Source organism: Nostoc sp. (assembly GCF_036916655.1).
GTDB lineage: Bacteria > Cyanobacteriota > Cyanobacteriia > Cyanobacteriales > Nostocaceae > Nostoc.
This window is the reverse complement of the sequence record NZ_JBALFY010000068.1, coordinates 288,356-346,026: the sequence shown is the minus strand read 5'-3', so window position 1 is coordinate 346,026 and position 57,671 is coordinate 288,356. Positions and strand designations below refer to the sequence as shown.

The following is a 57,671-nucleotide window of genomic DNA, read 5'->3' as shown; positions in this document are numbered from 1 at the left end:
CCATAACCACCCGCTCTTCATCAATCCAACCATTGAGCGCCGCAGCTTTCACCATCGCATACTCACCAGAAACATTGTAGGCTGCAACTGGCAAGTTACTCGCTTCCTTCACCCGCCAAATAATATCCATGTATGCCAAGGCTGGCTTAACCATCAGCATATCAGCACCTTCAGCGATATCCAATTCAATCTCTTTAATTGCTTCGCGCGAGTTACCTGGGTCCATTTGGTAAGTTCTTCTGTCCCCAAATTGCGGCGTCGAGTCTGCTGCATCCCGAAATGGGCCATAATAACCCGAAGCATACTTCGCAGCATAAGACAAAATCGGCGTGTCTTGAAATCCGGCTTCATCTAGACCCTGACGAATTGCTTGCACAAACCCATCCATCATTCCCGAAGGCGCGATGATATCAGCACCGGCTTTGGCTTGAGAAACTGCTGTTTTCTTCAATAATTCCAGAGTTGGATCGTTTAAAACTCGTCCTGTTAAATCACCAGTTTGTAAATAACCACAATGGCCGTGGCTAGTATATTCACATAAACAAGTATCAGCAATTACAACCAAATCTGGCACTGCTGCTTTTACTGCCGTCGCTGCTTTTTGGACGATACCGCAATCATGCCAAGCACCAGTAGCATCAACATCTTTATCAGCCGGAATCCCAAATAAAATAATCGAAGGAATTCCTAAGTCATACACTTCTTTTGCTTCTTCGACAATTTTATCTACCGAAAGTTGGTAGACACCGGGCATGGATTTCACCTCATTAGCGATTCCTTCACCTGGTACGGCAAATAATGGATAGATTAAATCGTTTGTTGTTAAAACAGTTTCACGAACCATCCGGCGCAGTTGGGGATGAGTACGCAGACGACGGGGACGATGTGTAGGAAACATAAAATTTTATGAAGAAAAACAACGCAAATGGACACAAAATAAAGCGTCACAAAAGCAGGCTAAAATTTTCCTGCCGTCAGACAGACTACAAACAGTGCTTAACTGTCCTTTGCCCTACTCTTAATCAAGTTGTGGGGCAATTTTGTATTCTACAGCTTGGTTGCACCTATCCGACGGACTGGAAAAAAAACATCATCATGAAGTAATTCAGAATTCAAAATTTAAAACGCAAAGTAGCACAGAGGTAAACGCAGAGGCACGCAGAGAATTTGCTACTAATTTAATGAAATGTTGTACTTGGTAGCAAATAGCTGACAATTATCAATACCCCATTCCCAATGATAATTTGTGTTAAAAAACCCGGAAAATATAAGGATAACGGAAGGGTATATCAGGATTGCTGAAAACTCCGATGAGCGCCCAAATTGTTAATCCCCAGTGCAATATATATCCCAGACCGGCTAGCGGCCCCAGCAATAATAGTGGTAACACTAACCAACCGAATAGAAAAAATAGCGCTCCCAGAATTCCTCCATAAAGCCAGACATTAAAGTGAAAATTGATGGATTCTCTGGCGTTTTCTTTAACAACAGGATCGTCAGATACAAGCAGTATGGCAATAGGTATACCTACAGATATCACCGTTGTACTAAAAAAAATGGCTCCATGAGACAAGGCAGATAGAAGCTTTCGCTTGTCTGTGTCGTACATTGCTTTCTCCTATTTAATCAGATTGTTGATTCCACTACGACCCTATCACGAGCATCGTTGTCTTAAGATTAAAAGACTTACCAGAGTCAAAAAAATTAAGCTAGCTGACAAACAAATACATTTATGTCTACTGAACTTCAGTCTGAACTTATTCAAGCAGTTGAACTTCGCCGCAACTTTGCGATTATATCTCACCCCGATGCGGGTAAAACTACACTAACAGAAAAACTACTCCTGTACGGAGGGGCAATTCACGAAGCTGGGGCAGTCAAAGCGCGACGGGCACAGCGCAAAGCTACATCTGACTGGATGGCGATGGAACAACAACGGGGTATTTCCATCACCTCCACGGTGTTGCAATTTGAATACCGGAATTGTCAGATCAATTTATTAGACACTCCCGGACACCAAGACTTCAGTGAAGATACTTATCGCACCCTCGCTGCCGCCGATAATGCCGTGATGTTGATTGATGCGGCAAAAGGTTTGGAACCCCAAACCCGTAAGTTGTTTGAAGTGTGTAAGTTGCGGGGTATCCCGATTTTTACATTTATCAACAAGCTCGATCGCCCAGGAAGGGAACCTCTGGAATTGTTGGATGAAATTGAGCAAGAATTGGGATTGCAAACCTATGCGGTAAACTGGCCGATTGGGATGGGCGATCGCTTTAAAGGTGTTTTTGATCGGCACAAGCAACAAATTCACCTGTTTGAACGCAGCGCCCACGGCAGCCGAGAAGCCCGTGATACGGTAGTCGAATTAGGCGATCCAAGAATAGAAGAACAGCTAGAACAAAGTCTGTACCACCAACTGAAAAATGATCTGGAACTGTTAGAAGGAGTTGGACCAGAGCTAGATTTACAGTTGATACACGAAGGCAAAATGACGCCTGTGTTTTTTGGTAGCGCTATGACTAACTTTGGGGTAGAGTTATTCCTTAAGTATTTCCTCGACTACGCCCTCAAACCCGGCTCTCATATCAGCAGTGTTGGCGAAGTTCCCCCCACATACCCGGAGTTTTCGGGGTTTGTCTTTAAGCTGCAAGCAAATATGGACCCGAAACACCGCGATCGTGTCGCATTTATCCGGGTTTGCACTGGTAAGTTTGAAAAAGATATGATGGTGAATCACGCCCGCATTGGTAAACTTATCCGTCTGTCTCGCCCGCAAAAACTCTTTGCTCAAGAGCGAGAATCGATTGATGTGGCTTATCCTGGCGATGTGATCGGTTTGAACAATCCCGGTGTTTTTGCGATCGGGGATACAATTTACACGGGACAAAAGCTCGAATATGAAGGGATTCCGTATTTTTCGCCGGAACTGTTCGCGTCTCTGAGGAATCCCAACCCCTCGAAGTCTAAACAATTCCAAAAAGGCGTTGCGGAATTGCGCGAAGAAGGTGCTGTGCAAATTATGTATTCAATTGATGAAGCCAAGCGCGATCCAATTTTGGCGGCGGTGGGTCAGTTGCAATTCGAGGTGGTGCAGTTTCGCTTACAAAATGAGTATGGTGTAGAAACCATATTAGAGGTATTACCCTATAGTGTCGCCCGTTGGGTTGAGGGTGGTTGGGAAGCATTAGAAAAAGTGGGACGGATTTTCAATACCACTACTGTTAAAGATAGTATGGGACGCCCAGTGTTGCTATTCCGCAATGAATGGAATTGTCAACAGTTATTAGGCGACCATCCAGAGTTAAAATTAAGCGCGATCGCTCCAGTATTTTCTAGTCAACAACCAGTGGAAGAATGAAGAAGAATCCAGAATTCAGAACTCAGAATTCAGAATTATTTTCACAGAATATTCAACTGAATTCTGGTGACTGGCTCCTGAATTCAATATTGATCGTTCACTTGACAAGCAAAACTTGAGCGCGGTTGATTTCCACGGCATCCGAGGTTCGCGCTTTTGCACAAACGTGGATCATTTAGAAGAGATTGGAGTGCCAGAATTTGTATGCCTTCACATGCCAAACCGTCTTTGGAGGCTGGTTTAGTTGCCCTCAAGCAGGGAAATTACCAAACAGCGATCGCTCAACTAGAACCTATTGCTAGCAGCCAGAGTAATGGTACTGCTAGTCTACAAGCCCAGGTTGGTTTAGTGATGGCTTTTGCTCGCACTGGCGAAGTTCACAAAGCGATCGCTATTTCCCAAAATCTCATTGAGAGTAACAATCCGCAAGTTCAAGAGTGGGCAACACGCGCTCTCGAACACCTGACAAAACGTAAAAAACCTGAGCAAGAATCAAAAAATGTCGAAACTGGATTTGTTGCCTTTGAGAATTCAAATCCAGATTCAACCCCAGATTCAACCCCTGTTACTCCCCCAGAAACTCCTACATTAGAGGAAAAGCCAGACGATCGAATCATCGAAACCAAGAGCAACGAAACCCCGCCGATGGTGCCACTACCTAAACTCAAAGCTACAGTAGCGACACCACCACCCCCACCTCCACTGGCTACATCACTAAACGGCTTCATGGGTTCTGTAACCCGCACTCAAGCTAAACTATTTGGCGTTATTTATTGGCGACAAGCACAACGCGCCAGAGCATGGCAACCACTACGTAAACCGAAATTAATTCCCTTACGGTTACTGTCAGCAGGAACGTTCATTGCCCTGTTTTGGGTAATACGGGAAATGCTCAAATTAGCAATGGGATTCATCAACCAGACTTTAGTCAAACTTCCTTATCTGGAGCCGTTGCAGCTTTTATATCGCGACCCTACTAAGTTGTTGCTAATAGTATTGGTGATTTTACTTGCAGTATCACCGTGGTTGCTGGATCTGCTATTGGCGAAATTGTATGGTCAGCGAGAATTCTCTAAAGATGTATTGAATGCTCATAGCCGTGAAGCTGTTCGGGTGCTACAACGTTGTTGCCAACAGCGCCACTGGCCGTTACCCAAACTGCGGATTTTACCAACGGCTGCACCAATTATTCTGACTTATGGTAGTTTACCACGTAATGCCAGGATTGTTGTGAGTCAAGGGCTATTAGAACAACTGGCAGATGATGAAATCGCCATTATTTACGCCACGCAGCTAGGGCATATTGCTCACTGGGATTTTGCTGTAATGTCTTTGTTACTGCTGGTGACACTACCAATTCATCGGCTATATCAGCAAGTGTCGGAGTTAGGCGACAGAATATCAGCAAAAATTTGGCGCTGGCCGGTGACAATTCTGGCAACTTTAATTTATGGAGTTTGGTGTTTGCTGACTGGAACTGCATTGTGGTTGTCGCGGTTGCGGCTTTATTATAGCGATCGCGTTGCCGCTGAAATTACTGGTAATCCCAATGCCCTAATTCGCGCTTTACTTAAAATTGCCATTGGCGTTGCCGCTGACATCCAAAAAGAAGAAGAGACAAGTTGGCAACTAGAAAGCTTAAATCTTCTGACACCAGTTAGCCACCAGCAGAGTTTATCTTTGGGCACTATTGCCAGCAATTTATCTTTTGAATCATTTTTGAAGTGGGATACTGCCAATCCCTATCGCCAATGGTTTACGATTAATAATAGCCACCCTTTAATGGGCGATCGCATCGAACGCCTCTGCCAAATAGCCCGTCACTGGCATCTAGACACCGAACTACATTTTGCTAGTGAACCATCAAAGGTGAAGCGACAGTCTTTCTTATTACAAATCGCTCCTTGGTTGGGAATTCCTCTAGGGGTTTTGTTTGCAGCTTTAGTCTGGCTAACTTGGCAACTAGCATTTGCACTCAAGTTTTTAAATCTAAAGTGGATTTATGAAGATTGGTCTTTCATTACAGGCTGCCTTTTGATTGGCTTTAGCATCGGTACAGTAGTGCGGATTAATTCTTTCTTCCCGGATATTAAACCTGCCACTGTGCAAACTGATGACAGCTTACCCAACCTATTATCTGACCCTTCTGCCTTACCCATTGACAGCATCAGCGTGCGTCTGGTGGGCAAATTATTAGGTCGTCAAGGCACTAGCAACTCCCTAGCGCAAGATTTAATCTTCCAATCCAGTGCAGGTTTGGTGAAATTACACCACATTTCTTGGCTAGGACAGTCAGTCAATCACCAAGATTTAATTGGTAGGCAAATTATCGTCACAGGTTGGTTCCGGCGAGGAGCAACACCTTGGATTGATATTCAAACCCTACAAACTCAAAGTGGTAAAACCATTCATAGCCCTCATCCCATTTGGTCTACTTTTTTAGCAGTTGCAGCACAGGCTTGGGGCGCATACGTTTTTCTTACTGGTTAGTCATTAGTCATTGGTCATTAGCAAAGGACAAATGACAAAGGACAAATTGGAATGTAAACAAAAGTTGCAGGTTTTCTTTACAAGTGTTACATTTATTCACACAAACAATAGCAGCCGATATAACTCAGCACTACTGCTTAGTTATTAATTCGGATGCTTTTTCCCCTGCTTCATACCTTTTATCCTCCCAACACAGCAGAAAACTAACCAGCCAATGGCTGGTTTTTGTCTCAAAATATGCTCTCTTGAATAAAAAAATGTGTTTCATGTTACGATGCAGTAATACTAATGTCAGAAATATATGCGCTAAACTAGCTACGTAGAAAATACCGTGGTAATGTAGGGAATGGTATTTGATTCTGCGAAAAAGAGCATGGAAGAAAGCGTGTACTTTAGCAGGCACTAGGCTATTAAATTTACAATTCTTAGAATTAAGGTGTTATTAGCTCACCATAGTGTGAGCCTTTTGATTAAACAAGCTTGATCCCGACGAAAAACTGTATTGTTGTATAGGTTGATAGTTTCGAGCAAAAAAATTGGTTGATGGCAGTCTTGGTCAATAGCATCTATTTAAAAGTTAAAAGCCTAAGCCAAGTGATTGTTTTCTCGCCTTGCCATGTTCATTTAACTCTGGAGGTATAGTTCATGTCCGTTCGCCTATATATAGGTAATCTGCCTAAAGATGAAATAGATCGTCAAGATCTGCAAGCAGTTTTTGCAGCAGAAGGTGATGCTGTAACTACTAAATTAATTAAAGACCGTAAAACTGGCAAATGCCGTGGTTTCGGTTTTCTGACAGTCAACAACGACGAACAAGCTGACGAAATCATTGAAAAATATAATGGTCAGCTGTTCAAAGACACTCCCATTAAGCTAGAGAAGGCATTACCTCGGACTAAGGGTGAAGAGGGCGAGGAGCAAGCTCCTAAACCAGTTACTCTTGCTAGTAGTAGTACCCCGACTCCTAGCCCCAGCAGAGAAGGTAGCCGCCGTGAGAAAAGTTCTAAGAAGCCTCGTCGTGGCGGCGGTGGCGGCGGTTCTCGCGAAAGCAGTACCACAACTACCGATTCAGACGCTATTCGTCCAGATCCTCGTTGGGCTTCGGAATTAGAAAAGCTGAAGCAGATGCTAGCTGCACAAACTACGAATTAATCTGTCAGGGAGAGAAGTTAAAAATTAAAAATCAGAATTTTTTTTGATTTTTAATTTTTAATTATCGATTATTATCTAGCTGCTTAGTTAATCTACTTGCAGCTAATTTTGTAAGAATAATTCAGAACTCAGGAGTCAGAATTCAGTATTGAATTCTGTAGGAGTGGGTAATAGCGAAGCGGTTATGGGTAGAGTATTCTGAATTCTGTATTCTGACTCCTGATTTATAATCGCGTAAATGCACCCAACCTAGACATCGCCTTAACACTAGTACAACACGGCGTAAATCAACGAAACTCTTACGCTGTATTCATTTTTAATTTTTAATTTTTAATTTTTAATTCCGCCTTGCGGTACTAGTCACCTGATGCGTACCTTTAGGAGATAGGAGCGTTCAAAATCTCAATTAAATCAAACGACACATAAATTACACCCATCGCTCATACTTACGTAATATAAAAAGTATATATTAATGCAATTAGAGCTTTTATCAGCTTACTTTTAAAACTTGCTTATAAAAAAATTAAGTTTTTGTCATTAGATGCCTTAAAAAATCTGAACGATGTGAATGCGATGCCTAGGTTGGGCTGCGCCTACGCAGTAATTGTCTGAATTTGACAAGTTATAATCAATGATGGTTGTTATAACTAGCTGATATGGCAACTCGATCGCTCTAAAGATAATTTACACTCAAAGTGATACCGATCGTTTGCTGCTTCTGTTATGTCCTCAACTCTAGATTCTTTGCCACCTGCGCTAGCTAAAATTGTCCAGCGCTTTCAACGCGCTTCCGAACCGAAGCGGCGCTACGAACAGCTAATCTGGTATGCTCAGAAGCTCAATGAGTTCCCAGAAACCGATAAATTACCCGAAAATAAAGTTCCTGGTTGCGTGTCTCAAGTTTATATCACCGCAGCCTTAGATGACGGTAAGGTTATATTTCAGGGTGATTCCGATTCCCAGTTAACTAAAGGATTAGTAGGGCTGCTGGTTGAAGGATTGCAGGGATTAACGCCAACTGAGATTGTCCAACTTACCCCAGATTTTATTCAAGAAACAGGTTTAAATGTTAGCCTGACACCTTCCCGTGCTAATGGGTTTTACAACATTTTTAAAACCATGCAAAAAAAAGCATTGGAATGTAAGTTAGATTTGCCTAACTAAACTTGGTCATTTGTCATTAGTCATTTGTCATTAATCATTTGCAAAGGACAAAGGACAACTGACAAAGGACAAATAACGTACAAATACCAAAATTTAGTGTCATGTCAACAAATTTATTATCTACCTCTACTGGTATTAGCTTTGGTGGAGTAGTTCAAGAATATCTCTGGAATTGGGAAAACCAACAATTGCGCGTTGTTTATGAAACTCTTGGTAAAGGTTCACCGCTATTGCTATTACCATCTTTCAGCAGTGTTTCGACACGTTTGGAAGTCGGCGAACTTGCCAAGTTACTAGCTTCCAATTTTCAAGTGGTAGCCATAGATTGGCCTGGATTTGGTGAATCTCCACGCCCTAGCTTGAATTATCGACCGGAAATATATCAGCACTTTCTGGAAGATTTTGTCAAAGCTGTTTTTAATACTCCTGTTACTGTAGTAGCGGCTGGTCATGCTGCTAGTTACGTTTTACAATTAGCTGTGAAATCGGCTGCTTTCTCAAAGATTGTATTGTTAGCTCCTACTTGGCGTGGGCCTTTGCCGACAATGGGGGCAAGTCAGCAAATAGCTGGCTTTGTGAGAGGATTGGTGCGATCGCCTATACTTGGTCAAGCTCTCTACAAACTCAACACTACCCAATCTTTCTTAAGTTTTATGTACCGTCGCCATGTCTTTACTGACGCGGCTAAAATTACACCCAGTTTCATTGAGAAGAAGTGGCAGACGACTCAACAACCAGGAGCGCGATTTGCTTCTGCTGCCTTTGTAACTGGTAATCTTGATGCTGTACGCGAACAATCTGATTTTTTAGAACTTGTAAAGTCTTTAACCGTACCGCTCATGGTAGTAATTGGGGAATCTAGCCCGCCTAAATCACGAGAAGAAATGAATGCTTTGGTAGCCTTACCAGGAGTGAGAAGTGTTGTTATCCCTGGTTCTTTGGGACTGCATGAAGAATACCCAGCAGTTGTTTTAGAAGTAGTTCAAGATTTTTTGTTTTCTTCTGAAAATTAAATCCTCACTTATCCATCAAAGTATAATTTTCTTGTTTGCGATAATTATTATTGCATAGCACTTATCGTTTGTATGCAATAGACTCTGACCTTTCTCCTTTTAGGAGAGAGGTTTTAAATTTTACCCGGTACCAGTAATATTTAATTCTTCTCTATATCCTTGAGATTGTGGTTAGGACGCTACTAAAGCTAAGGGCGATGTAGTAAATGGTGTGAAATTAGCGATCTATTCACTGCTATATCTGCCCCTATTTCCGTTTGAGTACGGATCTCAGTTTAATCTCTATTAGGTTAAAAAGTGAGGGCCAATCAAAATTTGAAAAATGAGTAACAATCAAAAATTAAAATATTTATCTCTAGTGTATTGTGCATATTTTGCACTGACAATATATTGGGACTTTCACTATACTGGCCCAGTTAAATTTTTGGGAGAAATGCAGATGAGTCTGTTTGGTAAGCAGTGGCAAGCTGTAAGTTTAATGATCCTTAATCTTCCAATTATATTTTTAGGGACTTATTTACGCAATCGAGTTCAAAGTCAAAATCCAGATAAAGAATTTTCTGCTAGGTGGAATGTAATTGATGATTTGACAAGTAACCAACTTCTAAAAAATGCCCTCATGCCGATAATTATTTTAATTATCGGGTTGATTGCACTAAATATTACATTAGCGCAATCATTCAGTAAAGATATCGGTACGATTACCATCGCTCAACTAAGTTCCGGCAAAATTGCTGAACGCAGTTTTTATGCCAATATTTCGGGCTATCCAGATCCCAATGCCTTAGTAACACAAAAGGGCAATAGAATACCCAAAGTCTATATTGCATTGAGAGAGAATTCTCAGTCTAACACCCCGGTTAATTTGATTATTTCATTAGAGAAGGGTGATATTGAAGAGTATATTCACGAAGATCCAAAAAGTGAAACAGTAACAGTGAGTGGATTTGTGACTGAGGGTGGAGAAGGAGAAGTGAGAACGTGGTTAGAGAAGCAAGGAGTTGCCATTGCCGATAGTTACTGGACTATTTTCCCTGGACTTAATTTGAGTAACCGCAGTAGAGGGAAATATTCTTCAATATTTATAGCTATTGCCTTTGTTAGTTTTGCCGCTTTTATCTTTTATAGAAATTGCAAAGAACAAACAGCATAGCTCTACCTGCAAATTTCGATAAGTCTGTAGAAGTTTCTGTGGCTACTCTAAGAGTTCTCCAAAGGAGTAGTTTTGTTTGTATGTAATATTCCTATCAGGCTAACAAATTTGTGAATATTTATGACTTATTACAGATGCAGAAAAATAAAATATTTCTAGATTAAATTATGTGATGATTTTCCTGAAAGCCAAAATAACAGCAAGTTCGCACAAAAATATAAAAAGATTTATGATATGTGATAATTGATTATCCATAAGGTGAGATAAGGGGAATTTAGAGTATGGTGGCTGACGTAATCAACAATTCAGTTCCCGTTACTGTTCTGACTGGCTATTTGGGAGCAGGTAAAACGACTCTACTCAATCACATCCTCACCTACGAACACGGCAAAAAAGTTGCTGTGATTGTTAATGAATTTGGGGAAGTGGGTATTGATAATCAATTGATTATCGATGCAGATGAAGAAATTTTTGAAATGAATAATGGCTGTATCTGTTGTACAGTGCGCGGAGATTTAATTCGCATCATTGGCAATTTGATGAAGCGGCGTGATAAATTTGACCATTTAGTAATTGAAACAACTGGATTAGCCGATCCAGCACCAGTGATTCAGACATTTTTTGTTGATGAAGATTTGCAAAGCCAACTGTCTTTAGATGCGGTGGTGACAGTTGTAGATGCCAAGCATATTTGGCAGCACTGGGATGCCGATGAAGCACAGGAACAGATTGCCTTTGCCGATGTAATTTTACTTAATAAAACAGATTTGGTAGCGCCGGGAGAATTGGATGAATTAGAAAAACGGATTCGGGCGATGAATGCGATCGCAAAAATCTACCGCACCCAAAATTCTGAACTCGGAATGGATGCTTTATTAGGTGTAAAAGCCTTTGATTTAGAACGGGCATTAGAAATTGATCCAGATTTCTTGGGCGAAGATGCCCACGTACACGATGAAACTGTCTATTCTGTGGCTTTAGTAGAAGCGGGTGCAGTTGATGGAGAAAAGTTAAACGCTTGGATTTCCGAGTTACTGCGTACCCAAGGCCCAGATATCTTTCGGATGAAAGGTATTTTAAATATTGCGGGAGAAGATAATCGATTTGTATTCCAAGGAGTACACATGATCTTTGATGGCAAACCCGATCGCCCCTGGAAACCAAGCGAAACCCCCAAAAACGAACTAGTCTTCATCGGTCGTAATCTTGATGCAGCCCAACTCAAGCAAGATTTTCTCGCTTGTCTTGCTTAAATAGGGAGTGGGGAGTAGGGAGTAGGGAATTTACCATTCTCCATCTATTCCCCATTCTCCATTCCCCACTCCCCTTTACAAATATGAACTCCACAACCAAATCTAAGGAATTTGAACAACATTATTCAGGAACACTTTCAGATTATGTAACTGCGATCGCTTGGTCGCCACAAGGTCAAACTTTAGCAGCAACTTCTGCCGCCGGGGAAGTAGTTTTGTGGAATGATGGCGAACTCACAACCTTACAAACTGTTAACGGTAAATCAGTAGACTGTCTCGCCTTTTCGCCTGATGGAAAATTTTTAGCCGTTGGTGGACAAGATGGACAAGTAAAAATTTGGCGCGACACTGAATTAATCGCCACGTTAGAAAATGCCCCCGCATGGGTTGACAAGCTAGCTTGGAATTATACCAGTAACCAACTGGCTTTTAGTTTGGGGCGTTACGTCCAAGTTTGGGATGCAGATACTCGCGAAGTTATCGTGACGCTGAATTTCGATAACTCTTCAGTATTAGGTATAGATTGGCGCATTGATGGACAATACTTAGCCATTAGTGGTTACAAGGGAGTCAAGATTTGGCATAGTAAAAACTGGGATGAAGAACCATACAGCTTAGATATGACTACTGTCAGTGTAGCGATGGCTTGGTCGCCCGATGGTAAATTCCTCGCTTCAGGCAATATGGATCGTAGTGTCACCGTTTTGGAATGGAACAACCCCGACCCTTGGGTGATGCGCGGCTTCCCTGGTAAAATTCGCCAATTGGCATGGTCAGAAGCTATGACCAAAGTAGGTGCGCCAATACTAGCATCTTCTAGCGTTGAAGGTATTGTGGTGTGGGAAAAGCTAGAGGATGATACTTTAGGCTGGGAAGCGCGAGTATTAACAAATCATGTAGGTGTGATCAATGCGATCGCCTTTGCACCTAAAAGCTTCCTTCTCGCTTCTGCGGCGGCTGACGGCTGGTTGTGTTTGTGGAACAAAGCCAAGGAAGTATCCCAAATTATCACAGGTGTCTCAGCAGGATTTTCTAGCCTAGCTTGGCATCCCCAAGGTAAGTTATTGGCCGCAGGTGGTGAACAGGGTGAATTAGTTATTTGGTCAAAGGTTTTGCGGGGTCAAGGATTTGGGCGTAGTTAAGTAATAGTTGGTAATTAAAATTGAAGCTGGGCAATTTATTAGCTATGCTGTATCAGCAAAGCTATCTTTGTGTAAATTATGAACATAGTCAAACTGATTTTACTTGCCTTTCCCGCCTTTTTGGTATCCATGCTGCTGATAGTCAATCCAGCAAACGCATCCAGCCTGAAATCCTTATCCGCTACCCAAATTATGGCGGTAGTATCTACACAACAAATTCCCGATCTGGCAACACCAAATTTGATTCAAACATCTAATCCGATTATTGATGGAGTTGGTTGCAATTGTGCCAACTGTGTTCAGTCTAAATTTCAGTCGTTACAAGGCAAGCTGCCATCTGTCGGTTTTTGATAAAGTTAGGAGTTATGAATATTGTAGGGGCACAGCAATGCTTATTAGTGTTAACTTAAGCTGGAAATAGCTTATCTGTTGGCTTCCATGCCCGCCCGGAAATAAATTTCTTTGGCTTTTAGCTTAAGTCTACTGAAGTAGACTGGAAATTTTTGGTGATATTTAGTCATCTTCAGATGACTTTAGCTATGAGACGGGAATTTCAATTCCCGGCGGACGAGCGGTTTCACGTTAAGTTGACACCAATAAACATTGCTATGCCCTTATTAATTATTAATGAGCTTTTTGTACATAGCGATCGCACCTGCGGCATTATTATTTATGTAATCAAGATTAAGTAGGGGCAATACCCTGCGGGAAGCCGCAAATCTTGGAGACATCGCCATTTGCACCCAAGCTGTTAAGCTCTTGTTAAAAGAGCTAGTCCGGGGATTAGAAAACTTGCTAGAGTGAACAGAGTTAGCCTTAATGTCTAATCGCCAAAACCTATACATCTCATGGATTTTGCTAATATTGCATCCCAGCTAAACGCTGGAACGATTTTGCCAGAGGGGATTGTTATTCTCACCCTCTTGGGGGTTTTGATAGTTGATTTGATTTTGGGGCGTACATCCGCGCGCTGGATTGGATATCTAGCGATCGCAGGTTTATTTGCTTCGATTGTCGCCCTATACTTTCAATGGGACTCTCCTAATCCCATCGGTTTTACCGGCAGCTTTAACAGTGATGACCTGAGTATTGTCTTTCGCGGTATTATTGCCTTGTCTGCGATCGCCACTATACTGATGTCAATTCGCTACGTTGAGCAGAGTGGCACTGCTTTAGCCGAATTCATCGCTATTTTGCTGAGTGCTACTTTGGGAGGGATGTTTTTATCCGGGGCTAGTGAGTTGGTGATGATTTTCATCTCCCTAGAAACCCTGAGTATCTCCTCTTACTTGTTGACAGGTTATACCAAGCGTGACCCCCGCTCCAACGAAGCGGCGCTGAAATACTTGTTAATTGGAGCTTCCAGTACAGCAATATTTTTGTACGGTGTATCCCTGCTGTATGGACTATCTGGAGGACAAACTGAACTTAGTGCGATCGCTAATGGCATTGCCACAGCGAAAGTGGGACAATCTTTAGGTTTAGTGATTGCCCTAGTTTTTGCGATCGCCGGGATTGGCTTCAAAATCTCCGCCGCACCCTTCCACCAGTGGACACCAGACGTTTACGAAGGCGCTCCCACCCCAGTCATCGCCTTTTTATCTGTCGGTTCCAAAGCAGCTGGGTTTGCCCTAGCCATCCGCTTGCTAACAACAGCCTTCCCCCTTGTTGCTAACGAGTGGAGGTTTGTCTTCATAGCTCTAGCCGTTCTCAGCATGATTTTGGGTAACGTAGTCGCCCTAGCCCAAACCAGCATGAAACGAATGCTAGCTTATTCATCCATTGCCCAAGCTGGGTTTGTGATGATTGGCTTGATTGCTGGTACACAGGCGGGTTATGCCAGTATGGTATTTTACCTACTGGTCTATCTATTCATGAACCTGTGCGGCTTTACCTGCATCATTCTGTTCTCACTACGCACGGGAACCGACCAGATTGCCGAATACTCTGGCTTATATCAAAAAGACCCACTCCTAACACTCGCCTTGAGTATCTCCCTGCTTTCCTTGGGTGGTATCCCCCCATTAGCTGGGTTTTTCGGCAAGATTTACTTATTCTGGGCAGGTTGGCAAGCAGGACTTTATTGGTTAGTCTTGTTGGGCTTAGTTACCAGCGTCGTCTCCATCTACTACTACATTCGCGTAGTTAAAATGATGGTAGTTAAAGAACCCCATGAAATGTCCGACGCAGTGAAGAATTATCCCCAAGTGCGTTGGGATTTACCTGGGTTAAGACCTTTGCAGGTCGGTTTGGTGGTAACATTAATTGCCACTACTGTAGCAGGGATTTTGTCAAATCCCCTGTTTACATTGGCTAACAATTCCATCTCAAATACCCCATTTTTGCAAGCAACAATCAACAATAATGTAAAAGCACAAAATCTAGTGCTTTTGCCAAAGTTAGATTCGATTAGTCAGTCTCAACCATCAGTTGATTCTGCTGCTAAGATTTAACCGAGTCTCAACGAAACTTCGTACTCAAAGACACACCTGTTTGCTAATTAGTAGACAGGTGTTTTTCATTTCAATTTAAAATAGTTAGAATTCAGAATTGATGAATAAATATACAAATTATTCTAAATTACTGATAATTTCTGACTTTTGGGTGCTAAATTCTTATATTTTTATGATACAGAACTAACAGGTATCTTAATTACAAATTCTGCACCTTTTCCTGGAACAGAAAAACAGTTAAGTTGTCCTTTATGTTTTTCAACTATAATCTGATAGCTTATATATAGCCCTAGTCCAGTACCTTTACCCACAGATTTAGTGGTGAAAAAAGGATCAAATAGCTTTGAAACAACTTGTTCATTTATTCCTAAACCATTATCAGCAATAGTAATTTCTATCCACTTTTGATCGATTAACTCAGTTTTTATTTGAATTTTAGGATTATTATCTGCGAGTTGTTGATTGTCAGTAATTTGTGGGTTTACGGCTGACCAATGACCACTGTTAGCCAATAACTCTAGGGCATCAATTGCATTAGTAAGAATATTCATAAATACTTGGTTGAGTTGACCAGGGTAGCAAGTTACATTGGGTAATTGACTGTAATTTTTGATAACTTTGATTTCTGGGTACTCGTGCCTAGCTTGCAGACGATGCTTTAAAATCATTAAAGTACTATCAATTCCCTCGTGAATATTAACTTGCTTAAACTCTGCTTCATCAAGTCTGGAAAAGTTACGTAGCGATTTAACAATTTCCTGAATGCGTTCTGTTCCTACTTTCATTGACTCGAAGAGTTTAGTTATATCTTGAATCAGAAAATCTAAGTCTATTTCTTCTATTTTTGCTTGGACTTCTGGAGGAATATTTGGACAAATTTGTTGATAAATTTGCACCAATGTTAGTAAATCCTGAGTATATTTATGGGCATGGTGAAGATTTCCATGAATAAAACTCACGGGGTTGTTAATTTCATGGGCAATACCAGCGACCATCTGACCTAAGCTAGACATTTTCTCAGCTTGGATAAGCTGAGTTTGGGTAAGTTGTAGTTCGTTTAGTGTTTCTTGTAAATCAGTTGTGCGTTCCTCAACCCGAACTTCTAGCTCTTGATTAGCTTTCTTAAGTGCTTCCTCCGCCTGTTTACGTCTTTGCACTTCCTTAGCTAACTCATCAATTTTTTCGTTCAACAGAACAAAATTACTGCTAGCTACAACTCTATTTTCCAAGCGTAAGAGAATTAAAGCTGAAGATTCCGCAGACCAAGGTTGAATCACTGCTCCTTGACTACGACATATTAAGTTTTGTCCATCATTTTTTCGTAAAGTCAAAGAGCCAATCACCATTTCCCTGCTACTTGAACAGGCTTGCAGATACTTTACAACATCGTTGTTAGACTCAGTTACAAGTTCAAAGAGCATTCTTCCCCGCAGTTCTTGACGGCGTAACCCCAACATATCTGCGACTGGTTGATTGGTAGCTAACAACTGACCCTCTCCACTTACCAGCAGTAAAGGTTCTGGTAAAACTCTGGCAAGTTCAAGAAATTGTTCAGGAGTCATGAGGCCTCCAATTTCAGGGTTCAACTCTACTTTAGATATCTGCACTCAAGTTTATATCCTGGGGTTGGTTTAGTATTTAAGGATTTAAACAGATTCCAGTCCCCGAAAGTATTCTCGACCTTCTGCATCTTCTGCTTCTTCTGTAGGTTTTAAGTAAACAATAACTCTACATCCAGAAGCACCCTCGGCTATGGTGTCTTGCAATTCTACTTTCGCATATCCCAGGTTATTAGCTGCGATCGTCCCAAAGACATTTGAAGTCATCATACACATAGCAGGGCGATTAAGTACTTTTTCGGCAAATGGGCAAACGCGGTTGCCAAAGACAATTTTTTCATCATTCTGCTCAATGACATAAAAATCGCCCTGGATTCGTTTTTTTAAATCAATCAAGACATCAGCCACTTGTTTACGAGAAAGGCTGGAAACTTCCAGGGCAGATTTATAATCTTGGTCAAGTTGCCTACCCATTCTTTCACCAACTACGCTAATAAATCCCGAAGCTTCTTTTAAGCCAACTACATCCTGTAAAGTGCCAGATAATTCTCTAATTAATGTACGTAAAAATATATCGCGTTCTAAAGAAAGATTAAGGGTAGCTATCGAGTGGTCAAGTGCATTACTCATAAGTTTTGAGGAAATAATCTTGGAACTATAGTTATAGAGTTCCCAAAAATACATCTAAAGTAACTGCTTAATCACTTTCTTCAGAGAATTTGATACTTGCTTTTGCTCGTAAGACAATACACTTCAGTTAAACTTCTGTTACTTTTCTTTCTTTGCATCCTTCTCCCTTGGCGTTAGCCTCACCCTTTGGGAACTATGATGTACAAACATCTTGGTAATGAAGCCCAGACCCTAGATTTACCCCCCTTAATCCCTCCTTGTTAAGGGGAGAATATCCGGTTCTTCCCCTTACCAAGGAGGGGCTAGAAAGGGTGAAAAAGACTTGTGTGTACACCAGAAAGGGAGGCGCTAATGCGAATGCGGTAGCTATAGCAAGTCGCTCTACGTCTATGTTAAAAATTATTATACTGTGATGATCTACGATCGCATTTAAAATTTATTTTTACTAAAATTAATTTTAATAACTAATATAATTACTACTTTAAAAAATAGGAATAGTGATTATAAATTCAGAACCCGCTCCTAACACAGAATTTACTTCTAGAGATCCTTTATGTTTTTGGACAATTATTTGGTAAGCAATTGATAATCCTAATCCTGTTCCTTTCCCCACAGGTTTAGTTGTGAATAAATGGTCAAACATTTTTTGTTGAACATCAGCCGATATTCCCACCCCGTTATCTTGAATCCGAATCGAGACATGATTGTTATCTTCAGTTAAAGCAGTATGAATAGTAATTTGATTAGGATTTAGCTTAATCTCATCAAAACTCAGTCCATAATTAGACTCTTCTAAAGCATCAATAGCATTTGCCAATAGATTCATAAATACCTGATTTAGTTGTCCTGGAAAGCATTCAACCAGGGGTAATTCTCTATAATCTTGAACTAATTCAATAGCAGGACGAATTTTATTAGCTTTCAAACGGTGCTTGAGAATCATCAGAGTACTATTAATACCTTCATGAATATTAAACAGAACTTTTTGTTCTGTATCTGCTCTAGAGAAAGTTCGGAGACTATTGCTAATGTTGGAAATACGATCAGTGCCTTCTCTCATTGAGGAAATGAGTTTAGGTAGATCGTCGCGCACATACTCCAGATCAATTAATTGAATTGTTTCCTCAATTTCCTGAGATGCTTTAGGATAGGTTTGCTGATAGAGGTTAATGAGATGTAACAAATTCTGAATATACTCTTTAGCTGGAGTCAGATTACCTGCTATAAACCCAACTGGGTTATTAATCTCATGAGCTACATCTGCAACAAGACTTCCCAAAGTAGACATCTTATTTTGCATTATTTGAAGATTAAGAAGCATTGTTTCTAGTTCATTTCCTCTCTCTTCTAATTTGTATTGATATTCATTTAACTCATCAATTACTTTTTTGAGCAGAAATTATTTTTTTTTATTTGTATCTTCGAGTTTTATTCGGTCTGATTCAGAACGCTCTAATTTTTTTTGGATAATTCTATTCGCTTTTTTTAGTTCCCTAATTTCTTGTTGATAATCCAATATTTCCATCACTTTTTACCAAGTTCCCAAAATTAAAGTTACAAAAGTTTCATTATGGAATTGCGTCTGACTAGTTCGATCTATAGGAGCAATCTCTCCATAAGAATAAAATCCACAGGCAGGTAAATAGTCAGTTAGAAAAAGTTTTGTATTTTGATACTCTTCTTGTGCCCTAGTACCAAGTATTTGCCGGCGAGCTACACATGAAAAAAACAAAACAGCACTTGGTTTTGCACCTGGATAATTATCTAAAGCATTCATGAATGACGCCTTCGATGCTGCCAAAATATCCTCATGATCTGCTTCTGAAATTTGAATAACTGCTTGATCGGGAATATCTCCAAAAAAGGTGATGCTACCAGATTCTTGATTATAAGCAATAGGCGCTCTTATATAAAAATTGTCTCCATTTTGATCGAATACTGCTAGTGGATATTCCATTGAAGGAGGAAGCGAACCTAAATAATGATGATAAAAATCTAAAGCTGGCTTGCCATCTATTTCATAGATTATGTTCTTATCTACCTTAGTAGCTTTGCTTGTTTGACCAATAGGATGCCAACCACTTGCAACAGCGTGGGAAAACAATATTGTGCCGGAAAAAAGTAAAATTGGTACAGAATCACTTAATACTTCTGTTTGAAAAAATTGATATGTACTTTGGTATCTTGACTGATCGCCAGCCAAACCACCAAATATCGGTATATATTCACCAAGAGCTAGCTTTAAGCCATTTAATATAGAGATACCACTAGTTGTGAGGCTCTCTGGATGAGTTAAACATAGCTTTGGGGGTGCGGTACTTTTTGCTTTAGCTTGCTCCACAGCTTGTTTAGTTGCACTAATTGGATCGCTTGAAACTTTGCGTCCAATTCCTGCATGTATTTCAACTTCGTCTGAGCAAAACAACATCAAGGTGATTGAGTCCTGCTGAAACTCTAAAACTGAAGAAATTTCTCCATCTGTTGTTCCACCAATCAACTCAATACCGGGAAAAGCCTGATAAATTCGCTGCAAAATGAGAGCATGTTCAAAGTCAATTGCAGCAAAAAGAATTCCAGCTTTTGGTATATCTCCTGCAAGAGAACTAGCACATTGCAGAATAACTTCATCAACTGCTGATAGAGAATCTGGATCGTTACTGTGACCTACTACTACCTTGAACATAAATTTACTTATAATGTTGATGAATGCGATTTGCTCTGATTTTTAAATGGGAAGCCTGATGATAAACTCTGAACCTTTTCCTAATACTGAATTTACCTCTAGAGTTCCGCCATGTTTTTCGACAACAATTTGACGGGCAATTGACAGTCCTAATCCTGTACCTTGACCCACAGGCTTGGTAGTAAATAAATGGTCAAAGATTTTTTGCTGAATATCAGCCGACATTCCCACACCATTATCTTTAATCCGAATCAAGATATGATTTTTATCTTCAGTGAGTAGAGTCTGAATCAAAACTTGATTGGGATCTGCTTCAATTTCAAGATAAGTACGTCCTAGATTAGACTCCTCTAAAGCATCAATAGCATTAGCTAACAAATTCATAAATACCTGATTTAGTTGTCCGATAAAGCATTCTAAGTCTGGCAATTTATCGTAATCTTTAATTATTTGAATATCAGGACGATCCTCGGATGCTTTTAAGCGGTGTTTGAGAATCATGATAGTGCTATCTATGCCATCATGAATGTTGCAAGAAACTTTGCGATCGCTATCTGCTCGAGAAAAGGTTCTCAGACTAGTACTAATGTTGCGAATCCGTTGAACACCCTCTTTCATTGAGGAAATTAAATTCGGCAGATCGGAAAGTATATGCTTCAAATCTATTGCTGTAATTTTCTCTTGAATTTCTATAACCGGATTAGGATAGTGCTTTTGATAGAGATCAATTAGGTTAACCATATCTTGAAAATATACTGAAGCATGTCCGAGATTGCCATGAATGAAACCAACTGGATTATTAATTTCATGTGCAACTCCTGCTACTAATTGACCAAGAGCAGACATTTTTTCTGTCTGTACAAGCTGGAGTTGAGACTCTTGTAGGTCTTTTAATGCCCTGGATAAGGCTGCTGTTCTTTCTACAACTCGTTTTTCTAAAGTTTTTGTGAGATTTCGTAATTGAAGATGGGTTTTAATTCTAGCTAATAGTTCTTCTTCATGAAAAGGTTTAGTAATGTAATCAACTGCTCCGATACTTAGACCCTTTACCTTACTATCAGTATCAGAATTTGCCGTCATAAAAATTACGGGTATATCACAAGTAGCTGGATTTTCTTTCAGCATTTTACAGGTTTCAAATCCATCTATTCCTGGCATCATTACATCTAATAAAATTAAGTCAGGTAGTGTATCTTCAACAATTTGAACCGCCCTCTTGCCATCATTTTCTGTAATTACTTTGAAGCCAACATTAGTTAATATATCAAAGACAATTTCTAAATTTGTAGTAGTATCATCAACTACTAAAATTAGATTGTCTTCTGGTTCATCAAGTATTTTCATATCTGGCTTTTCATTCATGTATTTAAATTGATTTAACTTCTTGTTAGTTATTCACTCTTCGTCTGGCGATCGCAGCTAAGTCACCTCTATTTTATTGTCGGACTGACTAACAATTTTTTAGTCTGACAATCCTATAGTTCCCAAAAATTCTTACAACAGCAACATTCTCACACTAAATTGCCCATAGCTTATAGCTGGGGCGATCGCTACAGCATGGACATTCAGCACCAATCTTTACTTTCGCCAGAGTTGAAGATCCTCTTTCATGAAAGCTAGCGCCCTGAAATTGGTCATTATTACCCTTGTCTTTTTAGAAATGTAGTGCTATATTACATTTGTGATGCCCATCAGTTAACTTTTTCAGTTACTCAACCATATTTCTTAATCAAGACACGCAGAAGTGGCTACTTTTATTTTTTAATAAAAGTATCTAGATAACTGTTGAAATATTCATACGTGTTTACACACTACTATGTAGTGGTGTAAATGAAGCTTGTGTATTTTAAAATATGAATTTTTTAAAAGTTTTTCCAAGGCTCTTAAAAAAATATTGAGCTACTCTCTGTGTGGTAATGCGACTAATTTTTCAGTACTTTAAACTAATTCATTGTTATGAATCAATTAACTCACCCTGATCTATACTATCCATTCCCATCGCACATCAATAAATATATTGATGTTCTAGAAGCTCACGATCTTGAATGGGTACTTCGCTTCAATCTCCTGGCCAATGAATCATCTTATCAGCGTTTTTGCAAATCTAAATTCTTTTTTTTAGCTGCATCTGCCTATCCTGATAGCAATTTTGAAGAACTGAAAATTGCACATGACTGGCTGAGTTGGGTGTTTATTTGGGATGATCAATGTGATCTATCAGAGTTAAAAAAACAACCTGAAATATTAAAGAATTTTCACAAAAGATATTTAGAAATACTAAACGGTGCAGAAGTTATAAGTCAGGATACACTATTCAGTCATGCCTTAATTGATTTACGAAAAAGAACTCTCCAAAAAGCTAGCTTAAAATGGTTTAAGCACTTTGTTAACTACTTAGAAGACTACTTCTGTGGTTGTGTTCAGGAAGCAAACAACCGCGCTAAGGGAATTGTACCTGATGTAAATACTTATATTAAGATACGCAGGTCAAGCGTAGGAGTTTATGCTGTTCTCGCATTAGCTGAATTTTGTAATCAGTTCATGATTCCCGATGTTTTAAGAAATCACTATCTTGTGAAAAAACTTGAACTAATTACAATTGATATTATTTCCTGGTCTAACGATATATTCTCTGCATCAAGAGAAATAGCAAGTGGTGATGTTCACAATTTAGTATTTGTATTACATTATCACAACCAAATTTCTCTAGAGGAAGCAACAAAACAAGTGGCGGAAATACACGATATAGAAGTACGTTCCTTACTAAGCTTAGAATCATTCCTCCCATCTTTTGGAAAAGAATTAGATATTGATATCGCAAAATATATATCAGGTATGCATAGTTGGATTCGTGGCAACTTCGATTGGTATTCCCACTCTTTTCGCTATCATAATTCAGAAATGTTGAAACTAACAGAATTCAAAGAATAAGATATGTCTCTATACTGAAATTCATTCAAGTTTGAAATATTGAGTTATCAAAGCAGTATATTATGAGGTAGTAGCTTCAGTTATGGATCTTACCCTAATAAAAAAACTCGCAATCTAGAACTCATATTTTGTTATTGAACAAAGCTTACTACGTACCTATACCCTTTTTTCTGTTCCTTCTCGACTCAGCTAGAAAGAATTAATGACTATTAATTCACTACCATTTCAAAGGAAAAAATTAGATGCAACTACCTAATCTTCTCAAAACCCCCTCTTTACTACAAAAGCTTCAATGGGCTACTGATCCTGTGGCCTATATGGAAAATGCAGCCCAGCAATATCCTGATATTTTTACTGGTAATATCATCGGTTTTGGTGACACAGTAGTGTTTGTAAACCATCCTCAAGCAATTGAGGAAATTTTAACTAACGATAGAAAAAAGTTTACAGCCGTCGGGAAACTCAACGAGATTTTGGAGCCGCTTTTGGGAAGTTATTCAGTCCTGATGCTGGATGGCGATCGCCACAAACGCCAACGACAACTTGTAACACCATCTTTTCATGGAGAGAGGATGCAAGCCTATGGTCAACTAATCTGTAATGTGTCTGAAAAACTCTTTGGTCAGTTCCCACTGAACAAGCCATTTTTAGTTCGTAATCTAACAGAGGAGGTATCCCTGCAAGTCGTTTCACAGGCTATCTTTGGCTTGCATGAGGAAGAAAAAATTCAAAAACTTAGACAACTATTGCCTTTGCTATTAGACCTTTTCAAGTCACCTTTGACTTCTAGTTTATTCTTTTTCCCATTCTTGCAACAGGATTTAGGAGCTTGGAGTCCTTGGGGGAAGTTCCTGCGCGATCGAGAGCAAATTGATCAATTTCTCTACACTGAAATTGCCGAACGTCAACAAAAACCCGATCCAGAACGCATCGATATTCTCTCTTTGCTGATATCGTCTCGCGATGAAGCAGGCCAACCGATGACGGATCAGGAGTTACACGATCAGCTAATAACTTTAATACTTGCAGGTTATGACACTACAGCATCGGCAATGTCTTGGGGATTCTACTGGATTCACCAAAATCCTCTAGTCCTGGAAAAACTGCTCCAAGAACTAGACACTCTTGGTGATTTCCCTGATCCGATGAGCATTTACCAACTGCCATATCTCACCGCTATTTGTAATGAAACCTTGCGAATTTACCCCGTGACAATGTTTTCGTTTCCCAGGGTAGTGCAAGAATCTGTTGAATTATTGGGACATCCTTTAGAGCCAGGAGCTATACTGCTTCCCAGTATTTATCTCACTCATCACCGAGAGGATTTATATCCCGAGTCTAAGCAATTTAAACCAGAGCGCTTTATTGAACGTCAATTTTCTCCCTATGAATTCCTGCCCTTTGGTGGTGGTGTTCGTCGTTGTATTGGCCAAGCTTTAGCTCAATTTGAAATGAAGCTAGTATTTGCAACTGTTTTGTCACGTTATAACTTAGCGTTAGTTGATCAGCAGGCAGAGAAACCTAAGCGTCGAGGTTTTAACCTTGCACCTTCTAGTGGAGTCAATATGGTAATTACAGGACGGCGTGCGCGTCAAGAGTCTTTAGCTAATCTGACAACTACACCCATATCTTAAAACTTTGTCAACTAAAGACCTCTTGCAAAAGTCCCTAATACTCCACCCCTTAATTCCCTAGCCAGAAAGCCTACAAAATAAGCATTCTTTGTTTTTACTTTTGCCTTTTTACTTTTGCCTTCTTGTACTAGTTTAGATATCTGATTGTTGCATTGGAATCTCAATCACGAACTCAGTCCCTTTTCCCAATGTGGAATTGCAGGTTAAACTACCCTTGTGTTTATCCACAATAATCTGATAGCTAATCGACAACCCCAAACCCGTGCCACTTCCTATCGATTTGGTGGTAAAAAATGGGTCAAATATTTTTTGCTGCACTGCTTTGGTCATACCAGAACCATTATCAGCAATCCGAATTATTGCTGTATTAGAATCTTTTAGTTCAGTAAAAATGTGAATTTTTCCTACCCTATCAGAAACCGCAGATACGTCTATATCTCTTGTTATTTGTTCTTTATTATTTACCAATAATGGAGAGTCTTCTAAAGCATCAATCGCATTACTCAGGATATTCATAAACACCTGATTTAGTTGACCAGGGTAACATATAACTTCCGGTAATTTGCTATATTCTTTGATGACTTCAATTTCAGGAAAATTGTTCTTTTCTTGAATTCGATGTTGTAAAATCATTAAGGTACTGTCTATTCCCTCATGAATATCTACAGGCTTCATTTCAGATTCATCTAGACGAGAAAAGTTGCGTAAGCCCAAAACAATATTGCGGATACGCGAACTCCCAATTTTCATTGAATCTAGAATCTTTGGTAAGTCTTCTGTGAGGAAATCTATGTCAATTTCTTCAGATTTTTCCTCAACTAAAGGCGAAGGATGAGGATATTCTTGCTGATAAAGAACTACCAAATCCAGCAAGTCTTTGACATACTCACTAGCATGATTAATATTGCCATGAATAAAGTTAATAGGGTTATTGATTTCATGGGCAACTCCTGCTACCATTTGTCCCAAAGAAGACATTTTTTCACTTTGAATCAATTGGATTTGGGTACGTTGTAATTCTTGTAGAGTTTGTTGTAAAGAGTAATTTTTGTGGTTTAGTTCCTGCGTTCTCTCCTGGACTTTTTCTTCTAGAGTATGGTTGTATTCCTCCAAGCTTTCTTTAGCTTGTGCCAAATTTTTGTAGAGGATAGCATTCTCTAGGGATATTGCTGCTTGAGTGGTGAGGAGTTTGAGAATTTCTACGCGATCGCGTGTAAATGCTCCTGTCGTCAAATGATTTTCTAGATAAATAATCCCAATCAATTTACCTTGATTTAGAAGAGGTATAGCCAACAAACTCTTAGGTTCTTCACTCAGAACATAGCTATCACCTGCTAAAAAGGAAACAGTTATTGCATCATCAATAACCAAAATTTCTCTGGAGCGTTTAACGTAGTTAATCAAAGTAATGGGAACATCGTAGCTTGACTCCAAAGAAATTGATGGAAACTCTGTGTAGGTATGCTCAAAATTTGAACTTGAACAAACGGCTGTAACAGTTAATGCTAAGTTATCACCTTCACTTAAAATTAAAGCGCATTTAGAAGCTCCTGCATTCTCCATCACAACTTCCATCAAAGTAGAAAGTAATCGCTCAAGCTCGATTTCGCCAGAGAGTGCTTGAGATGCTTTGATGAATGCAGCTAAATCCAAAGAATCAGAAATACTTGTTTTAGAGGCAATAACAGTTTGTTGATTGCTCAAGGTAGATAAAGATGATATAGATGTGTTATGTAAAGAAGTGCTTTCCTCACTGGAATGGATACTCAGTTTTTCTTGCTGAAATATAGGAGCCAGTAATTGGGGATAGCGTTTTGCCAAATCGTCAACTTTGGCTAACGCTCCCCAGCGAACATAGCTATAGTAAGCATCTGTTAGATAGGTTTGGGCAATCTTATGTTTACCCCATTCTAAATAGAATTTGGCGGTAAGTTCTTGAGCGAGGGCTTCTTCATTAATATACTTATTTTCTTTGGCAAGGAAGATGGCGCGATCGTAGAATTCCATTGCTTCAAGATATTGACCACCAACTCGATACTGTTCAGCCTCTACAAGATAATATTTGTGTAAATAATTCATCGGAGCATGATTTGCCCAATGCTCCATTTTTTGCTGATTCGCTTGAACTTTATTCAGAATACACTTTTGCTCAGAATCCGACACTTCAAGGTATACTGCTAGTCGTGCTAGTGAATCATATAAGTAGAGAAGAGGAGTCACTAGCTGTCCTATTCCACCTTGTAAATACTGTTCTGCTAAATTAGCATTTTCTAAGGCTGAAGGATATTCCTGAAATAGATAGCAGAGATGTGATTTACTAACATATAAATAGAAAAGTCCCATGACATCATTAGCGTCAAGGTAAAGTGGCAGCATTTTTTCTTCGTCGTAAACTTCACCACATAGATGACAAGGATTTGCTATATTTCCTAACAAGTTTAAAACACTTTGTTGGTAAATAGTAATCCAGTTAAATACTGTTTCTTGGTTGATTTGTTTGATGACATTGCTGTAAGTTGCCATCTCCCGCTCTAGTCCTGTAAGTTCTTTACCAATGAAATATGAAGAATAGGAATAAGAATGGAGATAATAAGCTGCATATTCTAAGTCTCCTATTTCTAGTCCAGCATAGTAACCTTCCAATAAAGGTTCTAATACTTCTTTGGTATGTTCTTTCCAATGCCGAATAGTTGTATTAAATCCCAGCATGATCTTAGCTTTAACATCTTTAGTATTCAGCTTATCCACTAGACTAGCTGCGAGTTTACCAAATTGATACCCAGACTCAATATCTCCTACTAATCCGCTGAGTATTAATCCATAATTACTATAGCCAAAAGCAGATAAGGGAGCATTACCATATTCGAGCGATAGTTCGATTTGCTTTAGAATAATCAGCGGAAAAAGTTTAGGAGCAACTGCATAGGTAATAGAAGTTGAAGTTGATAGTATACGCATTATTGCCAGCGGTTGGGGTTCTGTCATTTCTGGCAGATTAATTAAGCTCTCAATCGGTCTACCGTTGATATTTGATGTTAATTCTGACATTGCTGACTGAATATCAGACTGGCTTGGATGTTCAGGAAACTCTACTCCCAAAAGTTTCAAAAAGGTTAGGGCGGTATTTACGGCCTCCAATGCTTTGTTCTGCGCCCCATAAGCCTGAATTTTGACTTCATAAACTTTTACTTTTTCTAGCAGTGGTTTACGTACCAACACCACCTTTGCTAATTCCTCCATCTGTTGAAAGTTACCGGCCAGGTAGGCTGCCTCTGTCGCAGTCTCATATAAAGCTAGGGTGAGATGATGTTTCGTTTCCCAACTATTACTTGCCAGCAGTTGGATGCCGATAGTTAAATACTTAACAGCAGCAGGATAAGCTGTTGATGCTAACGCTTTACGTCCAGCAATCAAGTTCATCTGGGCTAGTTCATCTCGTTTAGCTTGAGGGGAGATAAATTCCACTGCAATATTAAACTGATTGACAAGCTCAAAAATCTTTTCTTCCTTTTCGGCAACTGGAATATTGTTCAATAGCAGTAGCCCGATTTTTAAGTGAATTGGCTTTTTTTGTTCTTCGGGAATTAAAGAATAAGCGGCTTGCTGCACTCGGTCATGTACGAATTTATATTTAGGTAGCTGTAAATTAGAAATTGAAAATTGCGTAGATTCTATTCCATGATTAAGAAATTCATTAGCATCACCTTTTGAAAATATATTGTAATTTTCAGTCTGTGGTAAAATCAGCCCGTCAAGTAATGATTGCCACAGGTCTGATGCTGTATCTACTACAGATTTTTCATTGACGACCGCTAGAGTTTTTAAGTCAAATTGATTCCCAATACAGGCAGCCAGTTTCAGAACTTTTTGGGTATGTATTGGCAATTTTTCTATTTGCAGAGCGATAAATTCTACGACATCATCTGTCAGAGCTAATTCTTTGACTTTTAAAATATCATACTGCCAATGACTAACATCAAGATTCAAGAAAATTAGCCCATCATCCTGTAAAGCTTTGAGAAATTGAACGGAAAAGAAGGGGTTGCCTTTAGTTTTGGCAAACACCATCTGGGTGAGAGGAACCGCAGCTACTTCAGGACAATGAAGGGTATCAGCAATAAGATGATTTAAATCACCCTGATGTAAAGGTGCTAGGGTGATTGTATTAATATTGACTGCTGCTTTTTCAATTTCCTGTAGTGTTAAATAAAGTGGATGTGCCTTGGAAACTTCATTATCTCGATAGGAACCAATTAACAATAAACCACCCTGATTTTCATCCAATTGTTCTGTCTTTTCTGATAGAGAAGACAACGTATTTTCACACATTAATAACTGGATTAATTTTAGAGAGGCTGTATCTGCCCATTGCAAGTCATCAAGAAAGATAACTAGAGGGCGTTCTTTCATCGTGAAGATTTGGATGAATTTTTGAAACAATAAATTGAACCGATTTTGGTTAGCACTGCCAGAGAGTTCTCTAACTGGAGGCTGCTTGCCAATAATCTGTTCAATTTCAGGAATTACATCAATAATCACCTGAGTTTGTGTACCCAATTCCCGTAGTATTTTGGTTTTCCATTGTTGAATTTGGGCATCACTTTCTGAAAGCAGTTGCCCGATTAAGTCCCGAAAAGCTTGCACCAATCCTGATAAGGGAATATCGCGTTGAAACTGGTCAAATTTTCCTTTGATGAAGTAACTACGCTGCCGTACAATCGGTTTATGGACTTCATTGACCACAGCAGTTTTGCCAATGCCAGAGAATCCCGCGACTAATATCATTTCTGTTGCTCCGGCTGTTACGCGCTTAAAAGCCGCAAGTAGGGTTTCAACTTCACTTTGGCGACCGTAGAGTTTTTCAGGAATTACGAAACAGTCTGAGATGTCTCTCACGCCTAGTTCAAAGGGTGCAATATTTCCGGTTTCTTGCCACTGGCTTTGGCACACCTCTAAGTCATGCTTTAACCCCAAAGCACTCTGATACCGGTCTTCGGCATTTTTTGCCATCAGCTTGCTGATGATGTCAGACAAAATTGGCGGAATATTAGAGTTAATCCGACTGGCTTTTAGGGGTTGTTTGGCAATGTGAGAGTAAACTAACTCTGTCGGATCTTTGCTGGTGAAGGGTAACTTTCCGGTGAGGAGTTGAAAGAAGGTGATACCAAGGGAATAAAAATCAGTACGGTAGTCGATACCTCGGTTCATCCTGCCGGTTTGTTCTGGGGAAATGTAAGCCAGAGTACCTTCTAAGATGTTGGTATTGGTGAGAAATTGAACTTCTCTTGGTAGGAGGGTGGCAATACTAAAGTCGATGAGTTTTATTTCATCTGTGGTAGAGTTTATGAGGATGTTGGCAGGCTTGATGTCTTTGTGAATAATGCGATCGCGATGCAGTTTTTCAAGGGTAGAAGCAATTTTAATCGCAATGGGAAAAAACTCGTTGAGAGAAAGCCAATTTTCCTTCTTCCCCTTGTCCTCCAGTCGCCAGTCTTGGAGGGAAATGCCGCCAAAATCTTCCATCACTAAGACGTAGCTGTTACGGTAGTTTTCTAAGCTATAGGTTTTGACTATGCCAGGAATATCAAGATTTTTGGTGATGATATATTGATTTCGGAATTGGGCGATTTCCACAAAAGTAGGATATTCATTCCGCATCAATTTGAGAACGACCGATTTTTTATCTTCTTCTCTGATGCCCCGATAAACTAGGGTTTTACTGCCTGAGTAGAGTTGCTCGGTAATCCGATAGCCAGGGAAGGAATATAATGTATCTAATAGTACTAACATTGCAGAGTATGCTCATAATTATTGTTTCTATAGCTTATTATTCCCGTGTGAAGACTATCCTCATCATGAAATAGGATGTTTTTGTTTAATTTGTATTAGAAAATATAATTTTTTACTAAATATCTGAATCTTAAAAGCGCTTCCTTGTCTAGTTAAATACCAATACGCTTGGGTTTTCAAGACGCGATAAATCGCCGTCTCTACAAGTGTTTTGGGCTGATCTGAACTGTATTGAGTATACATATAAAAATCTCACCCCAATTCCTCTCTGTGAGCAAAGGGGAGATAAAGCTATGCTTTATCGGGGTGAGGTTAAACTGTATCTCAGTAGATAATTAGAACTTATCAACATAAGTATTTTTGAACTAACTATTTTTACCCGCTTTGAATCGGACACCTGTTATTAGAGACGGTGTATTTTTGGCTGCGATAATAATAACGAGCGCAAATACTACTTGATTTTTTGTTTAATAAAAGTCACAACCTGAGTTAGCTGTTTTTTCAAACCATCAATTTCTGCTTGCATTTTGGCAATTTTCTCGTTCAACGCATTAATTTCTGCGTCGGAGACTCCTCCAGCACTAGGGGTTGCTACTGCAACATTGGCAACGCTAGGAGTTGCTACTGCAACGTTGGCGACGCTAGGGGCTGCGACAGTAGCAGCTGCAACACTAGATGTTACAACTGTGCCATTTTTAACGGCCGCTACTGCTCCCACTGCGACTAGTTCTGGGCGCGGCTGTTTCGCCTTGGTCATAGCTAACTTAATTGCGCTAATTAGTTGCTTCTGATCAAAAGGCTTGCCCAGAAATTCAAAGTATTCAAATGGTTCTGTGATTTTTTCAGTCACCTCTTCCTTGCGACCAGACATGATCACCAAAGGAATTTTCCTTAACTCCGGATCGGCTTGAACTTTCTGAAAAACCTCCCAGCCACTCATTTTAGGCAACAGGAAATCCAGCATAATTAAGCTGAGTTTTTCCTGAAGGATGAAATTTAGTCCTTCCAAACCGTCTTTTGCTTCCAGTACCTCAAAATTGCCTGGAGGCAACATTTCTCGTACTTTTACCCTGACAACTGTAGTGTCATCGATAACTAAAATCTTGTTGCTTGCCACGACTGTTTGCTCTAACAGAAACTATAAGTGTAAATAGCGGCTTTGCCGATTGCCCTTGAGAATCCTCCCACTATATACAAAATTTCTAGCAATTGGGGGATAGTATATTTCGGTATAAATGACATTGTGAGAGGTGTTTTGCAAAACTTTTGCTCGCGCTCTTTTCAATTTGTGTCATGGTGATATTTAACCGATAGACCACTACATCTATATCCGCATCTTGCTTGGATGTCTATGATTTCGTCACAACAAGCCGAACTAAAGTCTGAAATTACGGTAATGCCTAGCTGGTTACGTCGTCCGATTGGCAAAGCCAGTGAAATCTCTACCGTACAACGCATTATTAAGCAGCGACAAATTCACACGATTTGTGAAGAAGGACGCTGCCCTAACCGTGGAGAGTGCTACGCCCAAAAAACTGCAACTTTTTTGCTAATGGGGCCTATCTGTACACGCTCTTGTGCTTTCTGTCAAGTAGATAAAGGTCATGCACCAATGCCTCTTGATTTAGAGGAACCCGAAAAGGTTGCTCAGGCGGTGCAGCTTTTGGGATTGCGTTATGTGGTGCTGACTTCTGTAGCCCGTGATGACTTGCCCGATCAGGGTGCAGGGCATTTTGTGAAGACGATCGCGACTATCCGCCAATTCAACCCAGAAACTCAAGTTGAAGTGCTGACCCCAGATTTTTGGGGTGGTGCTGGTGTTGGGGAATCAGGTCAACGCCAGCGGATAGAGATGATTGTGAAAGCCAAACCAGCTTGTTTCAATCACAATATCGAGACAGTGCGGCGGTTAACTGGGCCAGTGCGCCGGGGAGCCAAGTACGATCGCTCCCTGTTGGTGCTGGCTATGGTCAAAGAAATTGATTCGACCATTCCCACCAAATCAGGTTTGATGCTGGGACACGGAGAAACAGTTGATGAAGTTGTTGAAGCAATGGCTGATTTAAGGGCTGTCGGGTGCGATCGCTTGACTATCGGTCAGTATATGCGTCCTTCCCTAGAACATTTGCCAGTGCAAAAATATTGGACTCCAGAGGAATTCGATCAACTTGGCAGATTAGCATGGGAAATGGGATTCAACCATGTTCGTTCTGGGCCTCTGGTTCGCAGTTCCTATCATGCTGGAGAAGAGGGAGTGGGGAGTGGGGAGTAGGGAGTGGGGGGATGAGGGAGCAGGGGGAGTAGGGGAGGCAGGGGGAGCAGGGGAAGAAATAACCAATGCCCCATACCCAGTCCCCAGTCCCCAATTCCCAATCCCCAATCCCCAATTCCCAACTTCACACAAATATTCTTAAAGAATTTGAGTATTTGGTACGCCAGTTTGGTATTTCTTAAAAAGTCCTGACATTAGGAGAATTGAATTATGACTGCTAAAACTAAGATTTCCCCAGTTGCCGACAGTGGAGCTAAACCTCCCTACGCCTTTCGTACAGCCTGGGCGCTGTTATTGTTAGCTATCAATTTCTTGGTAGCAGCCTACTATTTCCACATTATTGAGTAATTAGAAGTGGAATGGTGCTGCTCAAATCGTTCCTTTGAATAAACCTTTGGGACGAATGAGCAGCACCAAAATCATGATCAACAGGGCTACACCCTGTTTGTACTGTGAACCCAGCCAAGGAGTGCTGATTTCCTGGACAATGCCAATGATCAAAGCTGCTGCGATCGCACCGTAAGGGTTGCCAATGCCACCAAGTATTACTGAGGCAAACAATGGTAATATTAGAAACCATCCCATATTTGGACGCACGGCTGTAATTAACCCATACATACTGCCACCCAATGACGTAAGCGTGCCAGCAATTACCCAAGTCCAAAAAATTACTCGGTCAACATTAATACCTGAAACCCTGGCTAAGTCCAGATCGTCGGCAACTGCTCGCATCGCCTTACCAATTTTGGTATTTTGCAGCAGGTAATGCAGCGCCAAAATTGCTAGCACCGCTAACCCCAATACCAATAATTGATTTTGCGGCACCTTTAAACCCAAAATATCTAAAGCTGGCGTCACAGGTAAATCATAATTTTGGTTCTTGCCACCCCAAATCAAAATAATCCCATTGCGAAGAAATAAGGCAAGTCCGATAGAAATAATAATCAGTGTCGTGGAAGTAGCACGGATAGCGCGCATCCTTGACCACAGTAACTTTTCCGATAACAGCATTGCTGCAACTGTTCCCGCTGCTGCCAAAATCATCGACAGCCAAATATTAACTCCAATGGTGTTTATCAGCCAGGTGAGATAGGCTCCTAAAGTGAGAAAGTCACCATGAGCAAAATTTGATAGTCGTAAAATTCCATAAGTAAGAGTCAGTCCGACTGCGGCTAGCGCAATAATGCTCCCCACCGCAATCCCATTAACCATTAGTTGGGCGAATTGTGTATCCATAAGTCTCAAGTTGCTTTTAAAAAATTTTAGGTTAATGGTTCATAAAATAATTTTTTTGTCTAGCTGCTAAATTCGGCATCATAAGCTATGGTTTATAACAACATAAGTTATGGTTTATAAATAAAAAAGAATTCTCGGCTAATATGCATAAAATCCTATTCGGATTTTTATGCAAAGCTAAATTTGTTCAGCGGTCTAGTTGACCATGCAGCAGTACTCAAGCTTACCAGACCAGAACTCACTGATAGATGCAACGCCAAAACTTTTGACAACAATTGAGCAACTTCGCGCACAACTGTGGCTGGAGAGCAGCTTAAACCAGTTGCAAAGTCGCCTTAATGATTGCCTAGTTTCTGCTTGTAACACTGTCCCACAGGCAGGAGCCGCACAAGCAGAAATTTTCCAAGCTGTGGTTAACGAAATTAACAGTGCTGTTCACAGCAGTAATTTGGCACTTACAGATTGTGCCGTAGGCATCGCGTTGTTTCAACCACAAGAAACCGTTGCCACAGTTTGCTATGTTTCTCGTTCTCCATCCCCAAACTCACAACCTTTATTTGTAGAAGTGCTGACAGCAGAAAAAAAGCTGCTGTTGAGATTGCAAGAAGTCATAAAACTTGAAGATTTGCAACAGCTTGAGCATCAACAACCGCAGAGCGCTTGGCGGTTAGCTGATGATTCTGGTAAAGTTATGGGCTGGCTAATTATTGCCACAGCGTCCCTAAGCTCCGATCGTGAATCGCCGATCAAATCACAAGCTCAACTCAGATCGCAATTGATGGCAAGGTCTGCCAAATACTGTACTACAGCTTTGGTACAGATGAGACATATCCTGTCTTGGCAGCAACAATATCAACAATTAAGCAACTCTAATCAAGAATTAGAGCGTACTAATCAACTCAAAAATCAGTTTTTGGCAAATACCAGCCACGAAATTCGTACACCGCTTAGTTCTATTATTGGGTTTACCCACCTGCTTTTAGCACCAGGGTACGAACCAACTAGAGAACGCCAACAAGACTATTTAAATATCATTCAGTCTAGCGGCAAGCACTTGCTAGCTCTGATTAATGATATTTTGGATCTCTCTAAAATTGAAGCAAATCAGCTAGAAGTACAGTGGGAAATAATAGATGTGCCACTGCTATGTAACAATGTTTTGGCACTAGTGAAAGAGAAAGCCGCTAATAAGGGTTTGAAGCTTTGTTTAGAACTTGAACCCGATATTACAACCTTAGTAGCCGACCCCTTACGACTCAAGCAAATGCTGTTGAATTTAATCTTCAACGCTCTAAAGTTTACCAGTGAAGGAAGTGTTGGCTTACGGGTTGCTCCCAAAGGTTTATTTGTGCATTTTACAGTGTGGGATACTGGCAGTGGCATTTCCCAAGAAGACCAAATTCAACTGTTTGAACCCTATTTCCAAATTGCCAAGGCTGTAGCAGGTGGTGTTGAAGGTACTGGTTTGGGTTTAGCAGTGACTCAGAAACTTGCCCAAATTCACGGTGGTTCTGTGAAAGTGGAATCTGAAGTAAATCGCGGCTCCCGTTTTACCCTGGTACTTCCCTTTAAGCAAGAACTGGGAGTAGGGGGAGATGAGGGAGATGAGGGAGATGAAGGGGATGAGGGAGCAAAATTTTCTTCATTTCCTCTGCATTTCACACCTAGTTCCTCTGTAGAGATTTTGTTGGTAGAAAATGATTTACCAAATGCTGATTTGATGCAAATTTACCTACGTAAATTGGGATATCAAGTGACTTGGGTTCAGAATGCTGGTGAGATGTGGGAAACTCTAACTGTGTTAGAGCCAGCAGTGATTTTAATGGATGTTTGTCTAACAGATGGAAATGGTCTGAGCTTGGTGCAACAACTGCGAGAACATGAGCAATATCGGACGATTCCGGTAATTGTTCAAACAGCAATGGCGATGAAAGGCGATCGCGAAACTTGTCTAGCCGCTGGAGTAAATGACTATATTTCTAAACCGATTGATTTACCACTTTTAGCCCGTCTGGTAGCCAAGTACAGTAAAGCACCAACTTCGCTTGATGGGGAGTGAGGGAGATGAGGGAGCAGGGGAAGCAGGGGAAGAAAAATTATCGAATGCCCAATGCCCTATAACTAATGCCCCATAACTAATGACTACAATAGAAATTGTTGGGTGCTATAGGGTTTTGGCAGGATTGGGAAATGATGCTGACAGAAAAATTTGAGCAATTAAGAGCCTTATTTACAGAGATGGAGCAGGCGTTGATTGCCTACTCTGGGGGCGTTGATAGCACTTTGGTTGCCAAAATTGCCTATGATGTCTTGGGCGATCGCGCTTTGGCTGTGACGGCTGTTTCTCCTTCGCTATTACCAGAAGAGTTGGAAGATGCGAAAATTCAAGCTGCAACGATTGGGATTCCTCATAAAATTGTCCAGACTCACGAGATGGAAAATCCCAATTACACTTCTAACCCTGTTAATCGCTGTTATTTTTGCAAAAGTGAGTTGCACGACACTCTCAAACCTTTAGCTTTAGAGTTGGGTTATCCTTATGTCGTGGATGGGGTAAATGCCGATGATTTGCATGATTATCGCCCAGGAATTCAGGCGGCTAAAGAAAGAGGGGCGCGATCGCCTTTAGCAGAAGTGGGTGTCACTAAAATAGAAGTTCGCCAACTTTCGCAACAACTCGGTTTACCTTGGTGGGATAAACCTGCTCAACCTTGTCTCAGTTCCCGCTTTCCTTACGGTGAAGAAATTACTGTGGCTAAGTTGCAACGAGTCGGTAGAGGAGAAATTTATCTCCGAAAACTAGGTTGGCAGAATTTGCGCGTGCGATCGGAAGGAGATACAGCACGTATTGAATTACCACCCGAACAAATTAAAGAGTTTGTGTTAACTAACGATTTACAAACATTAGTTTCGGCATTTCAAGATTTTGGGTTTATCTATGTAACCTTAGATTTAGAAGGTTATCGTAGCGGTAAGTTGAATCAGGTTTTAAATCGGGAAGCCTTGGGCGTTAAAGTATAAAATTTTGCTTGTATGCTTGTATAAAGATAGAATTTATTTACCTTCTAGAGAAACTAGAAAGCAACCGTTAATCCTCCAGAGATGATCGGGCTGTTTTTCCATAAAATATAAAGCCCTTAAGGGAACTCCATCAGGAGCAAGTAGCAGCACTGGTTGAGTGATGTTTCCTTGGATGGTTGTTATTTTCTCAAAAAAGACAGAACGAGGACAGTATACTGCTGGGTAGCTTGTCTTAACCATAAGCATAAAATGTTCTGCGGTTCCGAATTGCGCCTGAATTGCCGGACTAGCGAAGGTAAAAGCGCCTTGAGCGTCATCTTTTTTAAAAGCTGCCAATTGGTATTCAATTACAGAACGTATGTTGATGGCATCTGTATCAGTAACTTCCATAAATTTAAAAATTGCGTAGGCACAGCCCGTCGTAGATATCGCTCTAATGTCGGCAAAGCGATCGCTCAATTCTCACGCTGAGTCAGCTTGTATTCGATCTGCTGTAGTGCCATTCGCCACACGTCATATCCCTCTTGAGATAGGTGTAACCCATCTGTAGTCAACTCTGGGCGCAAATTGCCTTCCATATCTGTAAACGAGCTATAAATATTTAGATAATTAGCGCCTTCTTGTTTGGCAATCACGGTTAGTTGGATGTTGATGTGACGAATGCGGCTGTTGGCAATTTTTGGCAGACGAGTAGGTAAAATTGATTGGACAATAATTTGAGCATGAGGGTGAGCCTGCCGTAAACGTCGGACAATCCGGCGATAATTACGCAAAATTGTTTCATCACTAGCACCTTTTCGTAAGTCGTTAATTCCAGCCATAATGTAAATTACATCTGGCCGGGTTGCCGAAAATGCCCCCAATCTTTTTAAAACCCCACTAGAGGTATCTCCAGAGATGCCTTGATTCAGCCACAATTTACCAGCAGGCAGTTTTTCTCTGGGAAACCACATGCTTAAAGAATCACCAACTAAGATACTTAGATGATTTGGGCCTTGACCTTGAGCGATCGCTCTCGCTTCTAAAGCTAGTAAACTTTTCCAGTCGTCATAAGTTAGTTGACGTTTCTTGATCGACTCCCACAATGATTGCAAATTATCACTATCTACGCGTGTATAAATCTGACCTGTTTTCAGAGCCGCCAATCTTTGGTAGTAAAGTTGATTCCCAGATGTCAATAAGAGGGTAGTTGCTTGGGTGCTGGGGTTAAGTGATGACTCTGTTGGGGTTGGTAATCCCGGGCTGCCGAATTCTGGTACGCTAGGGATGCTTTTCTCACCTTCTGATAGCTGCGAACTTTTTAAGGGTTGGAACGCTTGGCCGCTCAGTTCTGGTAAGGAGAGATCAACATTCTTGATAATTTTTGTACTGACTATTGCCTGTGAACCCTGTTTTAAATCCCACAGGAATCTAGAATTTTCTGGCAGGACAATAGACAAATGTGGAAGAGCCGATGCTGGTATTGCTAATCCTGTTAACAAGCCTGCTGCCAACAGATAAGGGTCCCTCATCGCTTTCTCTCTCCTCTACTCACTGCTTTTCCATATCACAGCATTCGTTGTCTGTATTCAGGAAAATTTTACTTCGGTTAATCTACTATTCTTATTTACACTGTATAGTTCTGTAAAGCGTGTTCACGAGATTATATTTGACAATTTACGATCTCTTTAAAAGTAGGGTTTTATCAGTAGTATAGAAGTATTATTTGTGAAAATTTTTCTACTGAAAGCACTGATTTAGTCGGCTACACTTTTTACACTCAGTTGTCACAAATTAAGTGTTGGCAAACTCGGCGATTAGTGATTGATTTGTGAGCATCTCAGGAGAGAGATTTTTGCTTTTGATTAAATTACCATACTTTTCACTTTGTGATGTGAAATTGAGCAGTGCAAATGCATCAGTTATCTAAAGAGTAATAGTTGTAAGTGTAACCATCGATAATTAATATTGATATCATACGATGGTGTGTCGTCGATAAGCAAGTATTAAGTTTGCCATAGTGAGAATTTGAGAACTTACTATAAGACTCATATTTGATTTTTGAAAAAACTCAGTACACGTCTATTCCCTTCCTTTCTGTTCCTTGTTCCCTAACTATCGCGCTTGCGCTGCGCGCACCACACAAATAAATTCCGTAATCAAATCGGATTCCTATATACTTCATTTGAAATTTATGTTTACTCATTGAAGTATGCGTTGAAACACATTTAAATTAAGTTTTAACTCTAGAGAATAACCCCATTGGAAGTGCTAAGATTTAGGCTGAATCATTAGTGTTTCCCTTTTTTTACGTGGCTAGAGCTAGTACAGCGATTGGTGTTAGTCCCATTATTAAAGAGATTGTGCAAAAACAGGCACATTCTACACGTTTGACCCTGAAAGAAGTTATTCTTATGGGGATGTTAGCTATTGACAAACTAGATGACCGAGGTCGTCAAGAGTTAGCAGATGAAGTTCATCAAATGCAGGTAAATGGAGAAATTTAAGTAAGTAGTTATGAGTTACGAGTTATGAATTATGAATTATAAATTTTAACTTCTGACTCTTGACTCTTCACTTAATTTAGTCATTGGTCAAATCGATAACGACTTCCCATTACGTAATTTTCATTAATTTCAAAAGATATCCAGCGGCGTTGTAGAGTCTCAGAAACAAAGCCAGTTGTATTAGAACCTGCAAATGGATCTAATACTATATCACCTTCATCAGTTAAGAATTTGATGAAAAACTCGGCGAACCCTTGAGGAAAACGTGCTGGATGGGGTCTAATTTCTGCTGTTTTGCAGCGTCGTAAATAGGCACTATTAGATTCGGTATTAGCAATTTCTAGTAAATTTGGTGGAATTGCACCCTGGTTATCCTTTTGAAATTTATCAGAAATATCATGTCCACTAGGACGTATTTTTGCTTTATAGCCATTTTTGAGTAACTGTTTCATACTTTGGCTATAAGGCTTTAAAACTTTTCTATTATCTGCTTTAGGATTTGGTGTTTTAGACAACCACCAAACTGTATTTACAGAATCTTTCACACGAATCCGCCTGATTGTCACCCACTCAGCAGGGGTTGGCAGTCGCGACGGATTATAGTGGTAAAATTCTTGAGCAAGAAAGAAACCTACTTCCTTGCATAATCTAACTAAAAGTTCGTATTGGTAAATACTCCGAACGGGATTACCAGGTAAGTAAGCGCCACCTAAATCTAGTACGAATGAGCCATTATCTGCCAGCACTCTTTTAAATTCGGATGCAAAAGGTAAGAACCACTCAATATATTTTTCCGCACTTTCGTTACCGTATTCTTTTTTTCGTGTGAGAGCAAATGGCGGTGATGTAATAATTAAATTGATACTATTATCGTCAATGAATTTAATAAGTTTAAGGCTATCACCTAAATATGCGGCTCCATTCTGCTGGGTATAAAAGGGATTAAAAATTATTTCTTTTGGTTCTTCTTGCAAGAGGAATAAAATTATCTCGTTTTTTATAGTTATAACTTGTTTTGATATTGTCTGGATATTTTATTTTAACAATACGGTTCGGTTAAGGTTTTTTGATGGAAATTCGAGATTGCAAAGACGCGATAAATCGCAATCAAAATGAAAGACTGATTATTGTAGAGACGGCGATTCATCGCGTCTCTTGCCTTAACCGAACAGTATTGCATAGGGAAACTAATCTGTTTTGATGGCGATTCATCGCGTCTCTTGCCTTAACCGAACAGTATTGCATAGGGAAACTAATCTGTTTTGATGCTGAATTCTTCTTAAAATAAAAAGCGCCCCCATTTCTGGAGGGCGCTTTTTATTTAGCTAATACTGGAGTATTAACCGTTGATAGCAGGAGCAGTCATTGCTACAGGAGTAACTTCACCAGCAGCTAAGTCTAGAGGGAAGTTGTGAGCGTTACGCTCGTGCATTACTTCCATACCCAAGTTAGCGCGGTTGATTACGTCTGCCCAAGTGCTGATGACGCGACCTTGGGAGTCAATGATTGATTGGTTGAAGTTGAAACCGTTCAGGTTGAATGCCATCGTGCTGATACCCAAAGCGGTGAACCAGATACCGACGACAGGCCAAGCTGCGAGCAAGAAGTGCAATTGACGGCTGTTTTGAAATGATGCGTATTGGAAGATCAAACGACCGAAGTAGCCGTGTGCCGCAACGATGTTGTAGGTTTCTTCTTCTTGACCGAACTTGTAACCGTAGTTTAGTGATTCAGTTTCGGTGGTTTCACGCACCAAGGAAGAAGTTACTAGAGAACCGTGCATTGCAGAGAACAATGAACCGCCGAATACACCAGCCACACCTAACATGTGGAAGGGATGCATTAAGATGTTATGTTCTGCTTGGAACACAATCATGAAATTGAAGGTTCCAGAGATACCTAAAGGCATACCATCAGAGAAAGAACCTTGACCAATTGGGTAGATCAAGAATACTGCGGTAGCGGAAGCCAAAGGTGCGCTGTAAGCTACGCAAATCCAAGGACGCATACCTAAGCGGTAAGAAAGTTCCCACTGACGACCAAGGTAAGTAGCGCAACCAATCAAGAAGTGGAAAATTACCAATTGGTAAGGGCCGCCGTTGTACAACCACTCATCAAGAGAAGCAGCTTCCCAGATTGGGTAGAAGTGCAAGCCGATCGCGTTTGAAGAAGGAACAACTGCACCAGAAATGATGTTGTTTCCGTAGATCAAAGAACCTGCAACTGGTTCGCGAATACCATCGATGTCCACAGGAGGAGCAGCGATGAAGGCAATTACGAAGCAGGTGGTTGCAGCTAGCAGGGTAGGAATCATCAAAACGCCAAACCAACCGATGTATATACGGTTTTCGGTGCTGGTGATCCACTCGCAGAAGCGATCCCATACGCTAGCGCCAGAGCGCCGTTGTAAGGTTGTGGTCATGGTTTTATAAGTGCTATGGGTTGTTAAATATGGAACAAACGAAATAAATTTCGCCTGCTGAAATATAGTCTACATGAATTTACTTGGACGCAATCTGTGACTTAATATTCTTTAACAAAATTCTTTAACAAGCTAGTCGAACTGTAAAGTTTTTCTACTATTAAATAAGTCATGGATTGACGCTTTAGAAGGCATTTCAACACCTAGCTTGCTATTACTTTCGAGGATGCGATCGCCTATTTATCTACCTTTACACTTCTTTACAATTAGCTGATGAGAAACATTTTAAGTCTTGTGGATTTGTAACGAAATAATAAGCTCTATATTCTCTGATGTTTCAGTTAAAAATCAAAGTAGATGTAGGGCAAACTGCCTTCAGGGGCTAATAACCAAACAGCGTAGAAACAGATGGGAACGAAGACAAGTTTAATTGGCCAGTTAAACTCTAACTTCAGCATTCGGTTGAAGGTATAGACTACAGCCATCAGGGCAGCTAAAGCTAGAAGTACCCAAGTGAGTTGGGATTGGCTCATATTTAGGGCTTCCACATAGACCTTTTCGGCAAACTGCGCGTCAGCCGGATAACCCCAAAGATGCCGAATTACCAAAGAAGAGTCTTGGAGATTAGGTAGGCGGAACCAAATCCAAGAGGTAAAAACCATCAGTTGGGTTAATAACCAAGCGACAAAGATACCCAGAGGATTTTGCCAGAATTGTTCTAGATTTTCAACGCGATCGCTTATAGAATCTGTAAGTCGATGAACCACCAAGGCTAATCCGTGGAATACGCCCCAAACGACATAACCCAAAGCAGCACCGTGCCAGATACCAGCAATTAGCATCACAAGAAATAAATTCCAGCAGGTACGGACTAAACCTTTACGGGAACCACCCAAAGGAAAGTAGACATAGTTACGCAGCCAATCTCCTAGAGTGATATGCCAGCGCCGCCAAAATTCTGAGATATTGGTGCTGAAATAGGGAAAGTCGAAATTCTCAGGTAGAACCAAACCGAAAAGCAAAGCACTTCCACGGGCGATATCTACGTAACCATTGAAATCTAGATATAACTGTAAACCATAGGCAAACGTCGCTAACCAAAGATCGGTACTACCCGCTCGTTGCAGATTACCAAAACATAAATCGACGAAAATTCCCAAGTGGTCTGCAAAAATTCCCTTTTTGACTGCGCCCCTAGCAATCAACCATAACGCCTCAGCTACTCTATCAGCACTGGGTAAATCTAGTGTATTGAATTGATTTGCTAAGTTGTGGTAGCGCGTAATTGGGCCTGAAATCAGTTTGGCGAAGAATAATTTGTATGTAGCAAATTTGAGAAAATTATCAGTAGCAGGGGCACCGCGATAGACATCTATTAAATAGGCAATGCATTCAAAGGTGAAAAATGAAATTCCCAAGGGTGCAATCAATTTAAAAGAGTTATCTGGTGAGTTGGTTTGTATATTAAAAACAAACTTGAATAAGGGGGTTAAATACTTAAAAGCTAACAACAGTAAAACATTTAGAGTTATACCCACCCACAAAACTTTGAGACGGCGACGATTCCAATCAACTTGAGCAAATTGCCACTCTTCGTTAGAGATTTGCCAGTCAAGAGAATGTTTTCCTGGTGATGTATTTTTACCAATTTCCAGTCCCACACGGAAATTAATAAATGTCAAAGCTAAAAGTAATGGTATGTATTGGATGTGCAAAGATGCATAGAAAACCAGACTGGCAATTAGCAACGTCCATAATCGAAATTTGTGTTGTGCTAAAGACCAGTAAATTCCTAATACACTCAACAAGAATAGCCCATAGAAAATTGATATAAAGTTCATTTTTTAGTCATTAGTCATTGGTCATTGGTCATTACTCATTACTCATTACTCATTACTCATTACTCATTGGGTATTGTAGATTATTCTCCCCAATCCCCAGTCCCCAGTCCCCATTCCCCATTCCCCTACTTCACTGGCCAAGGAATCATCGGATCGTTAGCTAACTTTTTCGAGACTTCGTATGCGCCAAAGCGGTTGAGGTGACTAGGATCAGAAAAGTAGTCATTTGCTTTTGGCCACTGTTGGCTCAAATCACGATAAATAAAGTTGGGATTAGTGGCTAAACGCAACATATATTGTTGAAATTGTTGCTCATATTGTCTACGCGCTGGATCTAAATAATCTGCCGTCAGAGGCATATTGACAAACACTAAGGAAATTTTCTGAGCCTGGGTAAACTGAAGCACTTCTTGGAAAGCAGTATCTTGCTGTCCTTCTACCTGGAAAGATTTATAGTCGTTGTCATAATTTCCCGGAACTCTAGAATGTTTTTGATAGTATCTCGCGGGATTAAAGCGAATAGACAAGGGTAGAAAGCCATCAAAGTCAACTGCTTGCTGAGAAATACTCTCATCTGAAGTACCGTCTGTTAGCTGTTTTTCTGATGTAACTGTCTGATTATGACCAACTGCGAGGAATTGTTTTTGCAGTAAACCTTTTATTTGGTCACGGTTTTTATAACTAGCAGAGACAGATGCTAAAGCCTGATTTAATGACTGATTGACAGCTTCATAAGTACTGATCTCCGGTTTTTCTTCGGTTGTCTTTTTTTCTCCTGAATTTACTATCTTTTCTGGCAAATCATTGCTATTTGTAGGGTTTGCGGTTTTTTGGAATGCTTGTTTATAACCAGCTGATGCAGCAAGCGATTTAAAGGTAATATCCTCGCGTCCGCCGTTGAAAGCACGAGCGCCATCTGCCCAGATAATTATTTTGGGTAGTTCTGATGGTTCCAGTACATGGCGAATTACAAAGTCTACAACTTGTGCAGTAGCACCGTTGATTCCAAAGTTAAATACATCAAGATTTGGATAGCCCTGAGTCGCTAAAGCTTTAGAAAGTGCTGCGGGATCTACTCCTCTGAGGGCGCGGGAGGAGCCAATAATCAACACGTCTGGCGGAGTACCAGTTCTAGCTAAACGCTGTTTATACAGTGCTAGTTGCTCATCTAATTGTCTGACGTTGAAACTTGGCAGTTGCGATCGCGCTGCTAAAAGAATAGCTGTTGCGGTAGCTTTTTCCTTCAGTGGTGCGGCTGCCAAATTATTTTTCGGAGTATCATCGCTTTGGGTAAATTCCGAAGCGTTAAATACAGAACTCTGATTTGGAGGAGATTTCGTTTTGGAAGTGCTGGTAAAAAATGTTGTTTTCTCACTCTGATTTTTCCCAGATGTCAAAGATGCCTGGCGTTCAGAAGATGATGGGAGGGAGACGCTAGCGACTTTTGACGAACTTGGTATAGTACGTGCAATAATTTGACCTAGTACCCAATCAGTTTGGAGGGTGAGCAATAATCCCAGTGTTCCCCAAACTAGAGCGATCTTAATTCCTTGAACATCATTGTTCTGTTCTGCTGATTGGTTACTTTCGGTAAATAGCTGGCTATTCAACAGGAATTTTTTCGCTGTTGCACTCGCCGTTGTCAGCCAATCTCGCGCTACTTCGGTTACAAAACTTTGAACTTCTTCTGTGGTTAAGTCGGGGCGCAAAATTGGCTCACTAGTCTCAGAGGTTACTAAATCGTCAACGTATTTAGAAGTAGCAGCAAATTCTGGGGTTGCCTCTGGTACTAAACGTTGGCGATGTTCAAGATCGACGCCATAATGCCAAAAAGGTTCTTTATTCCCAGCCCGGCGACCGTAGACACGTACTCCCATGATACCGGGAATTTTTAACTGGCGGATAAACTGCGTAATTTTACTTGCTACTTGTTGCCGCACTGGACAAACAGGTGCATCACACATGATGTGTAATAAATCATTTTTGTTCAGTAGAAGTACGCGAATGCCACCTGTTAATAGCCGCCAATCCAAATCAGGATTAAGTAAACGCTCTAGTAAAAATACGATCGCAGGTTCATCGCCAGTATTGGCTAAATCTAGCGGTGATGTGGCAAAGATGGGATTATTTGCTGCGGGTAAACTCAGCCAATCAATCCAAGTCGGCTGCATATCGCCTGCTTTTTGTCCGTAGACGGTGGCGGCGAGAATGCCTTGAGGTGCGATCGCTTCTAGTTGCGGTAAAATTGCTTCTAAGCACACTGCCTTATCTGGGATGGGGGCAGTTCCTAAGAGATCAAAAGCTGGGATACAAAAGATATGTAGCGTTGATTCTTTTAAAGAAACTTGGACACCAACTTTTAACCCTGATAGTACATCAGTTAATAATCGAGCGATCGCTTGGACATCTCCCCAACGCGCCCACTCTTTCAGCATTACCTCTGGTGGCGTCAAGTCTATCCGCAGCAGCCAATCAGGGGCAGTTTCGCCGCTAACTTGAGAAACAATTACGGCATCTTGGTAGCCGGAAAGCTTGAGATAACGCAGCTTTTGTGCTATTGGTTCAGCAAGCAACGACGCATCAGGGCTATAGCTCGACTGGCAAAAGATCCACAGGCGATTTTCTTCAGGCTGAGAATTCTTGGGCTGATATGGCTTAATCTTTGCCTGTACTGATACACCTAACGTACTCAGGGTTTCACTAAGATATCGAGCGATCGCCTCTGGGTTGCCTTGGCGTGCCAAACTTTCGTTAGAGACAATTAGCGCCCCACCCGATTGTTTGGATTTTTCCGAGTCTGCTAGTAGCGCTTGCTGCACCTCATCCAAATGCTTATCTATTTGATTCAAGTGAACTCGATGGCACCATGAGGGGCGCTGTTCCCCTTTTCTGCGGCCATAGACAAATACTTGATATATTGAGGTTTGTTCGCTGCTTGTGAGGATATCTAAATTTGTTTGCTGTAGTGCTTGCAGCAAGTCAGACAAAGTACGCCAACGCTGAGGACATTCCGTACCTTCACAAAGAATATGAAGGTCATTTCCCCGCAACCGGACTTTCACTCCGAAAGTGTTGATTCCTGTTGCCTGGCTTACCCATTGCGCTAAGGACTGCTGGCGATCTGGTAATACTGTTTTCATGCTCAGTTAACTTTACAGTCAGCGATTGTTGGGGGATAGTGCCTGCACTTGTAAACTAGAACCATAGGTTTATCACACTCTGACGTTTTTTTTTAACAATTTTGTTACCTTCGTAGCTCATAAAATCGGCCAAGATAGTCTTGTACGGGTCGCAAGTCTGACTAATGTTGAGTTTTGCGTTTATTTTACTAATAGGGAGTCAAAACTCAGAAGTTAGCAGTTAGAAGTCAGAATAATTTTATATGACTGGCTGATGACTTGTCCTTTAAAGCCGGATTTGTGTAAACCCTTGATGGGCGAAACAGACAACAAGCTTATCCCATTTCAACTCCATCGCTTTATCGTTGGAATTACCTTAACTCCTTGTACAGACGCGATTAATCGTGTCTTTCCTGAATCATGACAGACGCGATTAATCGCGTCTCTACAATAATTCCCATAACCCAGAATTAGCAATGCCTCCTGCCAACCAACAATCTTCACCTAAACCCGCATCCAATCTGGATTTATTTGCCATTCCCCCGTCGTTCCTTTTACAAGTTGGTACAGCGTCTATATTACTGCTGCTGATTACCGGAAAAACTACAGTAAAAGCACTAGAAGCCTTAGGGGAAGCCAGTGAAGAATTATTTCGAGGCGATCGCCTACCCAACCTAGATTTCCCAGATGAACACGAAATCAATCAAGATGAGAAGATATACACCAAATAATTATTTGCTCAGGAACAACCCAGTGAGCATTAAGTGCAAAACCTAGAACCGTAAACACTAATTAGCTTTACAAGAATAGAGAATATGGGTTCCCTTTTATACTCTTCGTCTCAAACTGCGGATATATACCCGGTGTCGGAATTATTTTTGCGCCATCGTCTCCAGGTAGTGGAAGAATTGTGGGAGTCAGTTCTCCGGCAAGAATGTGGTCAAAATATGGTAGATTTGTTGCGGCAGTTGCGCGATTTATGTTCGCCAGAAGGACAAGCAACAAATGACCAAGCATCTTCAGCCGTCAAATTAATTGAACAACTAAATATCAACGAAGCAATTCGCGCGGCTCGTGCTTTCGCTCTATATTTTCAGTTGATTAACATCATAGAGCAGGAATACGAACAACGGCAGCAATTGAGTCGCTATGAGGCCGAAAGCGAGGAAATCGAGCCGGAAACAGCGTCTAATGTTAACTATTCGTCTAATCAAGGAGAAGATGATGCGCCTGTTACCAAGGGAATAGCAGCAGCCTTCCTCAAAAAGAATTATCTCGAAAAGGCGCAAGTCAAACCCAAAGGTACTTTTGCTGCCTTATTTCCCTATTTATTCAAACTGAATGTACCACCCCAGCAAATTCAGCGTCTAATTGCACATCTGGATGTCCGCTTAGTTTTCACCGCGCACCCGACGGAAATTGTTCGTCATACCATCCGGGATAAGCAGCGACAAGTTGTACAACTTTTGCAAAAGTTGGATGCCTTAGAAAACCATTCTGGGACTACACCAGGAGCATACCCTTGGGAAGCAGCAGATGTCCGCGAACAATTGCTCGAAGAAATTCGCCTCTGGTGGCGCACAGACGAACTTCATCAGTTTAAACCCACGGTGCTAGATGAAGTAGATTATGCCCTACACTACTTCCAAGAAGTTTTATTTGATGGCATTCCCCAACTTTATAAACGTTTCAAACATACGCTATCCAATACCTTTCCTTGGCTAGAACCACCGAGTAAAAACTTTTGCTCTTTCGGCTCCTGGGTAGGCTCAGATAGAGATGGGAACCCATCAGTTACACCCGAAATTACCTGGCAGACAGCTTGCTATCAGCGCAAAATGGTGCTGGGAAGATATATTCAGTCAGTAAAAAATCTGATTGAGTTGTTGAGTGTGTCGATGCACTGGAGTGATGTCTTACCAGACTTGCTGGAATCTTTAGAAGCGGATCAGTCCCAGTTGAGTGAAGTCTACGACGCACTGGCGCTACGTTATCGACAAGAACCTTATCGGCTGAAACTAGCTTATGTACTGAAGCGACTGGAAAATACTCGCGATCGCAATCTAGCTTTGTACAATCGGGAAACGCCAACAAATCAAGATAGTCCCCTGTATCGTTCGGGAAACGATTTTTTAGCAGAACTGCGGATGATTCAGCGCAACTTAACAGAAACAGGTTTAAGTTGTCGAGAATTAGAAAATCTCATCTGTCAGGTAGAAATTTTTGGCTTTAACTTGACACAGCTAGATATCCGTCAAGAATCATCCCGCCACGCCGATGCACTCAATGAGATACTGGAATATCTACAAATATTACCCCAAGCTTACAACGACCTCTCTGAGGAGCAAAGAGTCGCTTGGCTGACAGGAGAATTGCAAACCCGCCGGCCATTAATTCCGGCCGAATTGCCATTTTCTGAGAAAACTAATGATGTCATTGAAACCTTCCGCGTCGTGCGATCGCTCCAACAAGAATTTGGTCTAAATATCTGCCAAACTTACATTATCAGTATGTGCCGCGACGTAAGCGACGTGCTGGAAGTATTGCTGTTAGCCAAAGAAGCCAGACTTTTTGACCCCGCCATAGCTGTGGGAACCATTCAAGTTGTCCCCCTCTTTGAAACAGTAGAAGACTTACAACGCTCCCGAAGCGTCATGCGGAAACTGTTTGAACTCCCCTTATATCGCGCTTTATTAGCCGGCGGCTACGAACAGATAAAAGCAGAGAATGAAACATCCCCCCCTGCTCCCCTGCTCCCCTGCTCCCCTGCCTCCTCCCCCCTCCCCACAAACTTGCAAGAAGTAATGCTGGGGTATTCTGACAGCAACAAAGACTCTGGTTTTTTAAGTAGTAACTGGGAAATTCATAAAGCTCAAAAATCACTGCAACAAATAGCAGAAAACTACGATCTAAATTTGCGGATTTTCCACGGACGCGGCGGTTCTGTGGGACGTGGTGGCGGCCCCGCTTATGAAGCGATTTTGGCTCAACCAGGTCATAGTATCAATGGGCGAATCAAGATTACCGAACAAGGAGAAGTTTTGGCTTCTAAATACTCCTTGGTGGACTTGGCTTTGTACCACATGGAAACCATCACCACTGCGGTGATTCAAGCTAGCCTGCTGCGAACAGGGTTTGATGATATTGAACCCTGGAATGAGATTATGGAAGAATTAGCAGCGCGATCGCGTCAACATTATCGTGCTTTAATCTACGAACAACCTGATTTTGTTGACTTCTTCCACCAAGTAACCCCCATTGAAGAAATTAGCCAGTTGCAAATTAGTTCCCGTCCCGCACGTCGTCCATCTGGTAAGAAAGATTTAAGCAGTCTGCGAGCGATTCCTTGGGTATTTAGCTGGACACAAACCCGCTTTTTACTTCCTTCTTGGTATGGCGTTGGCACTGCTTTACAAGAATTCTTGAACGAAGAACCAGAAGAACACTTGAAATTACTCCGCTACTTTTACATTAAGTGGCCCTTTTTCAAGATGGTGATTTCTAAGGCTGAGATGACTTTGGCAAAGGTAGATATGCAAATGGCACATCACTACGTCCAGGAATTGTCTAAGCCAGAAGATCAACTTCGTTTTGCCAAGGTTTTTGACCAAATTGCCAGCGAATTCTATCTGACAAGGGATTTGGTGTTAAAAATCACCGACCACAATCGACTGTTAGATGGCGATCCTGTACTGCAACGATCTGTACAGTTACGCAATGGCACAATTGTACCTTTGGGATTTATTCAAGTTTCATTACTCAAGCGCTTACGGCAGTCTCAAAATACGACTGCGACTTCTGGAGTAATTCATTCTCGTTACAGCAAAGGCGAGTTACTGCGAGGAGCATTGTTAACTATTAATGGCATTGCTGCTGGGATGAGAAATACGGGTTGATTGGGAATGTGGAAGAAGCACCTAGCCCTAGCGATTAGAAATCGCGGCTATACAAACGAAGTCCGCCTACGCGGACTAACGCAAAATCAAGTCTTTTCAACCTGCGGAGGCAGGTTTTGTCTGTGTAGCCGCGACTTCTAGTCGTCTGGTGCAAGATATAAGTTGTCCTTTTCCCATTCCCAATGAAAAATGACTAATGGCTAAAAATAGAATTTTAATTTGCACTTTTTTGGCTTTGTCATCAGGTTTTTTTGGCGCTTACACCAGTGGGCAAATTACTATAATGCTGCATAGCCAAAAGTGCCAAAACCAACCTTGGGGTTTAAAGGAGATGTGCAATGCTTGGATGACGCCAGGGGCAATGTGGCAAGGTAGCACAACAGGACTTTGGACAGGCACTATCTTAGGGGCGTTTGTTGGTGGTGTGGTGACGCGACAAGCTCGTGATTAGTTAACCTTTGGCGGCTTTGATGTCAGCAAGGCTGGTAAAATCTACCCATAGCTAAGAAGAGAAAATCACCATGCCTACCGAAACTAACTCAGGGAATCAAACTACTACTGGGGCTGATGCGATTGATGAAGCGATCGCACAGGGAATTGATTTTGATGGTTCTCCTATTCCGCCTGCCAAGTTAGAACTTTATGGTAAAGTTATGGCGCTAGAAGGCAATAGACAGCGCAGTGGTGTATCTAATACGATGCGATCGCGCATTGTGCGAATTGGTGCAAAGCACATTCCCCAAGCAGAACTCGACCAATTACTTGTAGATGCTGATTTCGCACCCCTAAAAGAAAAAGAAATTGCCTTTTTCTATAGCGGTAAATAATTATTCTGGAAATAGCTTATCTGTTGGCTGACATGCCCGCCCGGAAATAAATTTTCGGGCTAATAGTTTAAGTCTACTGAAGTAGACTGGAGATTTATGGCAATATTTAGTCATCTTCAGATGACTTTAGCTATTAGACGGGAATTTCAATTCCCGGCGGACAAGCGGTTTCGCGTTAAGTTGATACGTATGAGCAATGCTGTGTCCTTAATACTGTTCGGTTAAGGCAAGAGACGCGATGAATCGCCGTCTCTACAATAATCTCAATTCTTTACCTCACATATCCTAAATTGCCATCGATATTTTGGCTTCTTGAGTCTTTTCTCGATCGCGTTGAAAAGTGTATCTACAGCAAGATATTGTCAACTTTGCCTTGTGTTTGAATTGGCAGGTGGCTATATGTACTTGAGTAATAGCTGGAAGCCTTGGAGAACACATGTCAGAAACTACGTCAAATTCAGAAATGCAATATCGAGTACTCGGTAGCACAGGAGAGAAAGTTTCCGCGATCGGATTGGGCGGTTGGCACATTGCCTTGAAGCACGTTGATGAGCAATTGGCTATCCGTATTGTGAGAACAGCCATCGATCGCGGCATCACTTTTATGGATAACAGTTGGGATTACAACGGTGGAGTCAGCGAAATTCGTATGGGAAAAGCACTGCGCGATCGCTACCGAGATAAAGTGTTTCTGATGACGAAAATCGATGGTCGTTCTAAAAAAGAAGCTGCAAAACAGCTAGACGAATCACTGAAACGCTTGCAAGTTGATTGCATCGATCTGGTTCAGCATCACGAAATGATTCGATACGAAGATCCCCATCGAATTTTTGATCCAGAAGGGGCGAATGCTGCCTTCATTGAAGCGCGAGAAGCTGGAAAACTCCGATACATTGGCTTTACTGGGCACAAAGATCCCCATATTCATCTACATACGCTAGAAGTTGCAGCTGCTCACGGGTTTAAATTTGATACAGTGCAGATGCCGCTAAATGTGATGGATGCCCACTACCGCAGCTTTGCAAAACTAGTTGTACCAGAACTTGTGAAACAAAATATCGGCGTTTTGGGGATGAAAAGCTTGGCAAACGGTATTCTTTTACGGTCAAATACAGTAACGCCAATTGAGTGTTTACACTATGCTTTGAATCTGCCGACATCGGTTGTGATTACCGGAATTGACAGTATGGAAATTCTAGAGCAAGCTTTTGAAGCAGTGCGGACGTTCCAGCCAATGAATGACGAGCAAGTGCGATCGCTCTTAGCAAAAACAGCAGAAGCGGCATCACGCGGCGAGTTTGAGCCATTCAAAACCTCATCAATTTTTGACAGCACCGCCCAAAATCCAGATTGGCTGGGAGAGGAACCACAGCGCATCCAGCAATTGATGTCAGCGTGATGCTTTCTGAGTGTTGTCTGTAAAGGAAGTCCACACATCGATATGCTACCGCTAGTATTGGCATTGTATTGTTTTAACGTGAGTTCGACAGATTTCTCCCTGCCTTGAACTAAAGTTCAAGTCTGTCCCTCTCCGAGTCGGAGAGGGACAGGTTTTGCGTAGTAATACCAGGGAGAGTTCTTTTGGGTGGACATAATATAACCAGTCGAACTCACGTTGTTTTAATGATTACCAAAACTTACTGCAAACCTCTTAGATGTAAGGGAACTCCAAGAAATAATCTTTACTCAAAATTCAATCTATCAAAATAGTGAATTAATTTCATAACTATTGACGCTAGAATTTCTATCTACGGATCGATATGGCTAATAAGTTAAATAAAGTAGATTTAGTATACTAAATCACATGAGATTGTCTTGTATGAAACAGAATTATGTTACAAAACAGCTTTCCACAGTAAAACGCTGGATGGCTACAGCATTGCTTGGGATGTTAGCGATCGCTTTTGTTTGGCAAGGTGCATTTTTCTCGAACACCTCAGCAATGGCTGATCCTGCTGCAACCTTGATTGCATCCTCAGACGCAGGCGATCGCGCTCAAGAAAAAGCCAATAGAGATGCTGGACGAACCAAAAATTTCATTGATGATGCGGCAGATAAAGTTAAGGAAGCTGCCAGGAGCAATGCCAGTAAAGTTGACCAAGCAACAGATAGTGGTAGTTTTGCTGAACGCAAAGCCAAGAAAGATGCAGCTACAATTCAAAGAAGAGCAAATGAAGATGCATCTCGGACTAAAGAAGCAGTAGATAAAACAAAAAATGCTGTTGAACGCACTGTCGAAAACATTAAAGATGCTTTTGGTAAATAAACAATAGATATAGCAGCAACCCATAGATCCCCGACTTCGTAAAAGTTGTCGGGGATCTTGTTTTTCAGGAATGATTCAGAAAAATATTAGGTTATTGAAATACTGAATTTTGCTAAAATAATTAAGTAATTTTAGATACATATTGATTGCGCCTAGCGAAACTAGCGATCGCTGATAAAATTAGCTCCTGTCACCGCAAAACAGAAGAAACAATAATGAAATATTTACCAGCAGATATGCTAAATATATAGTTATAAATAAAATATTTAGCTTTCTTTTTTACTAATTTAAAAAAGTGAAATTGAGTAATCTTCGTAGGCAACTTCCGCAAATTACTTCTAAATAACTTGTTTTTCTATACGGATTACAAAGGAATTTTAAGTAGCATTACTTATTGACAAATGTGTTATAACTTTAACTAATTGCAATCTAATTTGACAAATTGTTAATGGTTAACAAATTTTTCACCATTATCAATTACGAAGTTATACTTTCCACTACAACTTAGTAACAATGTAAGAGTTTGATTCTGTGGATAACCCGACCGTGGGAAAATCAAAATACCGAAACTCGAAGTTTAGAGAGGAAAACCTTATAATATGCATCTGAGCGAAATCACCCATCCTAATCAGTTGCACGGTTTATCTGTTCGCCAACTACAACAGATTGCCCGTCAGATTCGAGATAAGCATCTCCAAACAGTAGCAGTTAATGGTGGACACTTGGGGCCAGGGTTGGGTGTTGTCGAATTGACACTAGGACTTTATCAGACACTAGATTTAGATCGGGATAAAGTGATTTGGGATGTAGGACATCAAGCTTATCCCCACAAACTGCTTACCGGACGTTACGATCGCTTCCACACTCTCAGACAAAAGGACGGAGTTGCAGGTTATCTCAAACGCGGTGAAAACAAGTTTGACCACTTTGGGGCTGGACACGCTTCTACAAGTATTTCCGCAGCATTGGGTATGGCTTTAGCGCGAGACTTGAAAGGGGAAAAATTTAAAGCCGTTGCCGTGATAGGCGATGGGGCGCTAACTGGCGGTATGGCTTTAGAAGCCATCAACCATGCCGGACACATGCCGAAAACTAACCTGTTGGTTGTTCTCAACGACAACGACATGTCCATATCTCGCAACGTCGGCGCGATTCCCCGCTATCTCAACAAAATGCGCCTCAGCCAACCGGTGCAATTTATTAAAGATAATCTTGAAGAACAGTTTAAACAAATTCCCTTTGTGGGTGAATCCCTGTCTCCCGAACTCGGACGCATCAAAGAAGGTATGAAACGTTTGGCTGTTCCTAAGGTAGGTGCAGTTTTTGAAGAACTCGGCTTTACCTACATTGGGCCGGTGGATGGACATAATCTCGAAGAATTGATTACCACCTTCCAACAGGCACATCAGATACCAGGCCCAGTTTTGGTACACGTCGCAACAGTCAAAGGCAAAGGCTATGAAATTGCCGAACTAGATCAAGTTGGCTACCACGCCCAAAGCCCCTTCAACGTAGCAACAGGCAAAGCCATTCCTTCTAATAAACCCAAACCCCCGGCTTATGCCAAAGTCTTTTCTCACACTTTAGTGAAACTTGCCGAACAAAACCCGAAAATCGTCGGCATTACTGCGGCGATGGCAACGGGGACAGGCTTAGATAAACTTCAGGCAAAACTACCCAATCAATATATTGATGTCGGCATTGCGGAACAACACGCGATTACTCTAGCAGCAGGACTTGCAACTGAAGGGATGCGCCCCGTTGCAGCTATTTATTCCACCTTCCTACAACGCGCTTACGACCAGATCATTCATGATGTCTGCATCCAAAACCTGCCAGTATTCTTCTGCTTGGATCGGGCAGGAATCGTCGGATCGGATGGTCCCACCCACCAAGGTATGTATGACATTGCCTATCTGCGTTGCATTCCCAACATCGTAATCATGGCACCCAAAGACGAAGCAGAACTGCAAAGCATGGTAGTAACTGGTGTTAACCATACCAGTGGCCCCATCGCAATGCGTTATCCGCGTGGCAATGGTTACGGCGTTCCCTTGATGGAAGAAGGTTGGGAACCTTTGGAAATCGGCAAAGGCGAAATTCTGCGTACAGGCGATGATGTGTTAATTGTTGCTTATGGCACAATGGTCTATCCAGGAATGCAGGCTGCGGAAATTCTTAGCGAACATGGCATTGAAGCAACTGTAATTAATGCCCGTTTCGTTAAGCCTTTGGATACCGAGTTGATTTTGCCTTTAGCTAAGAAAATCGGCCGTGTTATCACCTTAGAAGAAGGCTGTGTGATGGGTGGCTTTGGTAGTGCGATCGCTGAAGCTTTGCTAGATGCAGATATTCTCGTTCCTGTCAAGCGATTTGGTGTACCAGACGTATTGGTAGATCATGCTGAACCCAATGAATCAAAGGCAGAACTAGGTTTAACTAGCCATCAAATAGCAGAGAGAGTTTTGCAAGCTTTCTTTAAGCAGCAAGTATCGGCTGTGGTTTAGCTAATTCTTTGTAAAATGAATCGTCCACACTTGTGACTCAGGTGTGGGCGATCGGATCAAATTTAGAAAAACCTATGAAACTCTTTACAACTTGGTGACAGTATTTCTCAAGGCTTTACGTCTTTGGCAGCAGCCCGGACAGACCTTTGTTTTTCAACTTTGATTGCTAAACAAGTAGGCTATATTTTGGGGTACTTCAACAGATGAAGATAAGCTAAGTAGTATATGTTCAAGGGCGTTCAAGCTATATTTTTTTTCGTAAATGATGTTGTTGCATCGGCTCAATGGTATGGCGAGCTTTTAAATATACCAATAAATTACTTTTATGTAGAAAATGAAATACGGGGAGCGTCGATTGATGTTGGCGGCGTTGAAATGTTTTTCCATGTAGCAGATGAAAAAATGCGTCCGGGGAATGCAGGTCAAGTAGCTTATTGGCGTGTAGACAACTTTGAGCAAGCATTAGATTATGCCCAAAAGCATGGTGCTAGGCTTTATCGAGGCCCTTTGATAATTGAGGGACAGCAAGCAATTTGTCAAATGTGGGACCCATTTGGAAATCTTTTTGGTATGCAGGGTTTCACCAGTGTCTATAGTAGGTATAGCGTTTCCTAGTCTAATGAGGTACACGTCAATGTTGTTTAGTAGCTTTTAAAACGTACCTCACCAGATCGGGAACCGCTATAAAAGAACTTAATTAAATTGCTTGCATAATGAAACTGATTTAATTAATGTTATTAAACATACACCAAACTAGAGGTTTTTTGCTATGGCTGCTGATGTATTCGAGTTACCAGCACCGTCTGCTAACTCAATAGTTGGACATCTACTTGAACTTGGACAAGACCCATTAAAATTTCTGACTCGCTGTCGTGACTATGGTGACATTGTTCCTTTACAGTTAGGGTTAACATCTAGTTGTTTAATAACTAATCCTGAATACATAGAAGAAGTTCTCAAAAATCGCAACAATTTTATTAAAAGCCGAGGCTTACGAGCTTTAAAAACCTTATTAGGAGAAGGCTTGTTAAGTGCAGAAGGAGAATCCTGGTTTTGGCAGCGTCGTCTTGCCCAACCAGTATTTCACCAAAAACGGATTAATGCCTATAGCCAAATCATGGTAGATTACACCAACCAAATGCTTCAAAGTTGGCACGATGGTGAAACTCATGATGTTCATCAAGATATGATGCACCTAACCCTGCAAATAGTTATGAAGTGCATATTTAGCTCAGATGTAAATGCAGGAGAAGCCAAAGTTGTTGCCAATGCACTAGATATAGCAATGCAGTGGTTTGAAAGTAAGCGGCGGCAGAATTTTCTGGTGTTGGAGTGGTTTCCCAGACCTGAAAATATCCGTTATCGTAACG

The 57,671-nt window shown here is 41.0% G+C and carries 43 protein-coding genes (2 of these 43 running past the window's edge); 26 read left to right on the top strand and 17 right to left on the bottom strand.

Translation table 11 applies throughout. The features are described 5' to 3' along the window. Together hemB and V7L31_RS19655 are read right to left on the bottom strand one after the other, a co-directional pair. A protein-coding gene (gene hemB / locus V7L31_RS19660) for a porphobilinogen synthase (protein WP_334697789.1) crosses the window boundary here: on the bottom strand, positions 1-898 show its 5' portion. The gene continues 83 nt to the left of window position 1, outside the view; the window shows 898 of its 981 coding nt (coding positions 1-898); it begins with the start codon at positions 896-898; its stop codon lies beyond the left edge, outside the window. Positions 899-1,249: 351 nt separating this feature from the next. Beyond that, positions 1,250-1,609, bottom strand: a complete 360-nt coding sequence (locus tag V7L31_RS19655) for a DUF4870 domain-containing protein (RefSeq protein WP_334697788.1) — start codon at positions 1,607-1,609, stop codon at positions 1,250-1,252. Between the two features lie 123 nt (positions 1,610-1,732). Between V7L31_RS19655 and prfC the strand changes: the two genes are divergently transcribed. The 9 genes from prfC to V7L31_RS19610 all read left to right on the top strand — a co-directional run bounded on the left by prfC (position 1,733) and on the right by V7L31_RS19610 (position 13,079). Next, positions 1,733-3,361 carry a peptide chain release factor 3 gene (gene prfC, locus V7L31_RS19650; RefSeq protein WP_334697787.1) on the top strand — a complete coding sequence of 543 codons (1,629 nt, stop codon included), beginning with the start codon at positions 1,733-1,735 and terminating at the stop codon, positions 3,359-3,361. Between the two features lie 204 nt (positions 3,362-3,565). Then, positions 3,566-5,851, top strand: a complete 2,286-nt coding sequence (locus V7L31_RS19645) for a M48 family metalloprotease (RefSeq protein ID WP_334697786.1) — start codon at positions 3,566-3,568, stop codon at positions 5,849-5,851. 645 nt (positions 5,852-6,496) lie between these two features. Beyond that, positions 6,497-7,003 (top strand): RNA recognition motif domain-containing protein, encoded by a 507-nt coding sequence (locus V7L31_RS19640; protein ID WP_179065953.1) that lies wholly within the window; start codon positions 6,497-6,499, stop codon positions 7,001-7,003. Between the two features lie 723 nt (positions 7,004-7,726). After that, complete coding sequence (locus tag V7L31_RS19635) at positions 7,727-8,167, top strand: SufE family protein (RefSeq protein ID WP_334697785.1); 441 nt, start codon at positions 7,727-7,729, stop codon at positions 8,165-8,167. A gap of 101 nt (positions 8,168-8,268) precedes the next feature. Beyond that, positions 8,269-9,180, top strand: coding sequence for an alpha/beta fold hydrolase (locus tag V7L31_RS19630; RefSeq protein ID WP_334697784.1), 912 nt, complete (start codon positions 8,269-8,271; stop codon positions 9,178-9,180). A 424-nt stretch (positions 9,181-9,604) separates the two neighbouring features. After that, positions 9,605-10,333 (top strand): hypothetical protein, encoded by a 729-nt coding sequence (locus V7L31_RS19625; protein ID WP_334697783.1) that lies wholly within the window; start codon positions 9,605-9,607, stop codon positions 10,331-10,333. A gap of 281 nt (positions 10,334-10,614) precedes the next feature. After that, positions 10,615-11,586, top strand: coding sequence for a CobW family GTP-binding protein (locus V7L31_RS19620; RefSeq protein ID WP_334697782.1), 972 nt, complete (start codon positions 10,615-10,617; stop codon positions 11,584-11,586). A gap of 83 nt (positions 11,587-11,669) precedes the next feature. After that, the gene (locus V7L31_RS19615) at positions 11,670-12,728 is read left to right on the top strand and encodes a WD40 repeat domain-containing protein (RefSeq protein WP_334697781.1); all 1,059 of its coding nucleotides are present in this window, start codon (positions 11,670-11,672) and stop codon (positions 12,726-12,728) included. A 78-nt stretch (positions 12,729-12,806) separates the two neighbouring features. Continuing rightward, complete coding sequence (locus V7L31_RS19610; RefSeq protein ID WP_334697780.1) at positions 12,807-13,079, top strand: hypothetical protein; 273 nt, start codon at positions 12,807-12,809, stop codon at positions 13,077-13,079. A 266-nt stretch (positions 13,080-13,345) separates the two neighbouring features. Here V7L31_RS19610 and V7L31_RS19605 read toward each other — a convergent pair whose 3' ends face one another. Continuing rightward, positions 13,346-13,573 (bottom strand): hypothetical protein, encoded by a 228-nt coding sequence (locus V7L31_RS19605; protein ID WP_334697779.1) that lies wholly within the window; start codon positions 13,571-13,573, stop codon positions 13,346-13,348. Positions 13,574-13,576: 3 nt separating this feature from the next. Between V7L31_RS19605 and V7L31_RS19600 the strand changes: the two genes are divergently transcribed. Continuing rightward, positions 13,577-15,181: an NAD(P)H-quinone oxidoreductase subunit N gene (locus V7L31_RS19600; RefSeq protein WP_334697778.1), complete on the top strand. Its 1,605-nt coding sequence runs from the start codon at positions 13,577-13,579 to the stop codon at positions 15,179-15,181. Positions 15,182-15,351: 170 nt separating this feature from the next. Here V7L31_RS19600 and V7L31_RS19595 read toward each other — a convergent pair whose 3' ends face one another. The 5 genes from V7L31_RS19595 to V7L31_RS19575 form a co-directional block, all read right to left on the bottom strand. Continuing rightward, the gene (locus V7L31_RS19595) at positions 15,352-16,743 is read right to left on the bottom strand and encodes an ATP-binding protein (protein ID WP_334697777.1); all 1,392 of its coding nucleotides are present in this window, start codon (positions 16,741-16,743) and stop codon (positions 15,352-15,354) included. Positions 16,744-16,827: 84 nt separating this feature from the next. Beyond that, a complete protein-coding gene (locus V7L31_RS19590; RefSeq protein ID WP_334697776.1) occupies positions 16,828-17,370 on the bottom strand; it encodes a methanogen output domain 1-containing protein in 543 nt (180 codons plus the stop codon). Positions 17,371-17,851: 481 nt separating this feature from the next. Continuing rightward, entirely contained in the window at positions 17,852-18,691 is an 840-nt protein-coding gene (locus V7L31_RS19585) for a sensor histidine kinase (RefSeq protein ID WP_442944456.1), read from the bottom strand. Positions 18,692-18,901: 210 nt separating this feature from the next. Next, positions 18,902-20,053 (bottom strand): FIST signal transduction protein, encoded by a 1,152-nt coding sequence (locus tag V7L31_RS19580; protein ID WP_334697775.1) that lies wholly within the window; start codon positions 20,051-20,053, stop codon positions 18,902-18,904. A 42-nt stretch (positions 20,054-20,095) separates the two neighbouring features. Next, positions 20,096-21,415 (bottom strand): hybrid sensor histidine kinase/response regulator, encoded by a 1,320-nt coding sequence (locus V7L31_RS19575; RefSeq protein ID WP_334697774.1) that lies wholly within the window; start codon positions 21,413-21,415, stop codon positions 20,096-20,098. Between the two features lie 594 nt (positions 21,416-22,009). Between V7L31_RS19575 and V7L31_RS19570 the strand changes: the two genes are divergently transcribed. Both V7L31_RS19570 and V7L31_RS19565 read left to right on the top strand, forming a co-directional pair. After that, the gene (locus V7L31_RS19570; protein ID WP_334697773.1) at positions 22,010-22,984 is read left to right on the top strand and encodes a terpene synthase family protein; all 975 of its coding nucleotides are present in this window, start codon (positions 22,010-22,012) and stop codon (positions 22,982-22,984) included. Positions 22,985-23,226: 242 nt separating this feature from the next. Next, a complete protein-coding gene (locus V7L31_RS19565) occupies positions 23,227-24,618 on the top strand; it encodes a cytochrome P450 (protein WP_334697772.1) in 1,392 nt (463 codons plus the stop codon). Positions 24,619-24,750: 132 nt separating this feature from the next. Here the strand turns inward: V7L31_RS19565 and V7L31_RS19560 are convergent, their stop codons facing one another. Next, the gene (locus V7L31_RS19560; RefSeq protein WP_334697771.1) at positions 24,751-30,408 is read right to left on the bottom strand and encodes an ATP-binding sensor histidine kinase; all 5,658 of its coding nucleotides are present in this window, start codon (positions 30,406-30,408) and stop codon (positions 24,751-24,753) included. Positions 30,409-30,859: 451 nt separating this feature from the next. Further along, entirely contained in the window at positions 30,860-31,525 is a 666-nt protein-coding gene (locus V7L31_RS19555; RefSeq protein ID WP_334697770.1) for a response regulator, read from the bottom strand. A gap of 234 nt (positions 31,526-31,759) precedes the next feature. On the opposite strand from V7L31_RS19555, the gene lipA reads away from it, so the two are divergent. Together lipA and V7L31_RS19545 are read left to right on the top strand one after the other, a co-directional pair. Beyond that, positions 31,760-32,680 (top strand): lipoyl synthase, encoded by a 921-nt coding sequence (gene lipA / locus V7L31_RS19550; protein ID WP_334697769.1) that lies wholly within the window; start codon positions 31,760-31,762, stop codon positions 32,678-32,680. 210 nt (positions 32,681-32,890) lie between these two features. Then, the gene (locus V7L31_RS19545; protein ID WP_334697768.1) at positions 32,891-33,028 is read left to right on the top strand and encodes a photosystem I protein PsaX; all 138 of its coding nucleotides are present in this window, start codon (positions 32,891-32,893) and stop codon (positions 33,026-33,028) included. 21 nt (positions 33,029-33,049) lie between these two features. Here the strand turns inward: V7L31_RS19545 and V7L31_RS19540 are convergent, their stop codons facing one another. Beyond that, positions 33,050-33,916 carry a branched-chain amino acid ABC transporter permease gene (locus V7L31_RS19540; RefSeq protein WP_334697767.1) on the bottom strand — a complete coding sequence of 289 codons (867 nt, stop codon included), beginning with the start codon at positions 33,914-33,916 and terminating at the stop codon, positions 33,050-33,052. A gap of 205 nt (positions 33,917-34,121) precedes the next feature. Between V7L31_RS19540 and hrmK the strand changes: the two genes are divergently transcribed. Further along, on the top strand, positions 34,122-35,975 hold the full coding sequence (hrmK, locus tag V7L31_RS19535; protein ID WP_334697766.1) for a hybrid histidine kinase/response regulator HrmK: 1,854 nt from the start codon (positions 34,122-34,124) through the stop codon (positions 35,973-35,975). A gap of 134 nt (positions 35,976-36,109) precedes the next feature. After that, on the top strand, positions 36,110-36,937 hold the full coding sequence (gene larE / locus V7L31_RS19530) for an ATP-dependent sacrificial sulfur transferase LarE (RefSeq protein WP_334697831.1): 828 nt from the start codon (positions 36,110-36,112) through the stop codon (positions 36,935-36,937). A gap of 33 nt (positions 36,938-36,970) precedes the next feature. Here the strand turns inward: larE and V7L31_RS19525 are convergent, their stop codons facing one another. After that, complete coding sequence (locus V7L31_RS19525) at positions 36,971-37,327, bottom strand: DUF4864 domain-containing protein (protein WP_334697830.1); 357 nt, start codon at positions 37,325-37,327, stop codon at positions 36,971-36,973. 65 nt (positions 37,328-37,392) lie between these two features. Next, the gene (locus V7L31_RS19520) at positions 37,393-38,448 is read right to left on the bottom strand and encodes an SGNH/GDSL hydrolase family protein (RefSeq protein WP_334697765.1); all 1,056 of its coding nucleotides are present in this window, start codon (positions 38,446-38,448) and stop codon (positions 37,393-37,395) included. A gap of 762 nt (positions 38,449-39,210) precedes the next feature. Here V7L31_RS19520 and V7L31_RS19515 point away from each other — a divergent pair. Further along, a complete protein-coding gene (locus V7L31_RS19515; protein WP_334697764.1) occupies positions 39,211-39,423 on the top strand; it encodes a hypothetical protein in 213 nt (70 codons plus the stop codon). An 80-nt stretch (positions 39,424-39,503) separates the two neighbouring features. On the opposite strand, the gene V7L31_RS19510 is transcribed toward V7L31_RS19515, so the two are convergent. The 4 genes from V7L31_RS19510 to V7L31_RS19495 form a co-directional block, all read right to left on the bottom strand. Continuing rightward, on the bottom strand, positions 39,504-40,397 hold the full coding sequence (locus V7L31_RS19510; protein ID WP_334697763.1) for a DNA-methyltransferase: 894 nt from the start codon (positions 40,395-40,397) through the stop codon (positions 39,504-39,506). Positions 40,398-40,762: 365 nt separating this feature from the next. After that, positions 40,763-41,845, bottom strand: coding sequence for a photosystem II q(b) protein (gene psbA / locus V7L31_RS19505; RefSeq protein ID WP_334697762.1), 1,083 nt, complete (start codon positions 41,843-41,845; stop codon positions 40,763-40,765). 341 nt (positions 41,846-42,186) lie between these two features. Further along, positions 42,187-43,686 (bottom strand): MBOAT family O-acyltransferase, encoded by a 1,500-nt coding sequence (locus V7L31_RS19500; protein WP_334697761.1) that lies wholly within the window; start codon positions 43,684-43,686, stop codon positions 42,187-42,189. A gap of 125 nt (positions 43,687-43,811) precedes the next feature. Continuing rightward, positions 43,812-46,826 (bottom strand): DUF1574 family protein, encoded by a 3,015-nt coding sequence (locus V7L31_RS19495; protein WP_334697760.1) that lies wholly within the window; start codon positions 46,824-46,826, stop codon positions 43,812-43,814. A 455-nt stretch (positions 46,827-47,281) separates the two neighbouring features. Between V7L31_RS19495 and V7L31_RS19490 the strand changes: the two genes are divergently transcribed. The 9 genes from V7L31_RS19490 to V7L31_RS19450 form a co-directional block, all read left to right on the top strand. After that, a complete protein-coding gene (locus V7L31_RS19490) occupies positions 47,282-47,536 on the top strand; it encodes a hypothetical protein (RefSeq protein ID WP_334697759.1) in 255 nt (84 codons plus the stop codon). Between the two features lie 84 nt (positions 47,537-47,620). After that, the gene (gene ppc / locus V7L31_RS19485; RefSeq protein ID WP_334697758.1) at positions 47,621-50,701 is read left to right on the top strand and encodes a phosphoenolpyruvate carboxylase; all 3,081 of its coding nucleotides are present in this window, start codon (positions 47,621-47,623) and stop codon (positions 50,699-50,701) included. Between the two features lie 196 nt (positions 50,702-50,897). Next, complete coding sequence (locus V7L31_RS19480; RefSeq protein ID WP_334697757.1) at positions 50,898-51,152, top strand: hypothetical protein; 255 nt, start codon at positions 50,898-50,900, stop codon at positions 51,150-51,152. A gap of 70 nt (positions 51,153-51,222) precedes the next feature. After that, positions 51,223-51,528, top strand: coding sequence for a small RNA NsiR4-regulated ssr1528 family protein (locus V7L31_RS19475; protein WP_179065827.1), 306 nt, complete (start codon positions 51,223-51,225; stop codon positions 51,526-51,528). 436 nt (positions 51,529-51,964) lie between these two features. Continuing rightward, positions 51,965-52,927 carry an aldo/keto reductase gene (locus tag V7L31_RS19470; protein WP_334697756.1) on the top strand — a complete coding sequence of 321 codons (963 nt, stop codon included), beginning with the start codon at positions 51,965-51,967 and terminating at the stop codon, positions 52,925-52,927. A 420-nt stretch (positions 52,928-53,347) separates the two neighbouring features. Then, positions 53,348-53,794 (top strand): hypothetical protein, encoded by a 447-nt coding sequence (locus tag V7L31_RS19465; protein WP_334697755.1) that lies wholly within the window; start codon positions 53,348-53,350, stop codon positions 53,792-53,794. Positions 53,795-54,393: 599 nt separating this feature from the next. After that, entirely contained in the window at positions 54,394-56,301 is a 1,908-nt protein-coding gene (dxs, locus tag V7L31_RS19460; protein WP_334697754.1) for a 1-deoxy-D-xylulose-5-phosphate synthase, read from the top strand. A gap of 225 nt (positions 56,302-56,526) precedes the next feature. Then, complete coding sequence (locus tag V7L31_RS19455) at positions 56,527-56,916, top strand: VOC family protein (protein ID WP_334697753.1); 390 nt, start codon at positions 56,527-56,529, stop codon at positions 56,914-56,916. Between the two features lie 154 nt (positions 56,917-57,070). After that, on the top strand, positions 57,071-57,671 hold the 5' end (the start) of the coding sequence (locus V7L31_RS19450) for a cytochrome P450 (RefSeq protein ID WP_334697752.1). Its footprint extends 740 nt past the window's final position; only the first 601 of its 1,341 coding nucleotides appear in the window; it begins with the start codon at positions 57,071-57,073; the stop codon falls past the right edge of the window.

Excerpts from the sequence above, each read along its gene's own strand:
- V7L31_RS19655 (WP_334697788.1), bottom strand. The coding sequence starts at position 1,609 with ATGTACGACACAGACAAGCGAAAGCTTCTATCTGCCTTGTCTCATGGA.
- prfC (WP_334697787.1), top strand. The coding sequence starts at position 1,733 with ATGTCTACTGAACTTCAGTCTGAACTTATTCAAGCAGTTGAACTTCGC.
- V7L31_RS19645 (WP_334697786.1), top strand. The coding sequence starts at position 3,566 with ATGCCTTCACATGCCAAACCGTCTTTGGAGGCTGGTTTAGTTGCCCTC.
- V7L31_RS19640 (WP_179065953.1), top strand. The coding sequence starts at position 6,497 with ATGTCCGTTCGCCTATATATAGGTAATCTGCCTAAAGATGAAATAGAT.
- V7L31_RS19635 (WP_334697785.1), top strand. The coding sequence starts at position 7,727 with ATGTCCTCAACTCTAGATTCTTTGCCACCTGCGCTAGCTAAAATTGTC.
- V7L31_RS19630 (WP_334697784.1), top strand. The coding sequence starts at position 8,269 with ATGTCAACAAATTTATTATCTACCTCTACTGGTATTAGCTTTGGTGGA.
- V7L31_RS19620 (WP_334697782.1), top strand. The coding sequence starts at position 10,615 with ATGGTGGCTGACGTAATCAACAATTCAGTTCCCGTTACTGTTCTGACT.
- V7L31_RS19615 (WP_334697781.1), top strand. The coding sequence starts at position 11,670 with ATGAACTCCACAACCAAATCTAAGGAATTTGAACAACATTATTCAGGA.
- V7L31_RS19610 (WP_334697780.1), top strand. The coding sequence starts at position 12,807 with ATGAACATAGTCAAACTGATTTTACTTGCCTTTCCCGCCTTTTTGGTA.
- V7L31_RS19605 (WP_334697779.1), bottom strand. The coding sequence starts at position 13,573 with ATGTATAGGTTTTGGCGATTAGACATTAAGGCTAACTCTGTTCACTCT.
- V7L31_RS19600 (WP_334697778.1), top strand. The coding sequence starts at position 13,577 with ATGGATTTTGCTAATATTGCATCCCAGCTAAACGCTGGAACGATTTTG.
- V7L31_RS19595 (WP_334697777.1), bottom strand. The coding sequence starts at position 16,743 with ATGACTCCTGAACAATTTCTTGAACTTGCCAGAGTTTTACCAGAACCT.
- V7L31_RS19590 (WP_334697776.1), bottom strand. The coding sequence starts at position 17,370 with ATGAGTAATGCACTTGACCACTCGATAGCTACCCTTAATCTTTCTTTA.
- V7L31_RS19585 (WP_442944456.1), bottom strand. The coding sequence starts at position 18,691 with ATGCTTCTTAATCTTCAAATAATGCAAAATAAGATGTCTACTTTGGGA.
- V7L31_RS19580 (WP_334697775.1), bottom strand. The coding sequence starts at position 20,053 with ATGTTCAAGGTAGTAGTAGGTCACAGTAACGATCCAGATTCTCTATCA.
- V7L31_RS19575 (WP_334697774.1), bottom strand. The coding sequence starts at position 21,415 with ATGAATGAAAAGCCAGATATGAAAATACTTGATGAACCAGAAGACAAT.
- V7L31_RS19570 (WP_334697773.1), top strand. The coding sequence starts at position 22,010 with ATGAATCAATTAACTCACCCTGATCTATACTATCCATTCCCATCGCAC.
- V7L31_RS19565 (WP_334697772.1), top strand. The coding sequence starts at position 23,227 with ATGCAACTACCTAATCTTCTCAAAACCCCCTCTTTACTACAAAAGCTT.
- V7L31_RS19560 (WP_334697771.1), bottom strand. The coding sequence starts at position 30,408 with ATGTTAGTACTATTAGATACATTATATTCCTTCCCTGGCTATCGGATT.
- lipA (WP_334697769.1), top strand. The coding sequence starts at position 31,760 with ATGATTTCGTCACAACAAGCCGAACTAAAGTCTGAAATTACGGTAATG.
- V7L31_RS19545 (WP_334697768.1), top strand. The coding sequence starts at position 32,891 with ATGACTGCTAAAACTAAGATTTCCCCAGTTGCCGACAGTGGAGCTAAA.
- V7L31_RS19540 (WP_334697767.1), bottom strand. The coding sequence starts at position 33,916 with ATGGATACACAATTCGCCCAACTAATGGTTAATGGGATTGCGGTGGGG.
- hrmK (WP_334697766.1), top strand. The coding sequence starts at position 34,122 with ATGCAGCAGTACTCAAGCTTACCAGACCAGAACTCACTGATAGATGCA.
- larE (WP_334697831.1), top strand. The coding sequence starts at position 36,110 with ATGCTGACAGAAAAATTTGAGCAATTAAGAGCCTTATTTACAGAGATG.
- V7L31_RS19525 (WP_334697830.1), bottom strand. The coding sequence starts at position 37,327 with ATGGAAGTTACTGATACAGATGCCATCAACATACGTTCTGTAATTGAA.
- V7L31_RS19520 (WP_334697765.1), bottom strand. The coding sequence starts at position 38,448 with ATGAGGGACCCTTATCTGTTGGCAGCAGGCTTGTTAACAGGATTAGCA.
- psbA (WP_334697762.1), bottom strand. The coding sequence starts at position 41,845 with ATGACCACAACCTTACAACGGCGCTCTGGCGCTAGCGTATGGGATCGC.
- V7L31_RS19500 (WP_334697761.1), bottom strand. The coding sequence starts at position 43,686 with ATGAACTTTATATCAATTTTCTATGGGCTATTCTTGTTGAGTGTATTA.
- V7L31_RS19495 (WP_334697760.1), bottom strand. The coding sequence starts at position 46,826 with ATGAAAACAGTATTACCAGATCGCCAGCAGTCCTTAGCGCAATGGGTA.
- V7L31_RS19490 (WP_334697759.1), top strand. The coding sequence starts at position 47,282 with ATGCCTCCTGCCAACCAACAATCTTCACCTAAACCCGCATCCAATCTG.
- ppc (WP_334697758.1), top strand. The coding sequence starts at position 47,621 with ATGGGTTCCCTTTTATACTCTTCGTCTCAAACTGCGGATATATACCCG.
- V7L31_RS19480 (WP_334697757.1), top strand. The coding sequence starts at position 50,898 with ATGGCTAAAAATAGAATTTTAATTTGCACTTTTTTGGCTTTGTCATCA.
- V7L31_RS19475 (WP_179065827.1), top strand. The coding sequence starts at position 51,223 with ATGCCTACCGAAACTAACTCAGGGAATCAAACTACTACTGGGGCTGAT.
- V7L31_RS19470 (WP_334697756.1), top strand. The coding sequence starts at position 51,965 with ATGTCAGAAACTACGTCAAATTCAGAAATGCAATATCGAGTACTCGGT.
- V7L31_RS19465 (WP_334697755.1), top strand. The coding sequence starts at position 53,348 with ATGAAACAGAATTATGTTACAAAACAGCTTTCCACAGTAAAACGCTGG.
- dxs (WP_334697754.1), top strand. The coding sequence starts at position 54,394 with ATGCATCTGAGCGAAATCACCCATCCTAATCAGTTGCACGGTTTATCT.
- V7L31_RS19455 (WP_334697753.1), top strand. The coding sequence starts at position 56,527 with ATGTTCAAGGGCGTTCAAGCTATATTTTTTTTCGTAAATGATGTTGTT.